This window comes from Demequina litoralis (genome assembly GCF_030418455.1).
In the GTDB taxonomy this organism is placed as follows: Bacteria; Actinomycetota; Actinomycetes; order Actinomycetales; family Demequinaceae; genus Demequina; species Demequina litoralis.
Genome location: NZ_JAUHPW010000003.1, coordinates 55,434 through 111,435, shown reverse-complemented (window position 1 = coordinate 111,435; position 56,002 = coordinate 55,434). Strand labels below are relative to the sequence as shown.

The window sequence follows — 56,002 nt, the reverse complement described above, 5'->3', positions numbered from 1 at the left end:
CGTCGTCCGGCGACAGCACACGTCCCTCGCCGGCGGGATCGATCTGGTCCGGGTCCATGCCTTCCAGTGTCCACGCTCCGGCCGGGAGCGCCACCCGAGCGGTAGCGTGCGAACGTGACGGGGAACGATGCGGTGGCGCGGCTGCGCGCGGCGGGCTGCGTGTTCGCCGAGGACGAGGCGCGGCTGATCGCCGAGGCCGGCGGCGGCGACGAGGGCCGGACGGCGCGGCTGCTGTCGCGTCGGATCGCGGGCGAGCCGCTCGAGCACGTGCTCGGCTGGGCCGGCTTCGCGGGCCTGCGGATCCCCGTGGCGCCGGGCATGTTCGTGCCGCGCCGGCGCACCGAGCTCGTGGCGAGCCTCGCGATCGCCCTCGCGCCGCACGGTGGTCTCGTGGTCGACCTCTGCTGTGGGACCGGGGCCATCGCCGCGGCGGTCGCGCATGCCCGCCCGGACCTGCGCATCGTCGCCGCCGACGTCGACCCGACCGCGGTCGCCGTCTCGGCGTCGACGCTCGCCCGGTTCGACGCATCGTCCCTGCTCTCCGACCTGGACGCGGCGCTCGGCGCGCTGGCGGGAACGGTGGACGTCGTCGCCTCCTGCCCGCCCTACGTGCCGACGGCCGAGATCCCCCTGATGCCGCGCGAGGCCCGCGACCACGAGCCGACGCTCGCGCTCGACGGCGGCGCGGACGGGACCGCGCTGCAGCGCGGCGTGCTCGCCGCATCGTCGCGGCTGCTCCGGCCGGGCGGGGTCGCGATCGTGGAGACGAGCGAGGCCCTCGTCGAGCTCACCGCGCGTGCGGCGGGCGACGAGGGCCTCGAGGCGACGGTCGAGCGCGACGAGGAGCTCGACGCGACCGTGGTGGTGGCGCGGCGTCACACCCCCACGAGCTCGGCCTCGAGCCGCGCGTAGCTGGTCTCCATGCCGTCGGCCATGCCGGTGCCGAGCACGATGTCGCGCAGCTCCTTGGTGGGATACGTGATGACCACCGTGAGCAGCGTGGTGCCGTCCTGGCGCGGTGTCAGGGTGAGCTCGTTGGTGGTGCCCGGCCCCTCCATGCCGATCATCCGCTCCGAGGTGACCTCGCGGTGCGGCGGGTTCGACTCGAGCAGCTCCCCCTCGAAGCCGAACGGCGGGGCGCCGTCCGCGGGCCCGCCGGGATCGGGCGCCCACTCGAAGCGGTAGGAGTCGCCCAGGTTCTCGGCGGCGATGGCGACCGGCATGCTCCAGCCGTCGGGCCCGAGCATCCAGCGCTTGAGCAGCTCGGGCTCGTGGTGGGCGCGCCACACCTGGTCCACCGTGCCGCGGATGACCCGGCTCACGCGCACCTGGGTGTCGGAGAGGATCTGCGGAACCGTGCCGCGGCCGGCCGCGAAGGCCTCGAGGTCGGCGAGCATCGCGTCCATCTGGCCCATGGCCGCGCGCATGCCCTCCTCCATGCCCATGGCGAGCAGCTGCTCGAGCTCGTCGGCGCTGTTGAACCACGTGGTGCTCTCGACGCGCGACCCCTCCGGCGTCGCGGAGAAGGCGAAGGTCATGCGCATGGTCGGCATGTCGGGGTTGGGCGTGCCGTCCTCGAGCGCGAAGCCGTCGAGCACCTCGAAGGAGTGCGGGGCGTCGACCGCGAGGAACTCCCAGTAGCCGGCGGAGACGTCGCCGTCCGGGCCGTGCATCTCGTACTGCGAGCGGCCGCCCGCCGTCATGTCATGGCGGTAGAACGTGGCCGGATACGTGGGAGGACCCCAGAAGCGCTCGAGCTCGCGCGGGTCTGCGAACGCATCCCAGAGGCGCTGGACGGGGACCGCGAAGTCGGCGGTCACCGTCATGGTGAGGGCCTCGGGATCCTTGGTGACGGACGTGATGGGCATGGCTCACTCCTGTTCTGGAGCAGGTGGGGACGGGGGCTCGGGCTGCGCGAGCAGCGCGTCGAGCCGGTCGATGCGAGCGCGCCACAGCTGCTCGTACCGGTCGAGCAGGGCCTGGACCCTGCGGATGGCGTCGGGATTGCCGCGGACCAGCCGCTCGCGGCCGCGGTTCTGCTTGGACACGAGTCCCGCCCTCTCGAGCACCGCGACGTGCTTCTGCACCGCCGCGAAGGACATGTCGTACCGGTCCGCGAGAGCGCTGACGGACTGCTCCCCGGTGAGGACGCGCTCGACGATGTCGCGGCGCGTCGCGTCCGCCAGGGCCCGGAAGATCCGGTCGACCTCGGCGTCCGACAGGTCAATTTCTACAACCATTTGGTTGTACGTTAACCCCGGGGGCGCCGCGGCGCAACCCCTGACGACGACGAGGGGCGCCCGCCATGCCCCTCCACATCGCCGGCATGCCGTAGCCGAGCCAGCGGTATGCTTGTGTCATACCGCAGGGGTCGGGAGGATCCATGGCTGTGCGCAAGGTCGCCGTCACACTGCCGGAGGAGCTCTTCGAGATCGTCGAGCGCGCCAGAGCCGTCGAGCATCGCACGCGCTCCGAGGTGATCCAGGAGGCGTTGCGGACGCACTTCGGTGAAGCCGTATACGTCCCCTCCGCCGAGGAGCGGCATCGCCTGCTCGCCGGGCTCGACGAGGCAGCGCAGGACCCGGAGCGGAGCCGAGACTGGGCCCAGGTCCGCGCCGAGCTGCACCCCGAGCAGTGACGATTCGGCTCACCGAGCTCGCCGTCGGCGATCTGACCGAGACCCGCGACCACTACCGCGCGATCGACGAGGAGCTGGAGCGGCGCTTCCTCGGCCAGCTCGATCGCGCGATGGAAAGGCTCGCGATGTTCCCGCATGGCGCTCCGCCCGTCGACGGCGTGCCGGGCGTGAGGCGAGCACGGATCCGCGACTTCCCCTACGGGCTCTTCTACCGCGTCGACGAGCGGGGCATCCTGGTCATCCGCGTGCTGCACACCCGGCGCGACACGCACGACGTCGGCTGAGGCGCGCGGGCGCGCATCACGCGTCCTGCGCCCCCGCGCGCGAGGGCCACCCGGAGGGCCCGCCGTCAGCGCGCCTCGAGCACGTCCACCGTGAAGACGAGCGTCGAGCCCGCCGGGATCGGGCCCATGGGACGGAAGCCGTAGCCGGACTCCGGCGGCACCACGAGCAGCAGCTTCGAGCCGACCGGCTGCCCGACGATCCCGTCGACCCAGCCGTCGATGAGCGAGCCGTACGCGATGGGGAACGAGATGGACTCGCCGCGGTCCCACGACGAGTCGAACTTCGCGCCGTCCCACAGCCAGCCGCTGTAGTGGACGGTGATGTGCTGGCCCTCGGACACGGCAGGGCCGTCACCGGCCTCGTGGACCTCCACCACGAGCCCCTCGGGCTTCTCGGCACCGGTGAAGTCGATGCTCGGCGCGCCGTTCGCGTCGCGGGTGATCGTGGGCAGCGTCATGGTCGCTCCTTGGGTCGCGGACTGTCCCCGACAGCCTACGGCGGGCCGCGCCACGGGCGCGCGCCGTCACCACACGAACGGGAACAGCCGCTTGGTCGCCCAGGCGTACGCGCGGAAGGCGTCGCCGTAGTGGTCCTCGAGATGCGCATCGAGCCGCGGGATGTGCATGAACGCGAACATCGCCGCCATGAGCACCGGCGCGAGCAGCGGCCACCAGCCCCCGGCGACCATCGCGAAGCCGGCGAACAGCACCACGTCCCCGAGGTAGTTCGGGTGGATCACCAGCGAGAACAGCCCGCCCGTGTAGAGCACGCCGCGGTGCGCGGGGTCCCGCTTGAACCGCCGCCGCTGCTCCTCCGACCAGGTGTTGAGCCACGACCCGAGCACGTAGAGGAGCACGCCGCACCACACGATCCAGTCGACCGGCGCCTGCTCGATGCCGCCGAACCACGCCATCGTCAGCTGCAGCACCACCACCCACGGCCCGACCGCGAGCGCCTCCGACCACGGGAACGGCCGCTTCACCATCACGTACTGCGTGACGAGCAGGCGCACGAGGTAGACCACCGCGAGGACGCCGACGAGCGTCCTCCTCAGCGGGCTCGCGACGGGCAGGTCGCCGCCGAACCAGTCGTGCACCCCGAAGGAGAGGAAGGACAGGCTCGCCGCGACGGCGCCCACGTGGAGCATCGCGACGAGGGCCTTGGGTCCGGACGATGCGGGCGGCGCCATGCGTCCACCCTGGCCGCTTCCTGGGGTGCGGGCAAGCGCGGGCCCCGACCCCTCGCCCGCGCATACCCCCCTGGGGTAGCGTCGGAGCGTCCCCGGTACGACGACGTGCGAGGAGGCCGCCATGCCCACCTGGCGAATCCGTGACGCCCACGCCGAGGACCTCGAGTCCGTGGTGAGGCTGTGGGAGCAGTCCCGCGCCGCCGGCGTCGAGCCGGTCTACGCGCTGGCGGAGGTGCTCACCTCCGCGGCGGAGGACATCGCGGTGGTCGCGACCGTGCAGGACGAGATCGTCGGGGCGGCCGTCGCGCGCCGCGCCCACAACCAGGCGTGGATCGTGTTCCACGGGGTGGACGATGCGTGGCACGGGAAGGGCATCGGGCCGGGCCTGCTCGCGGCGGTCGAGACCCGCGTCGCGGAGGCCGGGCCCAGCACGCTGTCCGCCCTCGTCCCGGCGGAGCAGACGCACCTCGACGCCTTTCGCGACGCCGGCTTCGCCGAGAAGAAGGCGGTCCGCTACCTCGAGCGTCGGATCCGCGTGCAGCGCGAGGAGATGGCGCTGCTCGAGGAGCTCGGCGGCCGGGTGCTGCCGCGCGGGCTGTGGGACGGCGTCGCGGGCATGCGCCGCGAGAAGGACCTCATCGAGAAGCGCCTCGTGCTGCCCCTCGCCGAGCCGGCGCTGGCGGACCGCTTCGGCGTGGCGCCGCCGCGCGCGGTGGTGATGTTCGGCCCGCCCGGCACCGGCAAGACCACGTTCGCCAAGGCGATCGCGTCGCGCCTCGACTGGTCGTTCGTCGAGGTGTTCCCGTCGCGCCTCGCCGCGGACCCCGCCGGGCTCGCCGGGGCGCTGCGCGACACGTTCCACCGGATCGCGGAGCTCGAGCACGCGGTGGTGCTCATCGACGAGGTCGAGGAGATCGCCTCGCACCGCCGGGGCGACCCGCCGTCGCCCCTCCAGGGCGTGACGAACGAGCTGCTCAAGCTCATCCCCGCGTTCCGCGAGCGCCCCGACCGGCTGCTCGTGTGCGCCACCAACTTCATCCGCTCGCTCGACTCGGCGTTCCTGCGCCACGGCCGCTTCGACTACGTCATCCCGATCGGCCTCCCGGACGCCGAGGCGCGGACCGCGATCTGGGGCAGGTTCATCCCGTCGGCGGCGACGGACGTCGACGTCTCGGCCGTGGTGGACGCCTCCGAGGGCTTCACGCCGGCGGACATCGAGTTCGCGGCGCGCCGGGCCAACCAGGCGGCGCTCGAGTCGGCCGTCGACGGCGGCGACGGCGCCGGGCCGACCACCGCGCACTACCTCGACGCGGTGTCCGCCACGCGGGCGACCGTGTCCGAGCAGGTGGTCGGGGAGTTCGAGGAGGACATCGAGGCCTTCGCGCGGGTCTGACCCGACCCCTCCCCGGCCCGCGCCTCTCCGCCGCTTCCGATCCCTCCGCGCTCCCCCTGCGAGGTGCCGAGTGCCCGGAATCGCCCCGTGCGGCGCGCTCGCGTGCACGTCGTGCTCGCGAATTTCAGGAATCGCTTCAACGGCCCCGCCGGAGGGGCGGTCCCGCCGCCCGCTGCTAGGCCTGTTCAAGCCCGCGTTGAAATACGCGGACACGAGGTGCGCGCCTGCGCGCGGACACGCGTGCGCCGCGGGCCCGGCGGCCGGTTCGTAGGCTGACCCCATGAGCGATCACCTCGACCACCTCCGCCGCGCCATCGCCGTCTCGCAGGCCGCGCGCGACCACGGCAACCACCCGTTCGGCGCCGTCCTCGTCGACCGCGAGGGACGCATCGTCCTCGAAGCCGAGAACACCGTCGTCACCCATCGCGACGCGACCGGCCACGCCGAGACCAACCTGGTCCGCCTGGCCAGCAACCAGCTCGACGCCGACGAGCTCGCCGCCTGCACGCTCGTGACGAGCTGCGAGCCGTGCGCGATGTGCTCCGGCGCGATCTACTGGTCGGGCATCGGCGCGGTCGTCTACGGCCTCGCCGAGACGGGCCTGCTCGCCATGACCGGCGCGCACGACGAGAACCCGACGCTCACCCTGCCGTGCCGCGACGTGCTCGGCGCCGGCTCGCGCACCATCGAGGTCACCGGCCCGCTGCTCGAGGAGGAGGCCGCCGCGCCCCATCGCGGCTTCTGGGACTGACGCATCGTCCCTGCTCAAGTCTTGTCCGCTGCGTGTCGATAACGGCGTTACACGAGGGTCTGACGGGCTGAGGGGCTGAGGGGGACGACCTGATGAGCACGAGGGCAATGCTGCCGCGCATGCGCACGGCGGCCATCACGACGGGGGTGCTCGCGGTCGCCGCGATCGTGCCGCTCGCGGTGGGCAGCGCGACCATCTCCAAGCTGACCGTCGCCGCGACGTACACCGGCTACAGCGACGACAACGGCAACGGCGTCCGCGACTGGGACGACCTGCTCACCTACACGTTCACGCTCACCACCACCGGCGGCACGAGCACCACCGAGATCACGGCACTCACGTCGGCGGACCTCACGATCGCGACGATCGACGCCCCGGACGGCATGCGGGTCTCCGGCAGCAACACCACGACGTTCACGGTGACCGGCCGCGCGGTGATCCCCACGGGCGGCGACGCCGCGGCCTTCGCGCCCGTCTTCGACCTCGTCACCGACGAGCCTCCCGCGCACGCCGAGCAGCGCGGCTCCGTCACCGCGACCGTCGTCGACCTCGCCGACCCCGCGCCCGTGACGGCCATCTCCGCGACCGCGTCGGCGACGCTCGTCGAGCTCGTCGGCGATACCGGGGACGGGCTGGCAGCGGCGGGCGACCGCGTCGACTACACCGTCGCCGTGACGAACGACGGCACCGAGCCCGTCGGCGACGTCGCCGCCACGTCGGACGGGATGACGGGGGCGGGCCCGGCGCTCGTCGACGCCGGCGACACCTCCGCCCCGTTCGCGGTCGGCAGCCACACCGTCACCGCGGCCGAGGTGGTGGGCGGCGAGGTGCCCGCGCGCGGCATCGACGTGAGCGCCATGGGCGAATCGGGTGCCGCCGCCGCGGCCTCCGCGACCGCCCCCGCGATCGCGACCGTGACCCCCGCGTTCGCGCTGACGGTCGACGCGACCGCATCGTTCTCCGACGGTGCCACCGGCGATCCCGTCGCGTGGCCCGCGACCGGTGACCTGGTCGCGCTGTCCGGCATCACCGCGACCAACGCGAGCGACGTCCCCATCGACGGCTTCCGCCTGGCGGGCGCCCCGCTCGCCTGCGACGGTGCCGCGACCGCGCTCGCCGAGGGCGACGAGGGCGTCTGCGCCGGCTCCTCCTCGTCCCCGCTCACCCGCGCGGACCTCGTCTCCGGCGTGCTGTCCCTCGCGGGCGTCACGGGCGAGGTGCGGTACGGCGGCGCGTGGCACCCGGCGGTGCTCTCGCTGCCGACCGTCCCGCTGGACGATGCGACCCCCGCCTTCGGCCTCACGGTCACCGGCGCGCTCGACGACGCGGACGGGGACGGCCTCGCGAACGCGGGCGAGACCATCGCCTACACGCTCGTGGTGCGGCACGACAGCCCGCTGTCGCTGCCCGACCTGCTCGCGACGGTGACCGACGACGGCTCGGACCTCTCGCTGGGCGCCGTGCTGCCGGCGGCCGCTGCCGTCGCCCCCGGGGAGGCCCTCACGGTGACCGCGCTGTACGAGGTCACCGCGGCCGACGAGGCTCGCGGCAGCGTCACCTATGCGGCGACGCTCGTGCCCGCGATGACCGGCCTGACCCTCGACCCGCTGGCCGCGGCCCCCGTGGCGATCGCGGCGGGGCCGGTCGCGACGGGGCCCGAGCCCGAGCCCGCGGAGACCGACACCACCGAGGCCGCCGTCGAGTCCGCGGCGGTCCCCGCGGGCACGCCGGAGACCGCCGAGCCGACCTCGACCCCGTCCGCGAGCGCCACCGCAGCGGCCACGGCGGCGGGATCCGACGACGCGACGCTGTCGCTCACCGGCGCCCGCGTCGGCGGCCTGGGCGCGCTCGCCGCGGCGCTGGTCGGGCTCGGCACGCTGGCCCTCGTCGCGGGTCGTCCGCGCACTGCGCATGTCGCGGCACGTCACGTGCGGTGAAGCGCTCACCCGGCCGCCACGCCCCGACGGTTCTAGTCTCGTGACGTGACGCTCGCCGCATCGGTGGTCCTAGTCCTCGTGGCCGGGATGACCTCACAGCTGCTCGCCGCGCGCCTGCGCGTGCCCGCGATCGTCATCCTCATCGCCGTCGGCCTCCTCCTGGGTCCGTTCACGGGCCTGGTCACCGTCGACATCCCCGAGGACGACCTGTCCGAGCTCATCGGGATCGGCGTCGCGGTCATCCTGTTCGAGGGCGGCATGAGCCTGCGGTTCTCCGAGTTCCGCCGCGTCCGCCGGGGCATCGGGCGGCTGACGGTGCTCGGCCCGCCGGTGGCGATGGCGTTCACCGCGGCCGCGGCGCACTGGGTGGGCGGCTTCGACTGGCCGGTGTCGCTCGTGCTCGGCGCGATCCTCGTCGTCACGGGCCCCACGGTCATCGCGCCGCTCCTGCGGCAGGCCGGGCTGCGCCGCGACTCGGCGTCGCTGCTCAAGTGGGAGGGGATCGTCAACGACCCCATCGGCGTCACCCTCGCGTTCCTCACGTTCCAGCTGTTCGCGCTCTCGGACGACGGCGTCGGGTCCGTCGCGCGGGGGCTCGTCTTCGCGGTCGTCGTGGGCGGCGGCATGGGCGTGGCGGTCGGCGCGCTCGTGGGGATCGCGTTCCGCCGCGGCTGGGTCCAGTCGCATCTCAAGTCGCCGCTGCTGCTCGTCGCGGTGCTGCTCGTCGCGGGCGTGGGCAACCGCCTGCAGGACGAGACGGGCCTGCTCGCCGTCACGGCGATGGGGCTGGTGCTCGGCAACATGCGCCTGCCCGAACGCGAGCAGCTCCTGCACTTCAAGGAGGGGCTCACGATCGTCCTCGTGAGCTCGCTGTTCATCGTCATCCCCGCGACGCTCGACGCGGGCGACCTCGCCGAGCTGGACTGGCGCATCGGCGCCTTCGTGCTCGTGCTCATGGTGGTGGTGCGGCCGCTCACGATCGCTCTGGTGACGCTGCGCTCGGACGTGCCCAAGCCGGACCGGCTCCTGCTGGGCTGGATCGCGCCGCGCGGCATCGTGGCCGCGGCGACGGCGGGCTCGTTCGGCCCGGCGATGGTGGACGCCGGCTACCCGGACGGCGCCCAGCTGGTCCCCACGGTGTTCCTCGTCATCCTCGTCACGGTGGTCGCGCACGGCTTCACGCTGGCGCCGCTCGCGCGACGGCTCGGGCTCACCACGGGCGCGCGCAACGGCCTCCTGCTCGTGGGCGCCTCCCGCTTCGGGCTCGAGCTCGCGGAGGCGCTGCGCCGGCAGGGGGTCGGCGTGCTGGTCGCCGACGGCCGCTACCAGAGCCTCCAGCCGATGCGCATGGCGGGCGTGCCCACGTACTTCGGCGAGGTGCTCTCCGAGCATGCGGACGAGGTGCTCGAGGAGGCCGGGGTCAGCCACGTCCTCGCCGCGACCGACAACGACTACTACAACGCCCTCGTCGCCCGCAGCCTCGGCACGGAGTACGGCTTCCATCGCTCCTTCCAGATCCCGCCGGCCGAGGGCACGGGCGAGCGTCGCGCGCTCACGTTCGAGCGCCGCGCCTCGTACGCCTTCGACGGCTTCACCGATCTGGCCACGCTCGACGAGCGTGTCGCCGACGGCTGGCACGTGCATGCGACGCACCTCACGCGCCAGTACGGGCTGCGCGAGCTCGTCGACCGGGTGGGGGGCGGCTCGGGCGCGATCCCGCTCGGCGCGATCGACTCCGCGGGCGGCCTGCGGCTGCTGTCGCCGGACCAGCGCTTCATCCCGGCCAAGGGCTCGACGATCCTCTACCTCGGCCCCGGCAAGCGGTCGGCGACCGGTGCCATCCCCGCGGTGGACGATGCGACGCGTCAGGATTCCTCATAGGTGAGCCCGCAGGAGTCCCGGAAGCGTCAAAATTCCTCACGGTTGTGCGCGGCGCGGCGGGGCGGCGCGGCGGCGCTGAGGGCTAGGCCCGCTCGTACTCCGCGATGAGCGCGAGCTCGCGCTGGCGCGACAGCCCGGCCAGCCCGGGTCGGCCCACTCCGAGCGCGCGCTCCTCCGCGAGCACGTCGCGGACCGTCTCGATGAACGGCCGCCGGATGCCGCCGGTCTCCCGGAAGCGCGCGGCGCTGTGGAAGCCGGTCCGCGCGGGCCCGCCGTCGTCGGGCACCCACAGCGGCAGCGAGTCGGGACCCTTCCAGGGCCGCACGCCTCGCGCGAGCAGCCAGTCGGCGCTCGGCCGGACCAGCGGCCCGTGGGCCCCCGCGACCTCGCGCACCAGCTCGATGAGCTCGAGGCCCTCGCGCTGCTCGCCTACCGCGTTGACGGCGCCCGTCACGCCCGCCTCGATCGCGTCGAGGTTCCACGCGACCAGGTCGCGCACGTCGATGAGCTGCAGCGGGTGGGCGGGCGGCGCGGGCACGAGCATGGGGTCGTCGCCCGCGAGCGCGGCGCGGCGCGGCCAGTAGGCGAAGCGCTCGGTCGGGTCGCCGGGTCCCACGATCACGCCCGCACGCACGAGCAGAGCGTCGGGCTGCGTGCGCAGCGTCTCCAGCTCGCAGCGGACCTTCGCCGCGTCGTACTGCGAGCCGTCCACCACCGCGTCGGGCAGCACCGGCTCGCGCAGCGGGGCGTGCTCGTCCACGACCGTCCGTGTCGGCGCGTAGGCCGCCACCGAGGAGATGTACGTCCAGTGGAGCGCACGCCCCTCGAGCGCCTCGGCGGCCTCGCGCACGTGGCGCGGCTGCCAGCTCACCTCGACGACCGCGTCCCAGTCGCGGCCCGCGACGTCACGGTACGCGGATGAGGCATCGCGGTCGGCCACGACGAGGTCGGCGCCCGGCGCGACGACGCCGGAGACCCCGCGTGCGAGGCAGGTGACCTCCCAGCCGCGCGCGACGGCCTGCGCCGAGGTCTCGCGGCCGAGCCACGCGGTACCGCCGAGGACGAGCAGAGAGGGCATACGGCCAGGCTAGCGGGACGATGCGCGGCGCGCGGCGGCCTCAAGCCTCCTCCGTCGCGGCCCGGAAGGACGTCGCGTCGCGCCCGCCACCGCGCGACGGGACGCGCACGGACGTAGCGTCGGATCATGACCGATGGACCCGCGCCCGCGGCCGCACGCCGGATCGGGCTCACCGACACCTACGTCGCGCCGCTCGCCGTCGGCGCGATGCTCATGGGCACCCGCACCCCCGAGCCGGAGGCCCGCCGTATCCTCGACCACTACGTCACCGAGGTGGTGCCGCGCTTCGCAGCACCCCACGGCGCGGCCGTGCCGGGCATGATCGACACCGCCGACTGCTACTGCTGGTGGGAGGATCCCGGCTCGCTCGGGGGCCACTCGGAGGCCCTGCTCGGCCGCTGGCTCCAGGTCTCGGGCGCCCGCGCGAACGTGCTGCTCGCGACCAAGGGGTCCGGGATGCTCGGCTCGGTCGACGACGTGTTCGACGACGGCGTCGCGAACTGGGACCTCGCGCGCAAGCTGTACGTGGGTGCCGCCGCGGACACGCTCCGGCTCGCGCTGGCCGCGTCGCTCGACCGACTCGGGCTCGACAGCGTCGACCTGTACTACGTGCACGTCGACGACCGGTCGACGCCCCTCGAGGAGACGCTCGGCTTCCTCGCGAGCGCGGTCGACGCGGGGCTGATCGGCGCATACGGCTGGTCGAATGCGGCCTCGTGGCGCCTCGCCCAGATCCGGGCGATCTGCGAGACGCACGGGTGGCCGCAGCCCGTCGCGTTCCAGCAGCAGCACAGCTACCTGCGGCCGCGGGCGGACCTGCACCACCCCGGCATCGTCACCACCGAGCACCTCGACTACCTGCGCACCTACGCCGACCTGCAGCTCGTCGCCTACTCCCCGGTGCTCAAGGGCCTCTACAGCGACAAGGCGAGGCGCGATCGGCGCTTCTGGGCGATGCACCAGTACGCGGGCGCGGACTCCGATGCGCGGCTCAAGGCGGTCGACGACGTGGCGGCGCAGACCGGCGCGACGGGCAACCAGGTGGTGCTCGCGTGGATGATGTCGCGGCGATGGCCGTCGATGATCCCGATCATCGGGGCGCGCACGTTCGACCAGTACCTCGAGTGCGTCGAGGCGGTCGACGTCGAGCTCGACCTCGAACAGCTCGACGTGCTGCAGAACGCCGGCGCCTGACCCCCGCGCGCCCGCCCCGTGCCCGCGCCCCTCAGAGCGGCCGGTCCCTCACGGGGGCGTCGGGCTCGACGGTCCACTCGCGCGTCGGCGCGACCGCCTCGACGAATCCGTCGTCATGGCTCACGACCAGGAGCGCGCCGCGGTACCCGGCGAGCGCGTCGACCAGCTGGGCCTGCGAGTCGAGGTCGAGGCTGTTGGTGGGCTCGTCGAGCACGAGCAGCTGCGGCTCGGGTCGCGCGAGCAGCACGCAGGCGAGGAAGGCGCGGAAGCGCTCGCCGCCCGACAGCGTGGCGACGCGCGCGTCCGCCTGGGGGCCCCGGATCTGGAACCGCCCGAGCAGGTCCCGGACCTCCTGAGGATCGACGCCGGGCGCGCTGACCCTCACGTTGTCGAGGACCGAGGCGCCCTCGTCCAGCCCCGTGAGACGCTGAGGCAGCACGCCGACCGGCACCGCGACGCCGGCGACCCCGGCGATCGGCGGGACCTCGCCGAGCAGCGACGCCATGAGCGTGGTCTTGCCGGCACCGTTGCGGCCGCGCACGTGGATGCGCTCGGGACCCCGCACGATAGCGTCGAGCGTCGCCCCGGTGCGCGTCACCAGCCGGTCCACCTCCAGCACGAGCCGGCGGGGCGGCACCTCCGTGCCAGGGAGGTCGACCCGGATGGCGCGGTCGCGGGGGATCGCGGCCCGCGCGGACGCGAGCCGGTCACGCGCCTCCGCCAGGCGCTGCTGGTGGATGCGGCCCACCCGCGCGTCCGTGCGTTCCGCCTGCGCCTGCTTGAGATCTGCGGCGGCACCGACGTACCGCCGGGTGGAGCGCGCCTTCTCTCCCGCGCGACGCTTGCGGCCCGCTCCGTCGGCATGCGCGGCGAGCGCGCGCGACTGGCGCGCGGCGTCCGCGGTCGCGGCGGTCACGGCCTGCGCCGCGGCCGCCCGCTCCGCCTCACGAGCGCGGTCCAGCTCGTCGATCGCTCCCCCGAACCAGCGGATCTCCACGCGTCGGTCGTCGCGCTCGCGCAGCTCGGCGATGCGGTCGACCCGGCCGAGCAGCGCGCGGTCGTGGCTCACCACCAGGGTGGCGCCGCCGCGCGCGTCGAGGCGGTCCGCGAGCGCCGCACGCGCCTCGCCGTCGAGGTCGTTGGTGGGCTCGTCGAGGATCAGCAGGTCGGGACGTTCGAGCAGCGCCGCCGCGACCGCCAGCAGCACCGCCTCGCCGCCGCTGAGGCCGCCGACCGTGCGATCGAGATCGACGGGAAGGCGCAGCGCCGCGAGGGTGGCGACGGAGCGCTCCTCGACCGCCCAGTCGTCCGCGAGCACGTCGTGGTCGGCGGGATCCGTCGACCCGGCCTCGATGGCGCGAAGGGCCTCGACCCGCGCGGCGACGCCGAGCACCTCGGCGACGGTCGCCCCGGTCGCGAGCGTCACGCCCTGAGGCACGTACGCGACGGAGGCGGTCCGCGCCACGCGTCCGGCGCCGGGGTCGAGCTCGCCGAGGGCGAGCCGGAGGAGCGTGGACTTGCCGATGCCGTTGCGGCCGACGAGCGCGGTCAGCCCGTCTGGCACGGCGAACGTGAGGTCGTCGAAGAGCGTGCGACCGTCGGCCCACGCGAAGGTGAGATGGGAGAAGGAGAGGTGCTGCATCGGGAGCTCCATGCGTCTGGAAGGTGCACGACCGTGGCCAGACTCGCGGTCCGGCGTCCCTAGAGCTCCAACGTTCCTCCTCGGCGCCTACCCTCACGGCGCGCCCGCACCAGGGTGCGCCACGCATCGTCGCCCGTCAACCCGGGTCACCGGTCCGCGCCGGGGCGATGCGCCGACGGGCGTAGGGTGGCGGAGGCGCACGTGCCGAGGCGACGCCGCGGAAGAACCGCCCGCCTCAGCCGGTTCTCAAGGTGACATGTCACAGACCTTCGCGTCCCTGCGCATCTTCAACTACCGGTTGTGGTTCGCCGGCGCCCTCGTCTCGAACGTGGGCACGTGGATGCAGCGCGTCGCGCAGGACTGGCTGGTGCTCACCGCGCTCACGGACGAGTCGGGTGTCGCGGTCGGCGTCACCACCGCGCTGCAGTTCGCGCCGTTCCTCTTCCTGTCGGCGTGGGCGGGCGTGCTCGCCGATCGCGTGGACCACCGCACGCTGCTCATCTGGACGCAGGTCGGCCAGGGAGTGCTGGGGCTCGGGCTGGGCCTCCTCACCGTGCTCGGCCACGTCGAGCTGTGGCACGTGTACGCCTTCGCTCTCGGCCTCGGCGTCGTGTCCGCGATCGACGCGCCCGCGCGCCAGACGTTCGTCTCGGACCTCGTGCCCGCGACCTCCCTGCCGAACGCGGTGGCGCTCAACAGCGCCTCGTTCAACGCCGCGCGCCTCATCGGCCCCGGCGTCGCGGGCCTGCTCATCGCGGTGGTCGGCACCGGGTGGGTGTTCCTCATCAACGCCGCGACGTTCGGCGCCACCATCGCGGCGCTGGCGATGATGCGCGCGTCCGAGCTCCACCATCAGGAACGGGCCGCGCGCGGCCGCGGTCAGGTGCGCGAGGGCATCCGCTACATCCGGCGCAGACCCGACATCGTCGTCATCCTCGCGGTGGTGGGCACCGTCGCGGCGCTTGGCCTCAACTTCCAGCTCACGAGCGCGATGATGGCCGCCACGGAGTTCGACAAGGGTCCCGGCGAGTACGGGATCCTCGGGTCGGTCACGGCCATCGGGTCGCTCTCGGGCGCGCTGCTCGCGGCGCGCCGCAAGCGTCCTCGGCTGCGCCTGGTCGTGGGGGCGGCCTTCGCGTTCGGGATCGCGCTCACGCTGATGGCGCTCGCGCCCACGTACCCGCTGTACGTGCTCACGTGCATCCCCGTGGGCTTCACCGCGCTCACCATGATCACGTCGGCGAACGCCGCCGTCCAGACCACCACGACCCCGCACATGCGCGGACGCGTGATGGCGCTCTACATGATGATCTTCCTCGGGGGCACGCCGATCGGCTCGCCCATCGTCGGGTGGATCGGGGAGACCTTCGGGCCGCGCTGGTCGATCGGCGTGGGTGCGATCGGGGCGCTCGTGGTCGCGGTCGGCGCCGCCGCCTGGGTGGTCCGCGACGCCCGCCTCACGGTGAGCTACCAGCTCTCCCGGCCCTTCGTGCGCGTGCGCTACCCCACCCCCGCGGAGGAGGAGCGCGAGCAGCGTGCCCAGGCGGCCGAGGAGATCCTCGCCCAGCAGCTCGCGGACCGGTCGGAGCAGCCGTGACGTGCATCGTCGCTGGGTCCGCGGCGCCGGGGCGCCGCGCCGCGCCGTGCGCGCACCCCTGTGCGGCGGCGGCCCCGGCACACCATACTGAGCGTCATACGATGCGCAGGAGGTGGATCCATGGATGACGTGACCGAGTACAGCGGCGACTACATCGACGCGTGCCGGTGGCGCATCGAGGCCGAGGTCGCCGCGTTCGACCTGCTGCGCCAGCAGGCGCCCGGCGACGGGACGATGGACGCCCCGATCCAGAACATCGCGGACGAGTACTTCGTCGCCGTCGCGAGCCAGCTCGAGGGCATGTTCGCCAACCGCAGCCGGGCGGCGGAGGGCAGCCGGCCGGGTCCGCTGCACGAGATGCGCGCGGTCGTCGAGTCGCTCAACGGCAACGGCGGGCGCTTCGCGCCGCCGGAGGGCTCGGGTCTCGACGCCGGCACCACGGTGCTGCGCCTCGACCCGGGCGAGCCGATCATGCTCGATCGCGAGGCCTTCCAGCTGCTGTCGGACGCGTTCTTCGACTCCCTCGAGGAGACCTACGGCGAGACCTCCTGAGGATCGCGCTCAGGCCAGCCCGGTGCCCTCGGTCATCGTCGCGACGAACATCCACTGGATCCCGAAGCGGTCCGTGAACGCGCAGTAGAGGTCGCCCCAGAACATCGGGGTCGGTTCCATCTCGACGGCGCCGCCGACGGAGAGCCTGTCGAAGAGGTCCCTCACCTGGTCCTCGTCGTCGAGCTGCAGGTTGAGGTAGACGTTGTTGCCCTCGCGGAGCACGTGGCCCATCGAGGGCAGGATGTCCGAACCCATGATGCGATGCCCGCCCACGATGTCGAGCGCGCAGTGCATGATCCGGTTCTTCTCGTCGTCGGAGAGCGGCGGCATGCCGGGCTGCTGCGGCACGTCGCCCATCCGCATCGGCGGGTCGACGAGCGCCCCGCCGAACACCTCGACGTAGAACGCGAAGGCCTCCTCGCAGGTGCCGTCGAAGTTGAGGTAGGTCGAGACGCTGGCCATGGCTTCTCCCCGGGGTGGGCCGTTCCCGTCAGGCTACGGCCGGCGGGGACGATGCGCGCGGCGGGGCGGGGCGCCGGGGCCGCCCGCGCGGGGCGGCCCCGGGCGCGGCTCAGCCCTCGACGCGGTGGTGGTCGACGTGCTCGTCGCGCACCTCGGTGTGGGTGGTCTTCGAGCGCTGGGCGTTGGCGACGAGCGAGACCACGATCGCGATCACGCCGGCGGCCATGCAGATGTAGCCGATCATCGCGAGGTCGACGCCGTCGATCGCGTCGTCCACGGCGAAGGCCGCGATCGCGCCGACGACGATCAGGAAGATGCCGGAACCGAGTGCCATGCTGATGTCCTCCCCTGCTCTCCGGCGAGCCTGTCCGCTCCGCCGGGCTGTCCGGCCGAGGGGCGCTTCCACGCGGGCCCACCGACCGGTACAACACGCTCCTGCCAGGGACGATGCACGGAAGCCTCCCGTAACCACCCCAGAGAAACGCCATCTACCAGGGGTGATGGAATGTCCGCGAGCCGGGAATAGGAGTCGGGGTCAGAGGTCCTCGTCGTCGAGCCGGAGTGCGCAGGTCGCCTCGTTGAGACGCGCGAGCTGCCGGTCCCTCAGCAGGACCGTCTGGAGCAGCTCCTCCCCGCCCGCCTCGAGCACCAGCTGGGCGCTGGACTCGCCCTCGCCGGCGGGGCACGTCGCGAGCCCGAGCGGGAGGCGGATGGTGACCTCGCCGCCGGCGGGCACCGTCACGTGCAGCCCCACGGCGTCGAGACGGTCGAAGTAGGGCGTGAAGACCGTGCCGCCCGTCAGCACCACATCCTCGTCGCCGGTGGACCCGATCGTCACCTCGACGGAGCGCATCGCGAGCGAGGCGTCGGGCACCTCCGCGGCGGCCGCGGTCGCGACCACGGGGTAGTCGGGAGTGCCCGCGCACGCCGCGAGAAGCGGCGCGACCAGGGCGGTCGCGGCGGCGGCGCGGAGCGCGGACGTGGCATGCATGCCGCCATTGTGGCCCCTCCGGAGGGCTCCTAGGGTGAGGGCATGACGGTCAGGTACCTCGTGCGCCAACGCATCACCCTCATGGTGAACCGGTACGAGATCTGGCGCGCCGACGAGGCCTGGAACCCGGTCGAGCAGCTCGCGTTCGCGCAGCAGAAGCGGGGCAGGCTCCGCGAGGAGGTCCCCTTCTACGCGGACGAGTCGAAGACGCACGTGCGGTTCACGCTCCAGGCCCGCAACGTCCTCGACCTCGCCTCGGTGGTCGACGTGCGAGACGAGACGGGCGCGGTGGTCGGAGGCTTCCGCAAGGACTTCCGCCGCTCGCTGCTCGTCACCACCTGGTACCTCGAGCAGGAGGGCCTGCCGCGGGTGCTGGGACAGGAGACGAGCACGCTGTACGCGGTGCTGCGCCGCATCGGCCTCGACCTGCTGCCGTACGACTTCCTCTTCGCCACCGAGGACGCCGGGGCTCCCGTCCTGACGATCGTGCGGCGGTGGGGCGTGCGGGACACGTACCGCGTCACGGTCGAGGACGACCGCTACGACCCGCGGCTCGTCCACGCGCTCGCCGTCGGGCTGGACGCGCTCCAGAACCGCTGAGGGGGCGCGCGGGCCAGCCTCGCGGCGCGCGCCGCCGTGATGGGGATGATGGACGCATGCCTGCGCCCGTGACGCGCGCACGCCGCCCGCCCGGCGTCGTCGCCCTCGCCGCCCTCACCGCGCTCGGAGGCGTGCTCGACCTCACCGTGAGCATCCTCGCCCTCGCCGGGGACACCGCCCGCGCAGAGGCCTCCACCGCGACCATCGTGGCGCTCGGACTGCTCGGCGCGGGCCTGATCGCCGCGGCGATCGCGCTGTGGCGCGGCTCCAACGGCGCGCGCATCGTGGTGTCCGCGCTCGCCGGGCTGCGCGTCCTCGAGGCCATCCACCAGGCGACCACGCCCGAGGGCTCGCCGGCCACCGCCGTCGTGGTCGCGGCCGGCGCCGGCATCACCCTCGCGCTCGCGTGGACCCCGCGGGCGGACCGCTGGTTCCAGGGCGACCGGGAACGCGACCTTGCGGACGCGCTCGGCGGGGAGCGGCGGACCGTGCGCGCGCGGGCGGCGCGGGCCGCGCAGCTCGCCGTGCAGACCGTCGTGGTCGCGGCCACGATCGGGCTCACCCCGGGCGTGACGGCGGACGGCTGGATCGCCGCGCTGCTCGCCGCGGCGGCGATCGCGCTGGTCACCTGGGTGCTGCAGCCGGTGTGGCTGCGCATCGCCGGCCGGTTCGGCTGGGCGGGCGCCCTCACGGCGGCGCTGTTCGCCAACGCGACCACGGTGGGGCTTGCGCTGTGGCTCGCCCCCGGCGTCGATGTCGCCAGCCCCGCGTGGGCGCTCGTGGCCTCGTGGATCCTCACGGTGCTCATGACCCTCGTGTCGTGGCTGTTCTCGGTCGGCACCCACGACTACCTGCTGGTGCATGCCACGCGCATGGCGATGCGGGGCGACCGCCCCGAGCCTGACGGCGTGCCGGGCGTCCTGTTCGTGCAGCTCGACGGGGTGTCGGCGCCGCTGCTCGAGCAGGAGCTGCGCGCCGGCAACCTGCCCACGATCGCGCGCTGGATCCGGGGCGGCACCCACACCTGGACGGAGTGGACCGCGCGGGTGCCGTCCACGACTCCCGTGAGCCAGGCCGGCATCCTCCACGGCTCGTCGCGGGGCATCCCGGCCTTCCGCTGGTGGGATCGCGAGCTGGGACGCATGGTCGTCGCCAACCGTCCGGACGACGCGGCGCTCATCGAGGAGCGGGTGAGCGACGGGCGCGGCCTGCTCGCCGACGACGGCGTGTCGATCTCGAACCTGTTCTCGGGCGACGCGGGCCGCTCGTTCCTCACGATGAGCGGCATGCGCGGCGGCGAGCGCTCGCTGGGCCCCTCCCGCTCCTACGCGGCCTTCTTCACCCATCCGGCCGGCTTCGCGCGCGCCTTCACACGCACGCTCGGCGAGATGGCGAAGGAGGTGTGGCAGGCGCGCCGCCAGGAGTGGCGCGGCGTCGAGCCGCGTGTGCACCGGGGCGGCTCGTACGTCGCGCTGCGCGGCATCACCAACGTGCTGCTGCGCGACCTCAACGTGGCGCTCGTGATCGAGGCGATGATGGAGGGCGCACGGTCGATCTACGTGGACTTCGTCGACTACGACGAGATCGCGCACCACGCCGGGGTCACGCGGCCCGAGTCGCTCGCCTCGCTCTACGGGCTCGACGCGGTGCTGCGCACCCTCGAACAGGTCGCGGGCGCCGGCATCACGCCCCGCGAGTACCGCATCGTCCTCGTGTCGGACCACGGCCAGAGCCAGGGCGCGACGTTCCTCCAGCGGTACGGCATGACGCTCGAGGAGCTGGTCGCCGCCCACACGGGTGGGCGGGCGCTCGACACCTCCCACGACGAGGAGACCTGGGGCCGGGTGCGCCTGCTCGTGAGCGAGGCCGCGGCCCAGGACTCGGTATCGGGCCGCGCGGCCCGGCGCGCGCTGCGACGCCGCGAGGCCGACGCGGCGACGGACGCCGGCGCATCGTCGCCCGACGCCGGCGACGGTCCCGCGCTCGCCGTCGTCGGCAGCGGCAACCTGGGCGGGATCTGGTTCACGGAGTCGCCGCGACCGCTCACGCTGTCGGAGCTCGAGGCGGAGCACCCGGGGCTGGTGGAGGCGCTCGCGACGCACCCCGGCATCGGCTTCCTCGTGGTGCGCGCCGCATCCGGACCGGTGGCGATCGGGCCCCGCGGCCTGCACCGCCTGGCGACCGGCGAGATCGAGGGCGAGGACCCCCTGGCGCCGTTCGGGCCGGGCGCAGCGAGCGACCTCGCACGCGTCGCGGCCTTCCCCGAGGCGCCCGACATCTACGTCAACTCGCTCCACGAGCCGGCCCTCGACGAGGTCGCCGCCTTCGAGGAGCTCGTGGGCTGCCACGGCGGGCTGGGCGGCTGGCAGACGCGTCCGCTGCTCGTCCACCCGTCCGAGTGGAGCCTCGACGAGACGCTGCTCGAGCACGGACGTCTCCGCGGCGCCGAGCAGGTGCACCTCCAGCTGGTGCGCTGGCTCGAGACGCTCGGCCATCGGGAGGGCCTGCGCGGCCAGGGGGACGATGCGCCGCGCGGCGTGGGCGAGGAGGCCGCGGCTACCCCCTAGAATGGGGTGACGCACCGCCGCCGAGCGGTGCTCGCGGGTGTAGTTCAATGGTAGAACTTCAGCTTCCCAAGCTGATAGCGCGGGTTCGATTCCCGTCACCCGCTCTCTTGTGATGTTTCGGGACATCGTTCACAAATGTCTCGGGTCATCGTTCACAAAGGCCCCTCCTTCGGGAGGGGCCTTTGGTGTCTCCTGGGCTGGTAGTCGCGGAAGTGTTCAGCAAGAGGCAATAGCCGCCGCCTCCTGTAGGACACGGCGACAGCGGCCCATCCGGCTCTTGCGATAGACGAGGCAATGCAACTCGAGGGGTGCGCGAGTCCATCCACTACCGCGGAAGCCAATCCAATGGGGCGACATTGCTAGTGTTATCAGGCTTAATACTGTAGGGAATCACCTAGACCGCCGGCACCTCACTGCGTAGGCTCGGGCCATGTCCAGGAGCTTCGCAGCGTACGACCGGAGCGTCCGGATGCGCCTGATCGCGGAGATTCTGGATGCCTGCGAACGAATGAGCCGCGAACAGACGACCGAGTTCCTTGCCTACCACGGCATCTATCCCCCTATCGAGCCAATGTGGTCGAGGATCTTCAAGCGGTACACGGGACCCGATCACGAAATCGACGCCTGGACCAAGTACGCAAAAGGCTGGCCGAACTACCTTGAGGGCGTCCTTCTCGAGATGTCTGCGGGACGACTTGCCACGCTTGCACCGGACGCCCAAGCGGCGGCCCGAGACTACGAAGCACAGAACGGCTCACGGCTCCCCGAAGACACTCGCGCGCACTACGAGCGGCAGGTCCAAGAACTGCTAACGGAGATATCGGAAGACGACGATCTCTCTGCGGAAGACAAGTCACACTTCGTCAAGCTCTTGGAGGCGCTGCTCGCAGCCCTCAACAAGGACCCAGGCCGGTCTACCCCGAGCATCAGGCAAGCCGCTGAGGCAGTTGTCTCCGACGCGGTCCTGCGACGCGACTTGTGGACGCGCAGCGCGCCGAAGCCTTGGGCGAAGAAGACCGCTGCGGTAGTCACAAGCCTGCTGGTTGTGCTTGGGGCAGTCGGAGGCTACAACGACGCCAAGGAACTGGTCGCTGACGTCTGGCGATGGCTCCCCGCTCTCACGGCTACACCACAAGAGACCCCGGAGCCCAACGGAGACGCCACATCTCCCAGCCCATACGCAGACGACGATCACCCTAGAGCAGCCGACTGACGCAACCTGGCCTGGGGACACCTTGCCCGACAGGCGTTTGGTTGTCGGACCTGCACGGTGCCCGACCTCTGTGCGAGTGCCTCCCCCGAGTCGACGAGGCAACGCTCCCAGTCCGCTCGACACACCCTCCGACCATCCCGCCATACTCGACCTTGCGCCGAACATCACGCCTGGTCACAGCATGGTCACGGGTTCGCAACCAACGCTTCCGCGGCGCCGTGCGTCTCCCTAGCATGAGCGCCATGAGCACACGCGTCGACGCGACACCCTCCCTCTTCCGCAGGGGCGCTGTCGTCGCCGCGCTCCTCGCCGCCGTCTGGCTGCTGGCGGGATGCAGCTCCGGCGCCTCCGACTCGTCCTTCGCGGGGGTCGAGGAGGCGTACGAGCAGGGCGAGGAGGCCGACGGCGCCATGGCAGACGCGGCGGACTCTGCGGAGCCTGCCGCCGATGACCGTGCCCTCATCGTCACGGGCGCGATGTACATGACGGTCGAGGACCCCATCGGGGCTGCCGACCGCGCCGCGGACATCGTCGCGCGCGCGGGCGGGCGCGTCGACGCGCGCTCCGAGACCGCGCCGAGCACCTACGACGGCGGCTCCGCGCGCCTGACGCTGCGGATCCCGGCGAGCACGCTCGACGCCACGGTCGACGAGCTCCGCGCGCTCGGCACCGTGGACGAGTTCTCGACCGACTCGGCCGACGTCACCGTCGAGGTACGTGACCTCGACGCGCAGATCTCGACGCTGCGCGCCTCCACCGCGCGTATCGAGTCCCTGCTCGCCGACGCGGAGGACATCAAGGACATCATCACGCTCGAGGACGAGCTGGACGGCCGGCAGGCCCGGCTCGAGAGCCTCGAGGCACGCCAGCGCGGCCTTGACGACCAGGTCTCGATGTCCACGATCGAGCTCTCCCTCACCACCGAGCCGGTCGTCATCGTGGACGATGCGCCGCGCAGCTTCTGGGGCGGCCTCGAGTCCGGCTGGGACGGCCTGGTCGCCTTCGTGTCGGGCGCCCTGGTGGTCGCCGGCGTGCTGCTGCCGTGGGTGATCGCGCTCGCGCTGCTCGCCACCGTGGCACTGGCGGCCGTGCGTGTCGTGCGCTCCCGCAGGACCAGGGCGGCCGCCGCATCGTCCGATGCGCCGGAGTCCCCGGCGCCCGCGCGCGGCGCACCCGGCCAGGACGGCTGACAGGCGCGGCTCACTCGTCGAACGGCTCGCCCGTGACGGTCGTGGGCGTGCCGCCCCCGATGATCGCCACGCGCACGAACTCGTCCGGGTACGGGTACGCGACCCACTCGTTCTCGATGGTCCCGTCGTCGGCGTGGGTGTCGACGTTGATGCCGACGAGCTCGAACGGCTCGCCCGCGAAGTTGGTGCCTCGCCAGATCCACAGGCTGCCGGACACGGAGCCGTCGTCGTCGACCCACTGCTGGACGGTCTCGATCTCCGCATCGACCTGGTTGGACAGGGTGTTGTACCAGGCCTGCCGCAGGCCGACGGCACCGAACACGTCATCGTCCATGACCGCGTCGTCCGTCCCGTAGGACGCGAGCAGGTCGGCGACCTCGTCCGGCGTGCCGTACGACTCCGGGTCGGCGAGGATGTCCTCGACGGCCGCCTTCACCGCGACCGTCTTGTCGTATCGCGCGTCGATCGCGTCGAGCTCGGCCTGCAGCGCGTCGCGCTGCTCCGTGACCTCGGCGAGCTGCGCCTCGAGATCCTGCGTCTCGCCGCCCGCGCTGCAACCTGAAGCGAGGGCGACGACGGTCGCGGCGATGGCGACCGACGCGATGCGCGTGTTCATGATGTCCCCTTCCCCGGTGCCGGTCCGGAGCGTCCGGGTCCACGGGAGGAGGGGCATCGTCCTTGGTATTCGCCGCCTTCAATTCTACGCCGCGCGGGTGCGGCGCGCCGGGCGCGGGGCCGCGTCAGAGGCGCGCGCGACGGTCCACCCCGACCGCGAGGCCCACCACGAGCTGCCCCGCGGCGAACGCGAGGAGAAGGATCAGCGTGGGCGTCCACGAGCCGGTGGCCTCCGCGAGGACGCCGGCGGCCACCGGACCGACGGCGGCGAGCAGGTAGCCGATCGACTGCGCCATGCCCGACAGCTGGGTCGTCTCGGACGGCGTGCGCCCGCGCAGGCTCATGAGCGACAGAGCCATGACGAGGGAGGCGCCGGAACCGAGCCCGGCGATGACGATCCACGCCACCACCGCGTCGGGCGCCACCAGGAGACCGGCGGTGCCCACCGTGATGAACAGCGTCGAGGTGACCGCCGCGCCGACCTGGCTCGCGGGCCGCATGACGAACGGGATGAGCAGTCCGCCGACGATGCCCACCATCTGGTAGACGAAGAGGTGGATGCCGGCGGTGTGGGCGGAGACGCCGAACGACGCCTCGATGGTGGGCAGCCACGTCACCAGCACGTAGAAGCTGGTCGCCTGCAGACCCATGAAGCCGGTGACGAGCCAGGCGGTGGCGGACCGCCAGACGCTGGAGTGCGCGAGATCGACCTCCGCGACCGTCGCCTCCGCATCGTGCCGTACCCGCGTGCGCAGCCACCACACGAGCGCCACCACGGCGAACGGCACGGCCCAGACCCCGAGCGCCAGCCTCCACGTCCCGGCCGCCGCGAGCGGCACCGCGACGGCCGCGCCGACGGCCGCGGACCCGGCGATGACGGCGGAGTAGGCGCCGGTCGCGAGCGCGATGCGGTCGGGGAAGTCGCGCTTGACGATGACGGGGACGAGCACGTTGCCGATGGCGACCGTCGCGCCGATGACCGCGGTGCCGAGCCACAGGCCCGGCGCCCCCGTCCAGGAGCGCACGACGACGCCGAGCACGAGCCCGGCGAGGGCTGCGAGCAGCGTGCCCTCGGCACCCCAGCGCGAGGACAGCCGATGCACGAGCGGGGACACCGCCGCGAAGCCGAGCAGGGGCAGCGCGCCCAGCAGGCCGAGCGCCCCCTCGCCCAGGCCGAGGTCCGCGCCGATGTCGCCGAGGACGGGCCCGACGGACGTCTGGGCCGGCCGCAGGGTCAGCGCGACGAGGTACACCGCCAGCGCGGCGGCGAGGCCTCCACGGGACCTGCCGGTCACCTCTCCGCGGCCGTCACGGGCGCATCGTCCGCCGTCGCGGTGCCCGCGCCCAGCCGACGCGAGCCGGACCAGGCGACGACTCCGACGCCGACCACGATGAGGATGTCGCCGATGCTGAAGGTGTTCGCCAACGGCAGCGGGTCGGGCCACGCGAAGACGTCGCCGAGCCACGGCAGCACCGGGTCGGCGAGCACCGCGGTGTTGGCGAAGGCGTGGTCGGGGTCGATACCGGCCGCGGCGGTGGCGGCCGCGCTCGCCGGCAGGACACCGCCGTTGAGGGCGATGGTGACGCCGTTCGACAGCGCTCCCGCGCCGACGACGAGGAGGCCGCGGACCTCACGGTTGAGCCACACGAACGCGAGCGCCGCGGCATAGGTGGCCAGGTGCCCGGCCTCTGCGAGGATGCCGGGCAGATGCACGTCGATGATGACGATCTGCAGCAGCAGCGCCGCCCAGATGAGCCACGCCCAGCGCCAACGGCGCAGGAGCAGGCCCGCGGGCCATCGCAGCGCGATGAGCGGGGACAGGAGGGCGAGGACGCCCGCGGCGAGGACCAGCATCGTCAGACGATTCTCGCAGGCGCGGCGTCCGTGTCGGAGACCGGGGCGATCCCGAGCCTGCGCTCCAGCTCGGGCGCCTCCACCGGACGGCCGAGGTGGTACCCCTGGCCGATGACGTGGCCGAGGCCGCGCAGCGCCGTCACCGTCTCCGCATCCTCGATGCCCTCCGCGACCACGCGCAGGTCGAGCGCGAGGGCGAGCGAGATGGTCGACCGGACGATGATGAGGTCGTGGTGGTCGGCGCCGATGTTGCTGACGAACGAGCGGTCGATCTTGAGCTCGTCGATCTCGAGGCGCTTGAGGTAGCTGAGCGAGGCGTTGCCGGTGCCGTAGTCGTCGATCGCGATCGAGACGCCCAGGCGTCGCAGCGCGTGCAGGACCAGGTCCGCGCGGGCCGGGTCGGACAGGATCGCGGTCTCCGTCACCTCGAGCACGAGGGACGAGGCGGGCACCTGGTGGCGTGTGAGCGCCGCCCCGACCTGCTGCGGCAGGCCCTGGTCGGACAGGTGGCGCGCGGACAGGTTGACGGCCATGCGCACGTCGAGCCCGGCCGCGTGCCAGCGCGCGACCTGCGCGAGGGCGGTGTCGAGCACGAACGCGGTGACCGGGAAGATGAGCCCCGAGTTCTCGGCGAGGGGGATGAACTCGTCGGCGCGCACGAGCCCCCGCTCGGGGTGCCGCCAGCGCACGAGCGCCTCGACGGCGACGACGCGGCCGTCCGTGAGGTCCGTCTGCGGCTGGTAGACCACGTGCAGCTGGCCCGTGTCGAGCGCGGTGCGCAGGTCGGCGAGGAGCTGGAGGCGCTCGACCGTGTTGATGTCGAACTCGGGCGAGAAGGTGCTGATCCGGTCGCGCTCGAGCTTCGCGTGGTAGAGCGCGATGTCCGCGTTCTTCATGAGGGTCTCGCCGTCCTCGCCGTGGAGCGGCGCGACCGCGAGCCCGGCGCTCGCGCGCACGAGCAGCTCGAGGCTCTCGACCCGCACCGGCTCGTCGAGCGAGGCGAGGATGTCCCGCGCGACCTGCCGCGAGGCGGCGAGGTCGCCGCGGACCACCACGGCGAACTCGTCGCCGCCCAGCCGGTGCACCGAGGCGCCCTCGGGCGCGACCTCGCGCAGGCGCACGGCGACCTGGCGGAGGATCTCGTCGCCCACCGGGTGGCCGAGCGTGTCGTTGAAGTCCTTGAAGTGGTCGAGGTCGATGAGCACCAGCCCGGGCCCGCCGAGACGCAGCGGCGCCGGTGCCGCGAACGCGTTGTCGAGCTCGTGGTGGAGCTGGCCGCGGTTGCCGAGACCGGTGAGGGAGTCGTGCGTCGCGTCGTGCGCGTGGCGCGCTGCGGCCATCGTGAAGAGGTGCGCGGCCACGACGGGGGCGACCAGCAGGAGGAGCGCACCGATGCCGTCCGCGGCGACCTCGGCCGCGACGCCGCCGATGCTCAGCAGGACGATGTTGGTGATCAGCAGATCGCGGATGTCCTCGCGCACCGCGTCCCGGAGCGGCTGCCCCGTCGCGAGTGAGACCACCACGGCGACGAGCACCCAGTTGGTGGCGATCATGGCCACACCGGCGACGAGCAGCGCGGCCAGGTAGGTGACCGGATCGCTCGGGGTGCTGGCGAAGACGTCTCCGCCGGTCAGCCACGCGTACACGAGGCCGGCCACGATGACGCTGAGCGCGTACTGCGCGGTGTTGAACAGGGACTTCTTGGGCTCCCGACGGCGGAGGGCGTCGTCGGCAAGGCTCGCGATCAGCTGGACCACGACCGCCACGCCAACGCCTGCGACGCCGATCAACGCCAGCACGAAGGGCGCCGATGTGGAGAGCCTGCGGGTCTCGTCGCCGCCGATCACGAGCCTGATCGGCCGGACCTCGCCTGCGATGGCGGCGATCGCCAGGAACGCGACCTGCAGCGTCATCACATGGTCGGAGAGCTCGACCCACGGCGTCAGCGCGACGACGGCGAGGATCCCGCCGAGGCCCAGGGTGCAGACCGCCGCGAGGTAGGCGGAAAGAAGCGAGGGCGGCGCGAACCTCGCGGACGCGCCGCCCCCTGACTTCGGGTGGTTCAGACCCACTTGAACCCGGCGCCGACGACCACGGCGACGGCGACGAGCGTGCCCGTGCTCGCCGCGACGCGGACGACGGTGTTGTCCTTGAATGCGTTCCACTTCTTCATGGTGTTCTCCCTCTGCTCGGAGGACTCCGCCGGCGACAGGGCTAGCCCCGCCTATGCCCGGGTCTCGCTGAAGGGTGATGAGGCCCCGGCATGACATCGTCCTGCCTGGTTTCCGGCTGGACCGCCCAGCCGTGGCTCATTCTTGCGCAACAATCGTCGCCGCACCAGCATCTATTCAGGGTGTGACGACCATCACACCGCGGCACAAAACGGGCATCACGGAACGGGGCAGGACCGGACGAGACCCTCCGTCGCGGCGAACGCGACCGCATCGTCCTGGCCCCCTCCGTAGGTGAGCGTGAGGCACCAGTCGAAGGCATCCGTCCCCTCGAGGCTGACGGCCCGGTCCTCGTCCAGCGACAGCTGCGCGGGCAGCTCGATCCCGTCGACGACGTAGCCGGAGGGTTCGACGCTGACGGTCACCGCACCGTCGGGGTCGGCGACGTAGCCCTCGACCACGGCGTTGCCGAGCATGACGACGTCGGCCTGGGCGCGGAGGTCCTGCTCCGCCGCATCGGTGCCCGACGTGAGCACGGCCGCCGCGAGCGCCGCCGCCCCGAGCGTCCCGACGATGCCGAGGACGAGACCGGCGAGCGGCCAGCTGCGCCGGCCCGCGGCGCCCGAGCGCCAGCGGGACAGCCCCACGAGCCCGAGCACGATCGCGATGGGTCCCAGCCCGAGGCAGCCGGTGACGAAGGAGGCGATGCCGACGCCGTTGCCGCCCTCGACGGCGACCTCCTGCGGCGCCTCGACCTCGATCGTGTCGACCATCGGACCCTCCCTCGCTGCTGACGTCCGGGAAAGTGTCGCACGGCGAGAAGGCGAGGCCGGGCGACGCGGCCGGGGCGCATCGTCCACAGGTCCGGGCATGGCGAAGGCCCCCCGGAATTCGGGTCCGGGGGGCCTTCCCTGCAGCTCGAGAGACCACGGTGGGCGACGCCCGATTCGCGGCGACGACCTCTCGGCCGACTCCCCGGGCCCGTCGTGCCCTGTGCCGTCACCCACAGGTCCGCCCGCCTCGCGTACGAGACGGCGAACGCGGACCGCCGTTGTCCGAGGAGTCCGATCCGGCGCGCGCACACGCCTGCCGTCGCCCCCGTCCCGTGCCGTTTCCGGCGCAGCGGCGGGTCCGACGTCCTCGGGAGAGCGTTCTCACCCTCACCCTTCGGCACGCGTCGCACCTTTTCGCTAGAGGCGTTTCTACTCGCGTCCCCCGGGGTGATGCAAGGCATCTGCGGCATCGATCTTCCGTCCACCGCGCACCCACATGCTCATCCACATGTCTTGTGCGGAGCCGCGGGGTTTTACCCACACCTGTGGAGGAAATCTGTGGAAACAACGTCATGCCCTACGAGGCGGTGAACACCGGCCCTTCGCCCTGGCCCGGTCGCGTTCACAGCCCCTAGGCTCGGGGTCATGACCGCTCCTGGACTCATCGCCGCCCAGGCCAAGATGGCCGCCGCCGGGGTCGAGCAGACCGCCATCGACGTCTTCTCCCACTACTTCGCGGAGCTGGAGGCCGGCGCGACCGGGCTCATCCGCGAGGACACCATCGAGCCGCTGCTCGATCCGCCGTTCCTCGAGGGCGTCGACATCGACGACGACGCCGCACGCGAGGCCTTCGCGAAGACCGCGATCATCCGCCTCAACGGCGGTCTCGGCACCTCGATGGGCATGGACCGCGCCAAGTCGCTGCTGCCGGTGCGCGACGGCAAGAGCTTCCTCGACCTCATCGTCGACCAGGTGAAGCAGGCCCGCGCCGCGACGGGCGCGCGCCTCCCGCTCGTGCTGATGAACAGCTTCCGCACGCAGGACGACACCCTCGAGGCGCTCGCGCCGTACATCGACCTCAAGGTCGACGGGCTGCCGCTGGACTTCCTCCAGAACGCCGAGCCCAAGCTCCTCGTCGACGGCCTCATGCCGGCCGAGTGGCCCCAGGACCCCACGCTCGAGTGGTGCCCGCCGGGCCACGGCGACATCTACACCGCGCTGCTCGGCTCGGGGATCCTCGAGAAGCTGCTCGAGCAGGGCTTCCGCTACGCCTCGACCGGCAACTCGGACAACCTCGGCGCGGTGCCGAGCCCCACGATCGCGGGCTGGTTCGCCGCCTCGGGCGCCCCGTACGCCGCGGAGCTGTGCCGGCGCACCGCCGCGGACCGCAAGGGCGGCCACCTCGCCGTCCGCAAGGCCGACGGCCGCCTCATCCTGCGCGACACCGCGCAGACGGCGCCCGAGGAGATGCACTACTTCACGGACGAGCACCACCACCCGTTCTTCCACACGAACAACCTGTGGTTCGACCTCGAGAAGCTCTACGCGGCGCTCAAGGAGCGCGGCGCGGTGCTGGGCCTGCCGCTGATCCGCAACGTCAAGAACGTCGATCCGACCGACTCGACCTCCCCCGAGGTGTTCCAGATCGAGACCGCCATGGGCGCCGCGATCGAGGTGTTCGAGGGAGCGACGTCGATCGTCGTGGGCCGCGACCGCTTCCTCCCGGTCAAGACCACGAACGACCTGCTGCTGCTGCGCTCCGACGCGTACACGCTCGACGAGGACGGCGCGCTGCGCCTCGCGGTGGCCGCGGCCCCGCTCGTGGACCTCGACTCGAAGCACTACAAGACGATGTCGAAGTTCGAGGCCCGCTTCCCGCATGGTGCGCCGTCGCTCAAGGACGCGGTGTCGCTCACGGTCAAGGGCGACTGGACGTTCGGCGCCGGGGTCGTGTGCCGCGGCGACGTGGTGCTCGCGGACACAGGCAAGGCCGAGACCATCCCGGACGGGACGGTGCTGGAAGGCTGACCCCGCACATCGTCGATTGCCAATGACAAGGGTGACGGGTGTGACTGGCGCGACCGCGCCGCAAGTCACACGCGTCACCCTTGTCATGGGGAATCCTGGCGGGCGTCCTCCTCGGCCGTGCGTGCGAGCATCGCGTTGTAGGCGCGCAGCTCCGCGTCGTCGTCCCGCTCCGCCTTGCGGTCGAGCCGGCGGCTCTCCTTCGCATCGGCACGGCGCCACGCGACGACGATGCCGATCGCGAGCAGCACCACCGGGAACTCGCCGATGCCCCACGCGATCTGTCCGCCGTACTGCTGGTCCGTGATCGCATCGGGGCCCCACGTGCGCCCCATGAGGCCGAACCAGGTGGGCGCGATGAGGACCGTCGACATCATGATCGCCACGCCGAAGAACGCGTGGAACGCCATGGTGGCGAACAGCAGCACGATGCGCATCGGGTAGCCCGGGCGCGTGGGGCCGGGGTCGATGCCGACGAGCGCGTTGACGAAGAGGTACCCCACGATCGTGAAGTGCAGGATCATCCACAGGTGGCCCACGTGGTTGCGCAGCGCGAACTCGAACAGCGGCGAGTAGTAGAAGACGATGAGGAAGCCCGCGAAGCTCACCGCGGCCACCACGGGATGCGCCCAGAAGCGCATCCAGCGGGACTCGACCACGATGCGGATCCACTCGCGCGGGCCCACGGAGCCGTCGCGCCGCGGCGGCAGCGCGCGCAGCGCGAGGGTGACGGGGGCGCCGAACGTGAGAGGCACCGGAGCCGCCATGACGAGCAGCATGTGCTCGAGCATGTGGCCGCTGAACGTCACCATGCCGTAGACGGTGGGCGCGCCCTGCGTGAGCCACACGAGCAGCCCGATCCCGGTGAGGAACGATGCGGTCCGGTACCAGGGCCACGCGTCGCCGCGGCGGCGCAGGCGCAGCACCCAGCGCACGTACGTGAGCGCGGCGGCCGCGAGCACGAAGGCGGTGATGATCTCGAGGCGCCACTGCGCGATCCACTGCCACGCGGTGGGCGCCGGAGGCAGCTCGTAGCCGGTGAGGAAGTAGGCGGGGCTCGGCTCCTCGACGGGCACGATCGGGATCGGCGGCGCGGTCGAGGCGAGCACGGCCGCGACGCCCATGACCGCGACGAGTGCGGCGACGTCGACCGCCATGAGGCGCCAGAACCGCGCGCGCGCCTGAGCCTCGTCGAGGCGCGGCAGCGACACGCGCCGGTGGAGGGCCGCGAGCGCGACGGCGACGGACATCAGCCCGATCTTCAGCACCAGCAGGCGTCCGTACGGGCTGGTCCACAGCTCGGACGGGGTCGACAGCCGGATCCCGCCGCTCACGGCGCCGGAGACGACGACCGCGACGGCCGCCCAGATCGCGATCCTCGAGGCGCGCCCGATCGTCGCCTTCGTGGCGTCTCCGAGGACCCCGCGCAGCGTCAGCATCACGCCGATGACGCCCGTCCACACCACCGCACCCGCGAGGTGGAGGAACATCGCGGAGGTGGCGAGGTGGTGGTCGGCGGCGCCGGCGGCGTGCCCCGTCTCGGCGAGCCAGCCGAGCGCCCACGCGACCGGCACGAGCGACCACGCGGCCACGGCCGGGGTGCGCACGAGCGTGCACAGCACCGATGCGACGAGCCCGGCGGCGAGCACCTGGAGGTACGCGATGAGCAGGTCGACCGAGGTGGAGTAGCTCCACCACTCCTCGACGAAGCGCGAGGCGTCGGGCAGCGAGCCGCGGATGCTCGCGTACGTCGCGAGCGAGTGGCCGAACGCGCCGACCACCCAGCCGATCGAGCCGATGCGGGCGACCAGCGCGGCGCGGCCCACGGCGGCGTGGCCGCGCGGCAGCACGGCCGCGATGACGAGCAGCGCGCCGGTGGTCGCGGCGATCGCGAGGTCCCGCACCGCGGCGAACAGCGTCACCAGGACCTCGACAGACATGCCTCAAGGGTAGGGCCGTGCGCGACGTCCGCCTCGCGCGCCGGCGGTCGCGGGATCAGGGCCGGTCGAGCCAGGCGCCGTGCGTGTGCGCGGTCGCGACCGGCGCCGCCTCGCGTGGCCGCAGCGCGACGCGGATGTCGGCGCCGCCGCCGGGCTGAGGCTCGAACGCGACCCGCACGAGCGGCCGGACCGCCGCCACGGCGGCGACGGCGTCGTCGATCGCGTCGAGCGCCGGATCGGGCAGCTGGTAGAGGGCGATCGAGTGCCACAGCACGATGGGCCCGTCCGGGAGCGCCGCCGCGACCCGGGGCAGCGTCAACGCGGCATCGCCGGCCACCATGGCGATGTCGACGTCGCGGCGCAGCGCGATCGCGGCACGCAGGCGCGCGAGGCGGTCCTGCTGCTCGGGCCACACGAGGGCCTCGAGCCAGGCCGCCTGATCGGGGTCCGTCGCGTCGACGGGCGCGAGGTCGAGCCCCGTGCGGGTCGCGAACGCGGGCGGGGCGTCGGGCAGCGGGAAGCCGCCACGGTTCTCGCTGTCGAGGGTCAGCGGCGCCGAGCCGAGGCGGGTGCCGCCGTAGCGGTACGCGACGCGGTCCATGAGCAGGCCCAGCCCGGCCGAGGCGCCCATGTCGATCGCGTGCACCGGGCCGTCCCAGCCGCGCTCCACGAGCGCGGCCGCGATCACCGGCATGAGGACCGCGCACCGGCGGACCTCGTTGGTCTGTGTCCGGCGGGTCGCGCCGAGCTCGAGGATCTCGTCCCGGCGGGCGAGCACGAAGGCCCGGAAGGCCGCGTAGGCCTCGTCGTCCGGGGTGCGTGCCGCCTCCGCGAGGCGGGGGTACCAGGCCGCGAGCGCATCGTCCGCGGCGAGGAGGTGCTGCACGGCCGCGAACAGGACGTTGATCGGGGGCGACGTGCGGATGCGCGCGAGCACGCCGAGGACGTCGGGGTCGTCGGCCAGGCGGCGCGCGAAGGCCTCGTAGAGCGGCGAGTCGACCGCGAACGGCGTCCAGGCGCGCACGGATGCGGCAACCTCGGGAAGGGGCACATCGTCCCCGGCGAGCCACCGCTCCATCGCAGCCTCCTTGGTGCTTGCTTGACGAGTCCTTGACCTCGTCGAGGCTAGCAGCCGGGCCGGATCGTCAGACCTGGTAGCCGAACTCCTCGAGGAGCAGCCACTCGCGCTCCGCGATGCGCGCGCGGTGCTCGGCGTCCATCCCGACCCGGCCCGACTTCGAGGCGTTCGCGCCGGCGTGCGCCTTCGCGACCGCCTCGATCTCGTCGCGGCTCATGGTGATCCCGAGGCGGTCGCGGTGAGCGTCGAGCATGCCGACCACGTCCTCCGCGAGCGACTCGGTGCGGAGCGCCACGTCCCACATCTTGTGCTCGGCGTGCTGCGCGCGCACATCCTCGACGGTCTTCATCGTGGCCATGCGTGCGAAGGGGCGCGACACGGCGAGACGCAGGTAGCGGAAGGTCTGGAGCCCGACCAGCGGCGCGATGCCGCTCGAGCCCCACCGCCCGGCGACCAGGGCGGTGTTGGCCGGGTCGAGCACCACGTCGAGCCACGTGCCGAAGTCGTCGTAGACGGCGCCGTTGCCGGACTGGCGCAGGTTCTTGGACACCCCGCCGTGGCGGTCGACGCCGTAGCGGTACAGCGACAGGTACTGCGCCCACGGATCACGCACGGAGATGCAGTGCAGCAGGTCGGGGTCGTGCTGGTTGATCACGCCGTGGCGGTTGCGCATGACCGGCTCCTGGCCGAGGACCTCGATGAGGACCTCCTCGACGTACGTCGAACCGGTCTTCTGCGGATCGAGATAGACGAGCCCCTCGAACACGACGGCCATGCGAGCACCCTTCTCTCTCACGCCCGAGCGGGCGTGCAACCAGGCGACTCTACCGCGCCCGTGCGGGCTAGCCCCAGACGAGCCCCTGGGACGGGTCGCTCATCACGCGGCCCACGTCCGCGAGCACGCGCGCGCCCAGCTCCCCGTCGACGAGGCGGTGGTCGAAGCTCAGCGCGAGCTGCGTCACCCAGCGCACCTTGATCTCGCCCTCGTGCACCCACGGCTGCTCGCGGATCGCGCCGAAGGCGAGGATCGCGGACTCGCCGGGGTTGAGGATCGGGGTGCCGGTGTCGATGCCCAGCGGACCCACGTTGGTGATCGAGATGGTGCCGCCGGACAGCGCGGCCGGGGGCGTGCGGTTCTCGCGCGCGAGCGCGGTGAGCTCGCCGATCTCGAGCGCGAGCTCCTTGAGCGGCAGGCGGTGGGCGTCCTTGATGTTCGGCACGAGCAGGCCGCGCGGCGTCGAGGCCGCGATGCCGAGGTTGACGAAGTGCTTGTACACGATCTCCTGCGCGGCGTCGTCCCACGCGGCGTTGATCTCCGGGTGGCGGCGCACCGCGAGCAGCAGCGCCTTGGCGACGATGAGCAGCGGCGTCACGCGGACGTCGGCGAACTCGCGGTCGGCCTTGAGCCGCTTGACGAGGTTCATGGTCTCGGTGACGTCGGCGGTGTGGAACACCGTGACGTGCGGTGCGGTGAAGGCGGACTTCACCATCGCCTCGGCGGTGCGCTTGCGCACCGACCGCACGGGCACGCGGGTCGAGCGGCCGCCGTCCTTCGAGTAGCCGGACTCGAGCCAGGGCTGATCGTCGGCCGCGTAGGTCGCGAGCGTGCGGGCCGAGCGCGCCTGCGCCGCCTGCTCGACGTCCTCGCGGGTCACGAGGCCGCCGGGGCCCGACGGCGTCACGGTGGTGAGGTCCACGCCGAGCTCGCGCGCGAGCTTGCGGACCGGCGGCTTCGCGAGCACGGGATACTCGCTCGCCTCGTCGGCGCCGCCGATCGGGTCGAGCGCACCCTCGCGGCGCGGGCGCCGCTGCGCGGAACCGGCCTTGACGCCGTAGCCCACGAGCACCGCGCCGGATCCCTCCTGGGCGGGGGACGATGCGGCGGCTGCCGGAGCGGCCGGCGCCGCGGGCGCGGGTGCGGGAGCAGGCGCGGCCGCGGGCGCCTCCACGGCCTCCTCGACCACCGCCTCGGCGGCGACCGCGTCCTGCGCGACCGGCGCATCGTCCGCCGGGGCCTCGCCGCCGGGGTCGACGTCGAACTCCGCGATCGCGACGCCGACCTCGACGGTGTCGCCCTCCTGCGCGAGCAGGCGGACCACGACGCCGTCGAACGGGCACGGCAGCTCGACCAGGGACTTCGCGGTCTCGATCTCGACGAGGGGCTGGTTGACCTCGACCGTGTCGCCGGGCGCGACGCGCCACGCGACGATGTCCGCCTCGGTCAGGCCCTCGCCGGCGTCCGGCATGTGGAAGGTCTCGCTGGTGGGCATGCGTGGCCTCTCAGTGCGTCATGACGCGGTCGACGGCGTCGAGCACGCGGTCAAGGTTGGGAAGGTAGTCGTGCTCCAGCTTGCTGCCAGGGTAGGGCGCGTGGAAGCCGCCGACCCGGAGCACCGGCGCGTGGAGGTGGAAGAAGGCCTCCTCCGCGATGCGCGCCGAGAGCTCGGCGCCCGGGCCGTACGCGGTGGGCGCCTCGTGGACGATGACGACGCGCCCCGTGCGCTTGGCCGAGCGGACCACCGTGGCGGAGTCCAGCGGGGAGATCGAGCGCAGGTCGACCACCTCGACGCTCGTGCCGTCGGCGCCCGCGACCTCGGCGGCCTGCAGCGCGAGCCGCACGGTGGGCCCGTAGGCGACGAGCGTGACGTCGGTGCCGGAGCGGGCCACGCGGCCGCGCGACATCTCGGCGGTGCCGGCGGAGGCGCCGTCCTCGGCGGAGAGCTGCGCGTCGACGCGGGACTCGTCGACCTCGCCCTTGTCCCAGTAGCGGGCCTTGGGCTCGAAGAAGAGGACCGGGTCGGGCGATGCGATCGCCTGCTGGATCATGTCGTACGCGTCCTGCGGCGTCGCGGGCGAGATCGCCCGCAGTCCGGCCGTGTGGGCGAACAGCGCCTCGGGGCTCTCCGAGTGGTGCTCGACCGCGCCGATCCCGCCGGCGAACGGCACGCGGATCACGACGGGCAGCTGGATGCGCCCCTGCGAGCGGTAGTGCATCTTCGCGAGCTGGGTCGTGATCTGGTCGTAGGCCGGGAAGATGAAGCCGTCGAACTGGATCTCGATGACCGGCCGGTAGCCGCGCATCGCCATGCCGATCGCGGTGCCGACGATGCCGGACTCCGCGAGCGGGGTGTCCATGACCCGGTCGGGGCCGAAGTCCTTCCACAGCCCGTCGGTGACGCGGAAGACCCCGCCGAGCTGGCCGATGTCCTCGCCCATGAGGAGGACCTTCTCGTCGCGGTCCATCGCGGCACGCAGGCCGCGGTTGATCGCGCCCGCCATCGTCATCTGGGTCACGCGTGCACCCCCTGCTCCGCGAACGAGCGCTCGTAGCGCTCGAACCACGCCCGCTCCGCATCGACCGTGGCGTGGGGCTCGGCGTAGACGTGCTCGAACATGCTCGCGACGGCCGGGACCTCCCAGGAGCGGACGGTCTCGCGGGTGCGGCGTCCGAGCTCCTTGACCTCGGCGGCGACGGCCTCCCGCGCATCGTCCCCCAGCTCGCCGAGGGAGGAGAGGTACGCGTCGAGGCGCGCGATCGGGTCGCGCTCGGCCCAGTACGACTCGTCGGCGCGCGTCCGGTAGCGCGTCGGGTCGTCCGAGGTGGTGTGCGCGCCCATGCGGTAGGTGAAGGCCTCGATGAGCACGGGCCCGCCGCCCGAGCGGGCGCGCTCGAGCGCCCAGCGGGTGACGGCGTAGCAGGCGACGACGTCGTTGCCGTCGACCCGCACCGCCGGGATGCCGAAGCCGGCGCCGCGCTGCGCGAGCGGGACGCGGCTCTGGCGCGTCACCGGCTCCGAGATCGCGAACTGGTTGTTCTGCACGAAGAACACCACCGGCGCATCGTGCACGGCCGCGAAGACCATCGCCTCGTTGACGTCGCCCTGGCTGGTCGCGCCGTCGCCGAAGTAGCAGACCACCGCGCCGTCGCGCGCCGGGTCGCCGGTCCCGACGAGCCCGTCGCGGTCCATCGCCATCGCGTAGCCGGTCGCGTGCAGCGAGTGCGCGCCGATGACGAGGGTGTAGAGGTGGAAGCGGTGCGCCTCGGGGTCCCAGGCCCCGTGCTGCAGCCCGCGGAAGATGCGCAGGATCTCGGGCAGGTCGACGCCCCGCGTGAGCGCGACGCCGTGCTCACGGTACGAGGGGAAGACGAAGTCGTTGCCGTTGAGCGCGTGGCCGGAGCCGATCTGCGCGGCCTCCTGGCCGAGCGACTGCACCCACAGCCCCAGCTCGCCCTGGCGCTGCAGGCTCGTGGCCTCGTTGTCGAAGCCGCGCACCACGGTCATGTCGTGCCACATGCGGCGCAGGGTCGCCGCGTCGAGGTCCTCGGCGTACCGGTCGAAGTCGGGGTGCGGGACGCGCTCCCCGGTGCGGGTGAGCATCGTGACGAGGTCGTCGTCAGCGTGCGGGCCGTGTGCTTCCACGGGTGCTCCTTCCGTTCAGCGGGCGGGGCGCTGTGGCGCCCGCGCCGTAACCTACGCCAGCGTAGGCTACGGAACCGTAGGTTATCAACCGGGCCGCCGGACGATGCGCGCCGCGCCGCCCCTCGAGGCCGCCCGGGAACCCCCGCCGGGTCCGCGACGTTGGCTCGCACGCACCCCCGAGGCGCCAGCCTGTAGCGTGGGGCCGACGCGCGTCCCGCCAGGGGCGCGCACGATCAGGAGGCAATGCATGGCACACCAGGACGTCGCCGACGCGGAGCTCGCCGCGCTGCTCGCGCGGGCCGCGGGGGCGGAGCTGCTGCGGGTGCGCCGCGAGTCGGGCCTGGAGGGCAAGGAGCTGGGCAACGCCGGCGATGCCGCGGCCCAGGAGGTGCTGGCGGCGCTGCTGGCCGAGCACCGTCCTCACGACGCGGTGCTGAGCGAGGAGGCCAAGGACTCCGCCGTGCGGCTGAGCGCGGACCGCGTGTGGATCATCGACCCCCTCGACGGCACCCGGGAGTTCTCCGAGGGCCGCGCGGACTGGGCGGTGCACGTGGCGCTGTGGGAGAAGGGCGAGCTGACGCTGGGCGTCGTCGCGATCCCGGGCGAGGACCTCGTGCTGTCGTCGGCGGACACCCCCGAGGTGCCCGCCCGCGACGAGTCGGCGCCGCTGCGCCTGGCGGTGTCGCGGTCGCGCCCGCCGGCCGTGACCGAGCCGGTGCGCGCCGCCCTGGACGCCGAGCTCATGCCGATGGGATCGGCGGGCGTGAAGATCGCCGCCGTGGCCCGCGGCCAGGTGGACGCGTACGTCCACGCGGGCGGCCAGTACGAGTGGGACTCCGCAGCGCCGGTCGCGTTCGCGCGTGCCGCGGGCCTGCACACCTCTCGTATCGACGGCAGTGCGCTCGTCTACAATGGCTCGGACCCTTACCTTCCGGACCTGGTCGTGTGCCGTCCGGACCTCGCGCCGCGGATCCTCGCGGCGATCTCGGACTACACCGACGGAGACCTTTAGATGACGGCAACCACGTTCAGCCAGCTGGATGCGCTGGAGGCGGAGGCTATTCACATCGTGCGCGAGGTCGTCGCGCAGATGGAGCGTCCGGCTCTGCTGTTCTCGGGTGGCAAGGACTCGATCGTCCTGCTGCATATCGCTTTGAAGGCGTTCGCGCCGGCGCGGCTGCCGATGCCGGTGGTGCACATCGACACGGGCCACAACTTCCCTGAGGTCATCGACTATCGCGACCGGATCGTGGCCGAGCATGGCCTGAACCTGGTGGTGGGGTCGGTGCAGGAGGCCATCGACAAGGGCACGGTGCGGGAGGAGCCCAACGGCTCGCGCAACCGTATCCAGACGCCGGTGCTGCTGGACACGATCGAGAAGAACCGTTTCGACGCGGCCATGGGTGGTGCGCGTCGCGACGAGGAGAAGGCCCGTGCGAAGGAGCGGGTGTTCTCGTTCCGTGACGAGTTCGGCCAGTGGGATCCGCGCAACCAGCGTCCCGAGCTGTGGAGCCTGTACAACGGCCGGGTGCACATGGGCGAGTCGATCCGTGTGTTCCCGCTGAGCAACTGGACCGAGCTGGACATCTGGGACTACATCAACTCCCGCGGCATCGAGGTGCCGTCGATCTACATGGCGCACGAGCGTGACGTGTTCCACCGTGACGGCATGTGGATGGCGGCCAACGAGTTCTGCACGCCTCGTGAGGGCGAGATGATCGAGCGGCGCACGGTGCGGTACCGCACCGTCGGCGACGCGACGTTGACGGCGGCGGTGCTGTCGGACGCGGACACGATCGACAAGATCATCGCGGAGACCGCGGCGACAAGGCTTACTGAGCGCGGTGCCACGCGCGGCGACGACCGGGTGTCGGAGGCCGCGATGGAGGACCGCAAGAAGGAAGGGTACTTCTGATGGATCTTCTCCGTTTCGCGACCGCGGGTTCGGTCGACGACGGCAAGTCCACCCTCATCGGCCGTCTGCTGTACGACAGCAAGTCGATCTTCGAGGACCAGCTCGACGCGGTCGAGATGGCCTCCAAGGCCCGGGGCACGGAGTACACCGACCTGGCGCTGCTGACCGATGGTCTGCGTGCCGAGCGTGAGCAGGGCATCACCATCGATGTCGCCTACCGCTACTTCGCGACCCCGAAGCGCAAGTTCATCATCGCGGACACGCCCGGCCACCAGCAGTACACGCGCAACATGGTCACCGGTGCCTCCACCGCGGACCTCGCGATCATCCTGGTCGACGCCCGCAAGGGCATGACGGAGCAGTCGCGTCGTCACGCGACCCTGTCGTCGCTGCTGCGCGTGCCCCACGTGGTCCTCGCGGTCAACAAGATGGACCTGGTGGGCTGGTCCGAGGAGCGCTTCAACGAGATCTACGACGAGTTCACGGAGTTCTCCGCGAAGCTCGACGTGCCCGACCTGACCGCGATCCCGCTGTCGGCGCTGCTGGGCGACAACGTCGTGGACCGCTCGGTGAACATGCCCTGGTACGGCGGTGCGTCGCTGATGCACCACCTCGAGCACGTCCACATCGCCTCGGACCGCAACCTGCAGGACGTGCGCTTCCCCGTGCAGTACGTCATCCGGCCCATGCGCAACGAGGTCCACGACTACCGCGGCTTCGCCGGGCAGGTCGCCTCGGGCACCATCCGCGTCGGCGACGAGGTCCTGGCCCTGCCCTCGGGCATGACCAGCAAGGTCGCCGCGATCGACGGCCCGGGCGGACCCCTCGAGGTCGCCCAGCCGCCCATGTCCGTCACGCTGCGCCTCGAGGACGAGATCGACGTCTCCCGCGGCGACGTGATCTGCCGCGTGGGCAACCACCCCGAGCCCACCCAGGACCTCGACGCGACCATCTGCTGGATGGACGCCGACGCCCTGACCCCTGGCCGCAAGCTCGGGATCCTGCACACCACCCGCATGGCCCGCGCCATGGTCAAGGACATCGCCTACGAGCTCGACGTCAACACGCTGCACCGCAACACCGACGCCACCGAGCTGAACCTGAACTCCATCGGACGGGTCAAGCTGCGCGTCACCAGCCCCCTGCTGGTCGACGACTACGCCGACAACCGCACCACCGGATCGTTCATCCTCATCGACGAGGCGACCAACCGCACCGTCGGCGCAGGCGTGGTCCGCGAGCACTAGATGGACGTAGGACTCATCGCGGCCGCCGCCGCCATCGGCGTGGTGGTCGGCCTGACCGGCATGGGCGGCGGCGCCCTCATGACGCCCACCCTCGTGCTGTTCTTCGGCATCCCCGCCCCCGTCGCGGTGTCATCCGACATCGTCGCGGCGGCCGCGATGAAGCCCTTCGGCTCCTGGGTCCACATCCGCAACAAGACCGTCAACTGGCAGCTCGTCCGCCTGCTGGTCTACGGCTCCGTGCCCGCCGCGTTCCTCGGCGTCCTCGTCCAGCACGCCATCGGCGACGTCGAGACCATCGAGAAGTTCACCAAGGGCGCCCTCGGCATCGCCCTCATCATCGCCTCCGCGGGCCTTCTCCTGCGCGCCTACCTGCGCCTACGCGAACGCGCCCGCTCCCGCGACGGCTCCGCACCCCCGCTGCCCAAGGACCGCCCCGACGTCGTCCCCCGCCCCGTCCCCACCATCATCGTCGGGATCATCGGCGGCGTCATGGTCGGCCTCACCTCGGTGGGCTCGGGCTCCCTCATCATCATCGCGCTGATGGCCCTCTACCCCGCGCTCAAGGCCTCCCAGCTCGTCGGCACCGACCTCGTCCAGGCCGTGCCCCTCGTCGTGTCCGCCGCCATCGCCCACCTCATGTTCGGCGACGTCGACTGGACCGTCACCATCCCCGTCATCATCGGCTCCATCCCCGGCACCTACATCGGCGCCCACCTCTCCAGCCGCGTGTCCGGCGGGCTCGTGCGCCGCGCCCTGGCCATGGTGCTGCTGATCTCCGGCCTGAAGATGCTCGGCGTGTCCAACGAGCTCACCCTCGCCGCCCTCGGCGCCGCACTCATCGGCGGCACCCTCGCCTGGGGCCTCATCCGCCACCAGCTCGGCTTCCACTTCTTCATCTGGCAGGACAAGCGCGCCAAGGCCGCCGCGCAGGCCGCCAAGGACACCCCCGCGGTCGTACCCCCCAAGGACCCCGCCCACGACAAGGAGAGCTGACGTGCTCGAGCTCCGCCTCACCCCCCGCCAGCTCAACGAGCTCGAGCTCATGCGCGCCGGCGCGTACGGAGCGGAGCTGCGCTACGAGCTGCCCGGCGGCGACACCCACGTCGCCACGCTCCTCGTCGGCGACATCGCCGTGCCGGCCGCGATCGAGCTCCTCGACACCGAGGCCACCCCCGTCGCCCGCGTCGACGTCACCGGCTCCCACACCACCGGCGCCGGCACCTGGGTCGCGGGCGACGTCACGATGCTGCGCGAGCCCGCGGCCGCATCGTTCGCGGAGATCCGACCGCGCGCGTCGCTGCCGATGCTCGACCACGCCACCCTCGCCCTGGGCAACGACGTCTCCGACCGCGACGACGACATCGTGCTGGTCGACCACGGCGACGTCGAGGCGCTCAGCCGCGCCGTCACGGCCGCCCGCCGCGCCGACCGTGAGGTCCGCGTCCTGCCCCGCCCCGCGGCCGCCCACCTCGACGCCGCCGCGACGGACGAGCTCCTCACCCACCTCACCGAGGTCGTCTTCGCCTCCACCGTCGCCACCCGCCGCCACACCGGCCGCGCCCGCGGCGCCGGCATGGTCATCCTGCTGTCGGGCCTGTCCGGCTCCGGCAAGTCCACCATCGCCCGCCAGCTCACCCGCCGCCTGCGCGCCGAGAGCCACCAGCGCGTCACCCTGCTCGACGGCGACGAGGTCCGCGCGATGCTGTCCTCGGGCCTGGGCTTCTCCCGCGCCGACCGCGAGCTCAACGTCCGCCGCATCGGCTGGGTCGCCTCTCAGCTCGCCGCGCACGGCGGCATCGCCGTCTGCGCCCCCATCGCGCCCTACGCCACGATGCGCGCCGAGATGCGCGCCATGGCCGAGGAGCACGGCCGCTTCATGCTCGTCCACGTCGCCACCCCCCTCGAGGTCTGCGAGGCACGCGACCGCAAGGGCCTCTACGCCAAGGCCCGCGCCGGCGAGATCAAGGAGTTCACCGGCATCTCCGACCCCTACGAGACACCGCTCGACGCGGACATCGTGGTCGCCGAGGACGGCACCGAGACCGTCGAGGACGCCGCCGAGGCGATCCTCCGCGCCGCCATCCAGCCCGAGTCCAGCTACGTCATCTGACGGGCCGCGGGCCCGTCGCCGTCACGTCCGCGCCGAGAAGGCGGGCATGAGCCGCTCGAGCTGAGGCACGGTGCTGTTCACCCACGTGCGCGTGAGGTGGCCCTGGTCGGCGTAGACGAGCACGTTGCCCACCACCGGCACGCAGGTGTCGGCGTCGCAGTACAGGTCCGTGAGGTCGACGACGGCGGCCCGGTCGCCCGCCTGCGCCGCGGCTGCCAGCGCATCGTCCTCGACGGAGACGTCGCGAGGCGTCCCGCACGCCCGGCCCGCCCCGTCCGCCGAGCGGGATCCCAGCTCGCGTTCGACGCACTCCACGTTGTCCTCGCGAGGCCGGGGCGAGTCCCGCATCACGTAGACGTCCGTGACGTGGTCCGGCAGGCCCTCGATCGCCGTCGCGTGAGCGTCGACCGCGAAGCCCCAGGCGTCCGCCCCCTCCGGCGCCGCGAAGCGGGTCTTCGCGAGCGCCGCCATCACCACCACCGTCACGTCCTCGCGCTCCGCGAGCTCGGCGCTCACGCGCTCGTTGAACGTGGCGCAGGTGGAGATGATGCGCTCCTCGAGGTTGCGGTCCTCCGCCACGAACGGGCAGGAGGCTCGCGCCATGACGATGCCGTGCCACCCGTTCCGCTCGGCAAGCGCCTCGAGCGCGGGAAGCCAGTGGTAGGCGTGGGAGTCGCCGATGAGGGCGACCGTCTCGGTCGCCTCCTCGCGCGGGACCCCGAACTCGCACAGGTCGAAGTCGCGGCTGCCCTTCTTCCCCAGGCAGTCCTCGGGAGAGTCCGCCTTCGCGGCCGCGGGCAGGGGCACCACCTGGTCCTCGGGAAGCGTCGGCGCGCACGCGCCCTCGGGATCCACCGTCGCGGCGCCCAGGCAGACCGGCTCCTCCACGGGCTCGTCGGCCGGCAGCTCGTCGACCGCCGCATCGTCCCCCGCGACGTCCTCGTCGTCACGCACGGCCGCCGGATCGCCCGCGATCGCCGCGGCCGCCGCGAGTCGCTCGGACTCGGCGAGGCTCGCCGCGACGTCCCTCTCGACCGTGACCGCCATCCATGCGGCGGGGCCGATCACGAGCACCATACCCACGACCACCGCCGCGAACGTGCGGCGCGCGGGTGCCTCGGCGAGCGCCGGCATGCGCCGCACGGGCGACTCGACCCACCTCCACGTCAGGTACGAGGCGGCTGCCACACCGCCGAGCAGCGCGAGCTTGTCGATCGCGACCATCTCGCGACCGATCGCGTACGGCACGATGACGATCGCGACCCAGTGCCACAGGTAGATGGAGTAGGAGAGCTCGCCCGTGGCACGCACCGCGCGGTTGCGCCACAGACGCCCCGGCGTGCCCCGCACCGCATCGCCGTCCGCCCACAGCACCAGCGCCGTGCCGAGGACCGGCACCAGCGCCCAGCTCCCAGGGAACGGCGTCGGCGCGTCGAACGCGACCGCCGCCGCGACGATCGCCGCGAGCCCCGTCCATGCCGCCGCAGCCCTCACCCAGCCCGGTGCCCGTGCGGCAGAGGCGAACGCGAGGAGCGCGCCGACGCCGAACTCCCACGCGCGCGTCGGGGTGATGAAGTACGCCTGGGCGGGGCTGGCCGCCGTCCACGCCACCGACGCCACGAACGATGCGACGGTCACGGCGAGCACGGCCGCCGCGATCGCGCGTCGGGGTGCGAACCTGCCGCGACCGGCCCGTGCCGCCACGAGGGCCGCCACGACGATCAGGGGCCACACCAGGTAGAACTGCTCCTCCGCGGCCAGGGACCAGTAGTGCTGCACGGGCGATGGCGCATCGTCCGCGGCCAGATAGTCGACGGCCTTGGACGCGAGCACCCAGTTCTCGACATAGGCCGCGGAGGCGATCACCTCCCGCGTGAACGGCTCCCACAGGGCGCGTGGGACCCAGGCCCACACCGCGGCGAGGGTCGCACCCAGCACCACCAGGGAGGCCGGGAGCAGGCGGCGGGCCCGCCGCGCCCAGAAGGCGCCCAGGCGGACGCCGCCCGTCGCCTGGGCCTCGCGCACCAGGTGCGACGTGATGAGGAAGCCCGAGATGACGAAGAACACATCGACGCCGACGTACCCGCCCGACAGCCGCCACGGCCACAGGTGGTAGACCACGACGAGAACCACCGCGAGCGCGCGCAGCCCCTGGATGTCGAGCCGCATCGGGACCCGGGCGCGGGTGCGCGCGGCGCTGTGGCGGGGACGAGCCGGGGAGAGCGTCATCCCCACAGGGTAGGCGGTGCCCACCGGTGCGCCCGCCCGATGCGCTGCTCGTTCGTGCCGTGAGTTATGGTTGGGACAACCCGCCCGCATGACCTGCGGGACGTTCCCTGCGCCCAGATGAACCGGGTGCCTATGGGCGCCCCAGGCGCTCGCGGCCGCGGGCGAAGGGGATCACGCCTCGACGTCCACCCCACAGGAGGGCCCATGCCGTTCGACCGGTCCGTATCGGTCATCATCCCCGTCCACAACGGCGCCGACTTCATCGGCACGGCGCTGCAGTCCCTCGAACGTCAGGTCTCCGACCCGGCGCGCATGCAGGTCGTCATCATCGACGACGGCTCGACGGACCGCACCGGGGACATCGCACGGGAGTTCGGCGACCGCCTGGGTGAGATGGTGATCCTGCGCAACGAGAGCCCGCAGAGCGTGGGAACGGCACGCGTGCAGGGCCTCAAGGCCGCGGACCGCGAGTACATCGCCTTCCTCGACGCCGACGACTGGATGGCGCCCGGCCGGCTCGACCACCTCATGGCGCGGTGCGACGAGCTCGGCGTCGACTTCGTGCGCACGGACCACGTGCGCGCCTTCGAGACGGGCCAGCCTCGCGAGATCCACCGTGCGCCCGAGGGCCGCCGCGACGTGCCGATCGCCGCACGCGACGCGATCCTGCCGACCAACCATGCCTCCCTGGTCGACTACCCGTTCCCGTGGGCGGGCATCTTCCACCGGCGCCTGGTCGACGACGGCCGGCTCGCGTACGACGAGGGCCTGCACAGCTTCGAGGATCGCGTCGCGATCTGGCGCCTCGCGCTGTCGGACGCCACCGTCGCCGTGGTGGACGCGCCATGGATCGTCTACCGCCGCGACGTGGGCACGTCGCTCACCCAGGTCTTCGACAGGCGCCAGCTCGCCTTCATCGACGGCTTCGCGCTCGTGCGCGACCTGGTGATGGCACGCGACGAGGACCGGGTCTTCGAGGCCAAGGTCATCCGTCAGTTCCTCGCGATCGCGGCTCACCACGTCGCCCGCGACAGGGGCATGAGCCACGCGGACCGTCGACTGCTGCGCGCATCGATCCGCGAGTTCGCCACGACGCTCGACCGCGAGCCGCTCGCGAAGGAATGGGAGGCCATCGGGATGGCCCGCCGCTCGCAGCTCGGCCCGGCCATCCTGCCCGTGCTCAAGGAGAAGGCCTCCGCATGATCCAGCTCACCGCCGTCACGACCCTGTTCGGCGCGGCATCGGCCGCCGCCGCGATCGATGCCGGACTCCTCGGCGAGGCCGACGAGCGCGTGCTCGTCATCTCCAACAACGCCCCCATCCCCGAGGTGGTCACCTCGCTCGCGGACACCCCCGGCGCAGACGCGATCCTGTCGCGCTTCGACAGGGTGGTCGACCTGGGCGCCCTGCTGGCGCCGCAGCGGCCGTCCCATTGGAAGGTCTTCGCGATCGACGTGCCGATGCAGGAGCGCCTGATGCGCGGGTACTGGGACCTCGGCGACGCCGAGGTCGAGCTCGTGCTCGAGTCCGTGCACGTCCCGCCGGCGGCCACGCTGGCGCGCGTCTTCCACAGCTCCCGCATCACCATCCTGTCCGAGGGCCTCATGAGCTACGGACCCACGCGGGACCCGCAGTCGCACGCGTTCGGGCAGCGGATCACCGGCATGGTCTACCTCGACCTGGTGGAGGGCCTCGATCCCCTCCTGCTGTCCGAGCACGGGATCGACTATCACCCGGTCGCCCCCCAGCACTTCCGCGCGCTCATGGGCGAGGTGTGCGACGCCGCGCAGCTGCCGCGGGTCGCGGACCCGGCGCCCACCGCGCTCGTGCTCGGCCAGTACCTCGCAGCGCTCCGCCTCATCACGCCCGCGCAGGAGTCGGCGATGCAGGTGAAGATGTTCGAGGCCGCGCATGAGCTCGGCGCGACACGGGTCCTCTTCAAGCCCCACCCGTCCGCGCCCTCGACCAACACCGCCGCCCTCGTCGAGGCGGCGCAGAGGTCGGGTCTCGAGATCGAGCTGGTCGACCCGCGGCTCTCCGCCGAGGCGGTCATGGTCACCCACGACCTCGTGGGCGTGGTCGCGGGGTTCTCCACGGCGCTCGCCACCGCCGAGCGGATCTTCGACCTCCCGACACGCTGCGTCGGGACCGAGGTGATGTTCCGTTCGCTCACGACCTACGAGAACAGCAACCGCATCCCGCTGACGATCATCGACTTCCGCTCCCGCCACCGCGGCGAGGAGGACCTGCTCGAGAGGCTCCGCAGGCTCACCGTCGCCGTCGCGTTCGTGATGCAGCCCGAGACGCTGAGCGGTCGCAGGGACGAGGCGGTCGCGTACCTCGAGCAGGTCTCTCCCGAGGACCGCGCACGCTACTTCACGCAGGGCCGCATCAACCGGCTCGGGCTGCCCGGCGCGCAGCTGAAGTCGGCGGTCTCGCGCATGGCGCGCGGCGCGCTCGAGCGCGTGCCCGCGAGCGCGGCACAGCCGACCTACCAGTACCTTCGCAAGGTGCGCGCCTCCCGTGCCAAGGGCACCACGTGAGGGCCCTGCTGCCCGCGTGGGGTCGGTCGCGTCGCGAGGACTTCCCCGCACCCGTCCTGCTGCACATCGGCATCCCCAAGTCGGCGACCACCGCCGTGCAGAACGGCCTGGCCAAGTCGCGCAGGAAGCTGCGCAAGGCGGGCATCCTCTACCCGGAGCTCGACGGCCGCATCAACCACCACCACCTCGCCGTGCAGCTCATGGGGCGCCGGCACGGCGCGTGGAACCCCACGGGCGACTCCCTCGACCTGCTCGAGCGGCTCAAGCGTGATGCCTCCGCGCCGGGCGTGACACAGGTGGTGCTGAGCTCGGAGCTGCTCGCGGAGATCGACATCACCGAGGCCCGGAAGGTGCTCTCGCACCTGGGCGACGATGTCCGCATCCTCATCACCCTGCGCTCGATCCCGCAGCTGCTGCCGTCGTCGTGGCAGCAGGGTGCCTCCGCGGGGCATCAGGAGCCGTTCGAGGACTGGCTGCGGGAGGTGCTGCGGGATCCCGCGAAGCTCGACCTGCGTCCCCTCATGTCGATGCGAGGCGACGACGGCTACACGCTCATGACCCGGTGGAAGAAGCTGGTCGGGGCGAAGAACATCACGGTCCTCATCCCCGACCCGGAGGACCGCACCAGCGTGTTCGCCGAGATGGAGGAGCTCCTCGGGCTCGACCAGGGCACCCTCCGGCAGTTCTCGAGCAACACGTCGCTGTCCTTCACGCAGAGCGAGTTCACCCGGCTCACGGGAGCGGCCACGCGTCAGCACCTCACCAGCTTCGAGCGCGTCCAGCTGGTCCAGCAGGGCATGGGCAACGGGATGAAGCGCGGCACGGGCACCAAGGGCCGCCCCGCGACCCTCCCCGCGTGGGCCCTCGACGCCGCGCAGGAGGCCGGCCGCGCGCTGGCGCGCTCGGTCAAGGCGTCGCGGGCGACGGTGCTCGGCGACCTCGACGTGCTCTCGGCCGAGGCCCGCACCGGCGCGGACGAGCCGTACGCCCAGCCCACGGAGTTCCCCCTCTCGATGGTGATCGACGGCCTCGCCGGCGGCTTCCGGCGAGCCACCGAGGCACCGTTCGCCAGCGACGATGCGATGCGTCCCGTGGTGCGCGCACCCCGGGTCGAGGGGATCGGCGAGCCGCTCGCCTCCGACGCCCAGGCGGTGCCGCTCGCGTTCAGCGGCAGCGCCGGTCTCGGCCGGGTCGCGAAGGCGGCGCGCACGCGCCTCCACAGCGCCGCCGAGGGTCACGCGCTGACGCGCCTCAAGCCGGGCCGCGACCTGCGCGACGGGCCGGCCGTGGTCGCGGTCGAGCCCGCCGCGACGACCGCGTGGCGCCTCTACCAGTCCCACCTGATCGACGGGGGCGCGCAGACCTGGGCGGAGTTCGCGGCCGGCCTGAGCCTCGCTCGGGACGATGCCTGGTGGCAGGAGCGCGCCACGATGCTGCAGGCCCTCGCGGCCCGCTCCGACGCTCCCGCCGTCGTGACGGCGGACGACAACGCCGCACTGGCCGCGGCGTGCCACGCGCTCGAGGCGGCCCTGGGCGCCCCGGCGGGCGCCGTCGCGGGCCTCGCGCACGGCACGCCAGGTGTCGCGTTGCTGTCCGTGGAGCAGGCGGCCATCCTGCGCGGGTTCAACGCCGCCATCGAGGGGCACGGGCAGGAGGCCGACCGCAAGCGGCTCGTGGCGAACGGCCTGGTGTCGTCGCTCACCGCACGCGCGCCCGAGCACGGCTCCCTCCCGGCGCTTCCGCCGGAGGTCGCGGAGCAGGCACGCCTCCACGACGCGCGCATGGCCGCGCTGCTCGCCGAGGCGGGGCTCGCGGTGCCCGCGTCCCCGCCTGCCGGCGACCGCGGGCACGGCGACCCGGACGCGGTCGAGGTCGTGAGCGCCGACGACGCGGTGGCGGCAGCGGCGGGGATCATCCGTGCGGCGCGCGCCGTCTCGCAGGCCGCACGGAAGCGGGCAGCGGCACGCGCGTGACGCGACGAAGGGGAGGCGCCTGACCGGCAGCCTCCCCTTCGTCCTCGCCCCGCGATCAGCTCCGGGGGAACTCGTCCAGGGTGGTCCAGAACACCGGGATCGGCACCCCCATGCCCGAGGCCTTCTGCGAGGCCTTCAGGCGGTGGACGGTGCCGTCCGTCACGAGGAAGCGCGCGCCGCTCGGCGACAGCAGCACGCGGCCGCCCTGGGTGCCGGCCGACGGGATCGCGCGGCAGGTGGACCACTCGACGCTGCTCAGCGGCACCACCGGCTCGTACTCGGCCGCGTGCGTCGCGGAGACCGGGTAGCGCTTGCCTCCGGCGATGATGAACTGCTCGCGCAGGCAGCTGACGCCGATGGTCGCCTTGCTCGAGGCCGGCGTGTACAGCGCGAGCCGCGCGGCGTCGACGGTCTCGATCGATCCGACCTTGAGCTCCTTGGCCTGGCGCGCGTAGACCCGCCACCGCGTGGCCGCGCCGTCGATGAGCCAGCGCTGGCCGGTGTCGGCGTCCTTGACCACGCGGCCGGGCCGGAGCAGCGCGGGTCCGAGCCCGAGGTCCTCGATCACCTCGGACGGCACCGCCACGACGGTGCGGTCCAACCCGAGCGAGTTCGCGGTCTCGCGCACCTTCACACCCGCGGGGAGCGCGCGTGCGCCCGTCTCGTCGACGAGGTAGGTCGTCTTCGTGCCGACGTCGGTGAGGAAGGACGGCATCCCGGTGGACACGATCGGCAGCGACGCGATCAGCGCGTCGTCGAGCACCGTGACGGATCCCTCGGGGGCGGAGCCGCCCACGTCGATGAGCCCCGACGTGGTGAGCATGAAGGTGTCGTCGGAGGCGGCTGCACGGACGAAGCCGGAGAGCGAGGTGGCCGCGGCCGGGATCTTGAGGTCCGCGGCGGCGACCGTCACGGGGCTCGGCAGGAAGGCCGCGAGGCCTGCCTGGCTCCAGAGGAGGCCGCTCACGCGCCCGAGGCTCGCGCCGGCGCGGTAGACCACCTCGGAGCCGTCGGTGAGGGCCTCGCCATCGGCCACCATGACGTTCCGGCGCGTCGCGTCCTTAAGGATGGAGGCCGGGACGGTGACGGCCTCGGCGGAGACCGTCTCACCGCTGTCCGCGGGGGCCGCGGCGCTCGAGATCGCGTGCCGTCCGGCGCGGTTGACGTAGTACTGGGCTCCCGCTCCCGTGGTGAGCAGCGGCGTGAGGCGGGTGCCCGTTGTGAGGCGCAGCATCTCGCCGTGATCCATCTGCGGGAGGTCGGCGCAGTCGACGCCGAGCCCGTTGACCAGCTTGGAGCCGCAGCCGCCGACCTTGTGGCGTTCGCGCCCGTAGAGCACCCAGACCTCGTCGAGGCCCGTGTCGTAGACGTAGCGCGGCATCTTGCCGCGGTTCGTGTACGAGGTGAGGTACCCCTTGCTCACCGTGGCCACGGTGCCGAGGGCGGCGAGGTCCTTCGCCTTGACGGGACCCGTGAGCGCCCAGCGGCCGTCCGTGGTGAGCAGGTAGACCGTGTTCGAGGTGGCGGTCTTGACCAGCGACTGGCCGGCGGTGGTCGATCCGAACCAGTCGTTGTACATCCGCCAGAAGTTGCGGTTGCCGTACGCGGAGCAGCTGTTGCCGGTGCCGTAGAGGTTGTTCAGCGCCGCCTGGTTGGGCGTGTACGGGGTGTAGACGTACAGCGCGTGCGTGGCCTGGTTCTCGACGTAGACGTCCTTGGTGCCGCAGCTGGTCGGCACGTTGTACTGGATGGCGCTCGTCTGGCCTGCCGCGTATCGGCCGTAGTGCGAGGAGGTGGGCAGCGTGTAGCCCTTGAGCAGCGAGGCGCCGTAGTACACCTGCTGGTAGAGGCCCTGGTAGGGGGTGTTGCAGCCGCCGTCGTCGGGGCAGCCCGCGCCCATCGCGTAGGCGAAGGCGCGTGAGGACGGCGCCGTCGAGGTGACGAGCGACTGCTCCTTCTGCAGGATGGTGAGGATCGCCTTGGGCGAGATGTCGCAGGCCTTGCCGACCGCCGCGATGATCTCGCCCGCGGTGGCGTTGCTCTGCGCAGTGATCGCGTCGCAACGGTCGGTCTTCGCCTTGGCGGTGATGCGCTCCCGGTAGTTCTCGAGGCAGGTGGCGCCGGCCGCGCAGCCGGGGTTCTTGGCCGCGATGAAGCTGTCGATGGCGGCGGAGCCGAGCGCCGTGCCGTCGAAGAACAGCGCGTCGGTGATGATCATGCCGGCCTTGAAGTCGTCGCCGTCGAGCGCCTGGGCCGAGGGCGACGCGACGAGCACGCCGATCGCCGCGAGGAGCGCGGCGCCGAGCGCGAGCGCTCCGCGCTGGAGGGTGCGCGCGGTCACGGGTGCACCGCCGCGGCGGCCGCCGACTCGAGGTCGTCGCGCTGCGCATCCGTGATGCCGCCCTCGCCCGTCACGGTGCCCTGGACCACCGCATCGTCCCACAGCGCGAAGAAGGTGAGGATGGTGTCCCCGCCCATGCCCTCGAGGGGCGCCATCTCCACGACGAGGAGGGGCGCACCGCCGTCGGTGGTGCCGACCGTGTGCTCGACGGAGACGCCGTCGGCCTCCCCGAGCCCGCCATAGGTCTGCGCGAACACCTCCTCGGGGTCGACGGTGCCGAAGTCGTTCGGGGTGGAACCGGTCAGCACGTCGCCGGCGACTTCCTGCGGGCTCGCGGTCGCCGTGACCGAGGGCTCGGGCACGGCCGACGCCGAGGCCGACGGCGCGGTGGTCGCCGAGGTCTCGGCCGACGGCGTCACGGACGGCGCGGGGACGGTGGCCGACGCGGTCGGTGCGGGCTCGTCGGAGCCGGTGCAGGCCGCGAGCGCCAGGACGAGCGCCGCGGGCGCGACCGCCAGGACGAGGGGTCGGGAGTGGTGAGAACGCACCGCCCAAGGCTAAGCGGTGGGCGCACCGCCGGGTTCCGTCCGTCCTCGGTGTGTCGAGGGTCCGCGACGGCCCTCAGGCCCCGGCGCGCCCGAGCGCGGCGAATCGCGTCGCCACCGCCTCGGCGTTGGCCCGGGCCCGGCGGCGGAGGGCACGGCGGGCGCGGGCCGAGGACCGCCCCGCCGCGACCGCGTCGGCGACGAGCGCGGAGACGTCCCCCTTGCCGAAGGCCGGATGCTCGCGCGCGTCGACCGCCATGACGCGCTGCAGGCTGCGGGTCTTGTGCGAGTTCGAGCTCATGAGGACGCACGGCACCCCCGCGCCGTACGCCAGGATCGACGGGTGGTAGCGCCCGGACACGAAGGCGCTGGCGCCTGCGAGCGCGGCGCGGCCCGTGGCCAGCGGGACGCCGGGGTCGATGTAGGCGGTCCCCTCGAGGTGGAGCGCGGTGGCCAGCCAGTCGTCGATCCGGTCGGTCGCGACGAGCAGCACGCGGAACCCCTCCGACCTCAACCCGCGCACCAGCAGCTCGAGCGCGGCGATGCGGTCCTCGTCCGCGGCGCGCGGCCCCGACGCGCCCGACACGGCGATGTACGGCGCGGGATCCGCGAGGAACCGCGCGGTCGCGGGGCTCAGGCCCTCGGAGTCCGGGCCGAACGGCACGCGGGGCTGCACCGGGACCTCCGCCCACGCGAACAGCGCGTCGGGCACCCAGTCGGCCGCGATGCCCGGGAACAGGGAGCCGTGGAGCTCGAGGCTCTCGGGGTCCCTGTAGACCACGGAGTCGCAGCGGCTCAGCACGTCGCGGAGCGCGGCGACGACCACCGGGTGCGCCTGCTCCATGCCGGGCGGGATGCTCAGGATCGAGTTGAGCATGCGCACCCGGATGCCCAGCTGCAGCGCGATCTCCATGATGAGGAGGGTGCGTGCGAGGGTGGTGCGCTTGCGCGCGAGGATCGGGTCGCCCTCGCCGTTCATCCACAGCTCGTCCGCGCCCGCGAGCGTGTCGAGGAGCTCACGCTGAGGGCCGTCGAGCGGCGAGGCGATGATCGCGGCGGCCGTGTCGCGTACGGCGCGGAAGCGGATCGACGGGTCGTCGGAGCGCGGGAGCGGGGGCACGGAGCCGTGCTCGAAGGGCACCGTGTTGAAGGTGCCGTTGAGCGGCACCACGTCGGGCACCCCTGCGCTGCGCGCGACGAGCCCGGCGAGCGCCATGCTGGTGGCGCGACCTCCCCAGTTCGGCGTCGCGGAGCCGTCGTGGAAGCGCCCGATGACCACCCGTGCGGGAGCCTGCGTCCCGGCCTTGCTCCTGCTCATGCGATCGCCGCGCCGATCCGCGCGTTCGCGCCGTCGACCACCTCGCGCAGGCGTGCCTGCGCCTCGACCACCTCGGCGCGGAAGCGTGCGGGATCGTCGAGCATGGCGCCGACGACCTCGATGAGGCGCGCCGCCAGGTCCGGGTCGTCGACGTCGACACCCCACTCGAGGTGGCCGATGTCCTCGAGGAAGTAGCGCAGCTTCGCGTGCGAGATGAGGCTGACGATGGGCACGCCGATGCCGAACGGGATCATCGACGCGTGGCCTCGCATGCCGACCACCACGGCGGCACGGCCGATCGTGGCGAGCGCGTCGTCGCTGCCCGCTCCGTAGACCGCGTCCGTGCCGATGTCGACGCCTTCCTGGCGCCGCAGGTCGGCGACGATGCGCTCGTCCTCGCGGGTGTGCGCCAGGCACCGCACCTCGGCGCGGCCGTCCAGCGCGCGGACGAACGCCGCCAGGCTCGCGACGAAGTCCGCGTAGCGGTCGCCGAAGCGGCGCGCCTGCCGGTCGTACGCGACGTTGAGCAGCACGACGGGCAGGCCGGACGCCTGGCCCTGCGGCTCGATGCCGGCGAGCTGGCCGTACACGGTCGTCACGCAGGGCAGGTACTCGACCTTGGCGGCGAGCGTCTCGCCCACCACCTCGCGCACCGCCGCGACCGAGCCGTGGTTGCGCAGACCCACGAACGCGGCGTTCGACACGAGGGCACGCACGGACTCCGCGAAGCGGGTGCCGTGGAACTGCTGCCCGGGGAAGATGTTGTAGCCGACCGTGTAGACCACGAGCGGGATCGTGAGGGCCTCGAGCGCCTCGTCGGTGACGTTCCACTGCCAGCCGGAGTTGCCGTTCGGCGCGGTATCCGGCAGGAACAGCCCGCCGCCGCCCACGACGATCGCGTCGAGGTGCTCGTTGGCCCAGCGCGCGCGCTCGACGTCGAAGACCTGATGCGCGTGCATGGTCGCCCAGCGGACGGCGCCGATGCCGTCCTCGATGCTCGCTCGCACCGCGACGGGCAGCAGCACGTCTCCGTAGTTGCCGTCGCTGTCGACGTAGAACGCGACGTGGCCGATCGCCGGGCCCTGGCCTGCAGGGATCGCGCCGTCCTCGAGCCGGGTGCGCTCGACCCGCTCGAGGCGGCGGCGCGCCTGGATGTCGGCGGGGCGTGCGCGCATCGCCGCGAGCGCCGCCGCGGCGGCGGCATCGTACTCGCGGTAGGTCCATTCGAGCTGGGACAGGACCGTCGAGGCACGTGCGCTGACGGTGGGGTCGCCCTGGGCGATGGTGAGCGCGATCCGCGCGATCTCGGGACGCGAGGTCGCGACGGCGGCGACGCCGAGGTCGAGCGCGGTCTGCGCATCGGTCTCCGCGGTCGCGAGCGCCGCGGCGCGCGCCATCTGGAAGGCGCGCTCGAAGTCGCCGTCGGTGCGCGCCGCCTTGAGGCCGGCGGCGAGGTCCGCGAGGTCGGCGTCCTCGATGAGCGCGTAGTCCCGTGCCCGGCTCTCGGCGAAGGCGCGCAGCTCGACGCTGCTGCGCGGGTCGTCGCGCAGGATCCGCCAGTGGGCGAGCGGGTGCAGGGCGGCCGCGGACCACAGCGCCTCGGTGTCGTCGAAGCCGTGCTCGCCGCCGTGCCAGGGCTTGAACCGCCCCGAGTAGTGGACGATGCGTGCCTCGCCGCGCGTCAGGCCCTCGGGGGTGACGCGGCGCTTGTCGAGGTTGTACATCTCCGGCAGCTGCTCGCCG

The 56,002-nt window shown here is 72.7% G+C and carries 49 protein-coding genes and 1 tRNA gene (2 of these 50 only partly in view); 24 read left to right on the top strand and 26 right to left on the bottom strand.

The window, feature by feature from the left end; genetic code table 11:
* Positions 1 to 58: the 5' portion of an SRPBCC family protein gene (locus QQX09_RS04965; RefSeq protein WP_301131659.1), read on the bottom strand. 434 nt of this gene lie to the left of the window's left edge; 58 of the gene's 492 nt are visible here — the first part of the coding sequence; it begins with the start codon at positions 56 to 58; its stop codon lies beyond the left edge, outside the window.
* A 56-nt stretch (positions 59 to 114) separates the two neighbouring features.
* Between QQX09_RS04965 and QQX09_RS04960 the strand changes: the two genes are divergently transcribed.
* Positions 115 to 912: a putative protein N(5)-glutamine methyltransferase gene (locus tag QQX09_RS04960; protein WP_301131658.1), complete on the top strand. Its 798-nt coding sequence runs from the start codon at positions 115 to 117 to the stop codon at positions 910 to 912.
* Here QQX09_RS04960 and QQX09_RS04955 read toward each other — a convergent pair.
* On the bottom strand, positions 876 to 1,868 hold the full coding sequence (locus QQX09_RS04955; protein ID WP_301131657.1) for an SRPBCC family protein: 993 nt from the start codon (positions 1,866 to 1,868) through the stop codon (positions 876 to 878). The genes QQX09_RS04960 and QQX09_RS04955 overlap by 37 nt on opposite strands.
* A 3-nt stretch (positions 1,869 to 1,871) precedes the next feature.
* The gene (locus QQX09_RS04950; protein ID WP_301131656.1) at positions 1,872 to 2,240 is read right to left on the bottom strand and encodes an ArsR/SmtB family transcription factor; all 369 of its coding nucleotides are present in this window, start codon (positions 2,238 to 2,240) and stop codon (positions 1,872 to 1,874) included.
* A gap of 143 nt (positions 2,241 to 2,383) precedes the next feature.
* On the opposite strand from QQX09_RS04950, the gene QQX09_RS04945 reads away from it, so the two are divergent.
* Positions 2,384 to 2,638 (top strand): ribbon-helix-helix protein, CopG family, encoded by a 255-nt coding sequence (locus QQX09_RS04945; protein ID WP_301131655.1) that lies wholly within the window; start codon positions 2,384 to 2,386, stop codon positions 2,636 to 2,638.
* Positions 2,635 to 2,922: a type II toxin-antitoxin system RelE/ParE family toxin gene (locus QQX09_RS04940; protein WP_301131654.1), complete on the top strand. Its 288-nt coding sequence runs from the start codon at positions 2,635 to 2,637 to the stop codon at positions 2,920 to 2,922. The genes QQX09_RS04945 and QQX09_RS04940 overlap by 4 nt, the downstream gene beginning before the upstream one ends.
* Positions 2,923 to 2,987: 65 nt before the next feature.
* Here QQX09_RS04940 and QQX09_RS04935 read toward each other — a convergent pair whose 3' ends face one another.
* Both QQX09_RS04935 and QQX09_RS04930 read right to left on the bottom strand, forming a co-directional pair.
* Positions 2,988 to 3,380: an FKBP-type peptidyl-prolyl cis-trans isomerase gene (locus QQX09_RS04935; protein ID WP_301131653.1), complete on the bottom strand. Its 393-nt coding sequence runs from the start codon at positions 3,378 to 3,380 to the stop codon at positions 2,988 to 2,990.
* 66 nt (positions 3,381 to 3,446) lie between these two features.
* Positions 3,447 to 4,112: a methyltransferase family protein gene (locus tag QQX09_RS04930; RefSeq protein ID WP_301131652.1), complete on the bottom strand. Its 666-nt coding sequence runs from the start codon at positions 4,110 to 4,112 to the stop codon at positions 3,447 to 3,449.
* 121 nt (positions 4,113 to 4,233) lie between these two features.
* On the opposite strand from QQX09_RS04930, the gene QQX09_RS04925 reads away from it, so the two are divergent.
* The 4 genes from QQX09_RS04925 (at position 4,234) to QQX09_RS04910 (ending at position 10,074) form a co-directional block, all read left to right on the top strand.
* Entirely contained in the window at positions 4,234 to 5,505 is a 1,272-nt protein-coding gene (locus QQX09_RS04925) for an ATP-binding protein (RefSeq protein ID WP_301131651.1), read from the top strand.
* A gap of 280 nt (positions 5,506 to 5,785) precedes the next feature.
* Entirely contained in the window at positions 5,786 to 6,256 is a 471-nt protein-coding gene (locus tag QQX09_RS04920; protein ID WP_301131650.1) for a nucleoside deaminase, read from the top strand.
* A 92-nt stretch (positions 6,257 to 6,348) separates the two neighbouring features.
* Positions 6,349 to 8,193: a CLIPPER-2 domain-containing protein gene (locus tag QQX09_RS04915; RefSeq protein ID WP_301131649.1), complete on the top strand. Its 1,845-nt coding sequence runs from the start codon at positions 6,349 to 6,351 to the stop codon at positions 8,191 to 8,193.
* Between the two features lie 45 nt (positions 8,194 to 8,238).
* The gene (locus tag QQX09_RS04910; RefSeq protein ID WP_301131648.1) at positions 8,239 to 10,074 is read left to right on the top strand and encodes a cation:proton antiporter; all 1,836 of its coding nucleotides are present in this window, start codon (positions 8,239 to 8,241) and stop codon (positions 10,072 to 10,074) included.
* 82 nt (positions 10,075 to 10,156) lie between these two features.
* On the opposite strand, the gene QQX09_RS04905 is transcribed toward QQX09_RS04910, so the two are convergent.
* Positions 10,157 to 11,152 (bottom strand): NAD-dependent epimerase/dehydratase family protein, encoded by a 996-nt coding sequence (locus QQX09_RS04905; RefSeq protein ID WP_301131647.1) that lies wholly within the window; start codon positions 11,150 to 11,152, stop codon positions 10,157 to 10,159.
* Positions 11,153 to 11,278: 126 nt separating this feature from the next.
* Between QQX09_RS04905 and QQX09_RS04900 the strand changes: the two genes are divergently transcribed.
* A complete protein-coding gene (locus QQX09_RS04900) occupies positions 11,279 to 12,346 on the top strand; it encodes an aldo/keto reductase (RefSeq protein WP_301131646.1) in 1,068 nt (355 codons plus the stop codon).
* A 31-nt stretch (positions 12,347 to 12,377) separates the two neighbouring features.
* On the opposite strand, the gene QQX09_RS04895 is transcribed toward QQX09_RS04900, so the two are convergent.
* Positions 12,378 to 13,988 (bottom strand): ATP-binding cassette domain-containing protein, encoded by a 1,611-nt coding sequence (locus QQX09_RS04895; protein ID WP_301131645.1) that lies wholly within the window; start codon positions 13,986 to 13,988, stop codon positions 12,378 to 12,380.
* A gap of 256 nt (positions 13,989 to 14,244) precedes the next feature.
* Between QQX09_RS04895 and QQX09_RS04890 the strand changes: the two genes are divergently transcribed.
* Positions 14,245 to 15,585, top strand: coding sequence for an MFS transporter (locus QQX09_RS04890; protein WP_301131644.1), 1,341 nt, complete (start codon positions 14,245 to 14,247; stop codon positions 15,583 to 15,585).
* A 120-nt stretch (positions 15,586 to 15,705) separates the two neighbouring features.
* A complete protein-coding gene (locus QQX09_RS04885) occupies positions 15,706 to 16,137 on the top strand; it encodes a hypothetical protein (protein ID WP_301131643.1) in 432 nt (143 codons plus the stop codon).
* A 9-nt stretch (positions 16,138 to 16,146) separates the two neighbouring features.
* On the opposite strand, the gene QQX09_RS04880 is transcribed toward QQX09_RS04885, so the two are convergent.
* The 3 genes from QQX09_RS04880 to QQX09_RS04870 form a co-directional block, all read right to left on the bottom strand.
* Positions 16,147 to 16,599: a VOC family protein gene (locus QQX09_RS04880; protein ID WP_301131642.1), complete on the bottom strand. Its 453-nt coding sequence runs from the start codon at positions 16,597 to 16,599 to the stop codon at positions 16,147 to 16,149.
* A gap of 109 nt (positions 16,600 to 16,708) precedes the next feature.
* Positions 16,709 to 16,933 (bottom strand): DUF6458 family protein, encoded by a 225-nt coding sequence (locus QQX09_RS04875; protein ID WP_301131641.1) that lies wholly within the window; start codon positions 16,931 to 16,933, stop codon positions 16,709 to 16,711.
* Positions 16,934 to 17,134: 201 nt separating this feature from the next.
* Positions 17,135 to 17,590 (bottom strand): hypothetical protein, encoded by a 456-nt coding sequence (locus QQX09_RS04870; protein ID WP_301131640.1) that lies wholly within the window; start codon positions 17,588 to 17,590, stop codon positions 17,135 to 17,137.
* 42 nt (positions 17,591 to 17,632) lie between these two features.
* Between QQX09_RS04870 and QQX09_RS04865 the strand changes: the two genes are divergently transcribed.
* The 5 genes from QQX09_RS04865 (at position 17,633) to QQX09_RS04845 (ending at position 23,160) form a co-directional block, all read left to right on the top strand.
* A complete protein-coding gene (locus tag QQX09_RS04865; RefSeq protein ID WP_301131639.1) occupies positions 17,633 to 18,190 on the top strand; it encodes an LURP-one-related family protein in 558 nt (185 codons plus the stop codon).
* Between the two features lie 56 nt (positions 18,191 to 18,246).
* The gene (locus QQX09_RS04860) at positions 18,247 to 20,757 is read left to right on the top strand and encodes a phage holin family protein (RefSeq protein WP_301131638.1); all 2,511 of its coding nucleotides are present in this window, start codon (positions 18,247 to 18,249) and stop codon (positions 20,755 to 20,757) included.
* 33 nt (positions 20,758 to 20,790) lie between these two features.
* Positions 20,791 to 20,861 (top strand) — tRNA-Gly (locus QQX09_RS04855).
* Positions 20,862 to 21,187: 326 nt separating this feature from the next.
* On the top strand, positions 21,188 to 21,970 hold the full coding sequence (locus QQX09_RS04850; RefSeq protein ID WP_301131637.1) for a hypothetical protein: 783 nt from the start codon (positions 21,188 to 21,190) through the stop codon (positions 21,968 to 21,970).
* A 242-nt stretch (positions 21,971 to 22,212) separates the two neighbouring features.
* Positions 22,213 to 23,160, top strand: a complete 948-nt coding sequence (locus tag QQX09_RS04845) for a DUF4349 domain-containing protein (RefSeq protein ID WP_301131636.1) — start codon at positions 22,213 to 22,215, stop codon at positions 23,158 to 23,160.
* 10 nt (positions 23,161 to 23,170) lie between these two features.
* Here QQX09_RS04845 and QQX09_RS04840 read toward each other — a convergent pair whose 3' ends face one another.
* The 5 genes from QQX09_RS04840 to QQX09_RS04820 all read right to left on the bottom strand — a co-directional run bounded on the left by QQX09_RS04840 (position 23,171) and on the right by QQX09_RS04820 (position 28,574).
* Entirely contained in the window at positions 23,171 to 23,776 is a 606-nt protein-coding gene (locus QQX09_RS04840) for a hypothetical protein (RefSeq protein ID WP_301131635.1), read from the bottom strand.
* Positions 23,777 to 23,900: 124 nt separating this feature from the next.
* The gene (locus tag QQX09_RS04835; protein ID WP_301131634.1) at positions 23,901 to 25,070 is read right to left on the bottom strand and encodes an MFS transporter; all 1,170 of its coding nucleotides are present in this window, start codon (positions 25,068 to 25,070) and stop codon (positions 23,901 to 23,903) included.
* Entirely contained in the window at positions 25,067 to 25,630 is a 564-nt protein-coding gene (locus tag QQX09_RS04830; protein WP_301131633.1) for a DUF5317 family protein, read from the bottom strand. Before QQX09_RS04830 ends, QQX09_RS04835 begins: the two co-directional genes overlap by 4 nt.
* A 2-nt stretch (positions 25,631 to 25,632) precedes the next feature.
* A complete protein-coding gene (locus QQX09_RS04825) occupies positions 25,633 to 27,702 on the bottom strand; it encodes a putative bifunctional diguanylate cyclase/phosphodiesterase (RefSeq protein ID WP_301131632.1) in 2,070 nt (689 codons plus the stop codon).
* Positions 27,703 to 28,019: 317 nt separating this feature from the next.
* Entirely contained in the window at positions 28,020 to 28,574 is a 555-nt protein-coding gene (locus QQX09_RS04820) for a DUF4190 domain-containing protein (RefSeq protein WP_301131631.1), read from the bottom strand.
* Positions 28,575 to 29,219: 645 nt separating this feature from the next.
* Here QQX09_RS04820 and QQX09_RS04815 point away from each other — a divergent pair.
* Positions 29,220 to 30,602: a UTP--glucose-1-phosphate uridylyltransferase gene (locus QQX09_RS04815; protein ID WP_301131630.1), complete on the top strand. Its 1,383-nt coding sequence runs from the start codon at positions 29,220 to 29,222 to the stop codon at positions 30,600 to 30,602.
* 83 nt (positions 30,603 to 30,685) lie between these two features.
* On the opposite strand, the gene QQX09_RS04810 is transcribed toward QQX09_RS04815, so the two are convergent.
* The 6 genes from QQX09_RS04810 to pdhA form a co-directional block, all read right to left on the bottom strand.
* Positions 30,686 to 32,539 (bottom strand): bifunctional copper resistance protein CopD/cytochrome c oxidase assembly protein, encoded by a 1,854-nt coding sequence (locus QQX09_RS04810; protein ID WP_301131629.1) that lies wholly within the window; start codon positions 32,537 to 32,539, stop codon positions 30,686 to 30,688.
* Between the two features lie 55 nt (positions 32,540 to 32,594).
* Positions 32,595 to 33,617: a DUF2332 domain-containing protein gene (locus QQX09_RS04805; RefSeq protein ID WP_301131628.1), complete on the bottom strand. Its 1,023-nt coding sequence runs from the start codon at positions 33,615 to 33,617 to the stop codon at positions 32,595 to 32,597.
* A gap of 67 nt (positions 33,618 to 33,684) precedes the next feature.
* Complete coding sequence (locus QQX09_RS04800) at positions 33,685 to 34,392, bottom strand: hypothetical protein (RefSeq protein WP_301131627.1); 708 nt, start codon at positions 34,390 to 34,392, stop codon at positions 33,685 to 33,687.
* A gap of 67 nt (positions 34,393 to 34,459) precedes the next feature.
* A complete protein-coding gene (locus QQX09_RS04795) occupies positions 34,460 to 35,887 on the bottom strand; it encodes a dihydrolipoamide acetyltransferase family protein (protein WP_301131626.1) in 1,428 nt (475 codons plus the stop codon).
* 10 nt (positions 35,888 to 35,897) lie between these two features.
* A complete protein-coding gene (locus QQX09_RS04790; protein WP_301131831.1) occupies positions 35,898 to 36,902 on the bottom strand; it encodes an alpha-ketoacid dehydrogenase subunit beta in 1,005 nt (334 codons plus the stop codon).
* A 5-nt stretch (positions 36,903 to 36,907) separates the two neighbouring features.
* Complete coding sequence (pdhA, locus tag QQX09_RS04785; protein ID WP_301131625.1) at positions 36,908 to 38,038, bottom strand: pyruvate dehydrogenase (acetyl-transferring) E1 component subunit alpha; 1,131 nt, start codon at positions 38,036 to 38,038, stop codon at positions 36,908 to 36,910.
* Positions 38,039 to 38,285: 247 nt separating this feature from the next.
* Here pdhA and QQX09_RS04780 point away from each other — a divergent pair, with 247 nt between their 5' ends.
* The 5 genes from QQX09_RS04780 to cysC are packed head-to-tail and all read left to right on the top strand — an operon-like array spanning position 38,286 to position 43,310.
* Positions 38,286 to 39,050 carry a 3'(2'),5'-bisphosphate nucleotidase CysQ gene (locus QQX09_RS04780; protein ID WP_301131624.1) on the top strand — a complete coding sequence of 255 codons (765 nt, stop codon included), beginning with the start codon at positions 38,286 to 38,288 and terminating at the stop codon, positions 39,048 to 39,050.
* Positions 39,051 to 39,953, top strand: coding sequence for a sulfate adenylyltransferase subunit CysD (gene cysD / locus QQX09_RS04775; RefSeq protein ID WP_301131623.1), 903 nt, complete (start codon positions 39,051 to 39,053; stop codon positions 39,951 to 39,953). It begins immediately after the preceding gene.
* Positions 39,953 to 41,200, top strand: coding sequence for a sulfate adenylyltransferase subunit 1 (locus QQX09_RS04770; protein ID WP_301131622.1), 1,248 nt, complete (start codon positions 39,953 to 39,955; stop codon positions 41,198 to 41,200). The genes cysD and QQX09_RS04770 overlap by 1 nt, the downstream gene beginning before the upstream one ends.
* Complete coding sequence (locus tag QQX09_RS04765) at positions 41,201 to 42,193, top strand: sulfite exporter TauE/SafE family protein (RefSeq protein WP_301131621.1); 993 nt, start codon at positions 41,201 to 41,203, stop codon at positions 42,191 to 42,193.
* A gap of 1 nt (position 42,194) precedes the next feature.
* Positions 42,195 to 43,310, top strand: coding sequence for an adenylyl-sulfate kinase (gene cysC / locus QQX09_RS04760; protein ID WP_301131620.1), 1,116 nt, complete (start codon positions 42,195 to 42,197; stop codon positions 43,308 to 43,310).
* A 21-nt stretch (positions 43,311 to 43,331) separates the two neighbouring features.
* Here cysC and QQX09_RS04755 read toward each other — a convergent pair whose 3' ends face one another.
* Entirely contained in the window at positions 43,332 to 45,539 is a 2,208-nt protein-coding gene (locus QQX09_RS04755) for an acyltransferase family protein (protein ID WP_301131619.1), read from the bottom strand.
* A gap of 204 nt (positions 45,540 to 45,743) precedes the next feature.
* Between QQX09_RS04755 and QQX09_RS04750 the strand changes: the two genes are divergently transcribed.
* The 3 genes from QQX09_RS04750 to QQX09_RS04740 are packed head-to-tail and all read left to right on the top strand — an operon-like array spanning position 45,744 to position 50,055.
* Positions 45,744 to 46,742, top strand: coding sequence for a glycosyltransferase family 2 protein (locus QQX09_RS04750; protein ID WP_301131618.1), 999 nt, complete (start codon positions 45,744 to 45,746; stop codon positions 46,740 to 46,742).
* Positions 46,739 to 48,082 (top strand): polysialyltransferase family glycosyltransferase, encoded by a 1,344-nt coding sequence (locus QQX09_RS04745; RefSeq protein WP_301131617.1) that lies wholly within the window; start codon positions 46,739 to 46,741, stop codon positions 48,080 to 48,082. Before QQX09_RS04750 ends, QQX09_RS04745 begins: the two co-directional genes overlap by 4 nt.
* Positions 48,079 to 50,055 carry a hypothetical protein gene (locus tag QQX09_RS04740; protein WP_301131616.1) on the top strand — a complete coding sequence of 659 codons (1,977 nt, stop codon included), beginning with the start codon at positions 48,079 to 48,081 and terminating at the stop codon, positions 50,053 to 50,055. The genes QQX09_RS04745 and QQX09_RS04740 overlap by 4 nt, the downstream gene beginning before the upstream one ends.
* A gap of 55 nt (positions 50,056 to 50,110) precedes the next feature.
* Here QQX09_RS04740 and QQX09_RS04735 read toward each other — a convergent pair whose 3' ends face one another.
* The 4 genes from QQX09_RS04735 to QQX09_RS04720 form a co-directional block, all read right to left on the bottom strand.
* Positions 50,111 to 52,396 (bottom strand): hypothetical protein, encoded by a 2,286-nt coding sequence (locus tag QQX09_RS04735; RefSeq protein WP_301131615.1) that lies wholly within the window; start codon positions 52,394 to 52,396, stop codon positions 50,111 to 50,113.
* Positions 52,393 to 52,944, bottom strand: a complete 552-nt coding sequence (locus QQX09_RS04730) for a hypothetical protein (protein WP_301131614.1) — start codon at positions 52,942 to 52,944, stop codon at positions 52,393 to 52,395. Before QQX09_RS04730 ends, QQX09_RS04735 begins: the two co-directional genes overlap by 4 nt.
* Before the next feature lie 73 nt (positions 52,945 to 53,017).
* Positions 53,018 to 54,259 (bottom strand): polysaccharide pyruvyl transferase family protein, encoded by a 1,242-nt coding sequence (locus QQX09_RS04725; RefSeq protein WP_301131613.1) that lies wholly within the window; start codon positions 54,257 to 54,259, stop codon positions 53,018 to 53,020.
* A protein-coding gene (locus QQX09_RS04720; protein WP_301131612.1) for a glycosyltransferase crosses the window boundary here: on the bottom strand, positions 54,256 to 56,002 show its 3' portion. It continues 536 nt past the right edge of the window; only the last 1,747 of its 2,283 coding nucleotides appear in the window; its start codon lies beyond the right edge, outside the window — the gene reads right to left on this strand; the stop codon is at positions 54,256 to 54,258. The genes QQX09_RS04725 and QQX09_RS04720 overlap by 4 nt, the downstream gene beginning before the upstream one ends.

Excerpts from the sequence above, each read along its gene's own strand:
- QQX09_RS04955 (WP_301131657.1), bottom strand. The coding sequence starts at position 1,868 with ATGCCCATCACGTCCGTCACCAAGGATCCCGAGGCCCTCACCATGACG.
- QQX09_RS04950 (WP_301131656.1), bottom strand. The coding sequence starts at position 2,240 with ATGGTTGTAGAAATTGACCTGTCGGACGCCGAGGTCGACCGGATCTTC.
- QQX09_RS04945 (WP_301131655.1), top strand. The coding sequence starts at position 2,384 with ATGGCTGTGCGCAAGGTCGCCGTCACACTGCCGGAGGAGCTCTTCGAG.
- QQX09_RS04935 (WP_301131653.1), bottom strand. The coding sequence starts at position 3,380 with ATGACGCTGCCCACGATCACCCGCGACGCGAACGGCGCGCCGAGCATC.
- QQX09_RS04930 (WP_301131652.1), bottom strand. The coding sequence starts at position 4,112 with ATGGCGCCGCCCGCATCGTCCGGACCCAAGGCCCTCGTCGCGATGCTC.
- QQX09_RS04925 (WP_301131651.1), top strand. The coding sequence starts at position 4,234 with ATGCCCACCTGGCGAATCCGTGACGCCCACGCCGAGGACCTCGAGTCC.
- QQX09_RS04920 (WP_301131650.1), top strand. The coding sequence starts at position 5,786 with ATGAGCGATCACCTCGACCACCTCCGCCGCGCCATCGCCGTCTCGCAG.
- QQX09_RS04915 (WP_301131649.1), top strand. The coding sequence starts at position 6,349 with ATGAGCACGAGGGCAATGCTGCCGCGCATGCGCACGGCGGCCATCACG.
- QQX09_RS04905 (WP_301131647.1), bottom strand. The coding sequence starts at position 11,152 with ATGCCCTCTCTGCTCGTCCTCGGCGGTACCGCGTGGCTCGGCCGCGAG.
- QQX09_RS04900 (WP_301131646.1), top strand. The coding sequence starts at position 11,279 with ATGACCGATGGACCCGCGCCCGCGGCCGCACGCCGGATCGGGCTCACC.
- QQX09_RS04895 (WP_301131645.1), bottom strand. The coding sequence starts at position 13,988 with ATGCAGCACCTCTCCTTCTCCCATCTCACCTTCGCGTGGGCCGACGGT.
- QQX09_RS04890 (WP_301131644.1), top strand. The coding sequence starts at position 14,245 with ATGTCACAGACCTTCGCGTCCCTGCGCATCTTCAACTACCGGTTGTGG.
- QQX09_RS04885 (WP_301131643.1), top strand. The coding sequence starts at position 15,706 with ATGGATGACGTGACCGAGTACAGCGGCGACTACATCGACGCGTGCCGG.
- QQX09_RS04880 (WP_301131642.1), bottom strand. The coding sequence starts at position 16,599 with ATGGCCAGCGTCTCGACCTACCTCAACTTCGACGGCACCTGCGAGGAG.
- QQX09_RS04875 (WP_301131641.1), bottom strand. The coding sequence starts at position 16,933 with ATGGCACTCGGTTCCGGCATCTTCCTGATCGTCGTCGGCGCGATCGCG.
- QQX09_RS04870 (WP_301131640.1), bottom strand. The coding sequence starts at position 17,590 with ATGCATGCCACGTCCGCGCTCCGCGCCGCCGCCGCGACCGCCCTGGTC.
- QQX09_RS04865 (WP_301131639.1), top strand. The coding sequence starts at position 17,633 with ATGACGGTCAGGTACCTCGTGCGCCAACGCATCACCCTCATGGTGAAC.
- QQX09_RS04860 (WP_301131638.1), top strand. The coding sequence starts at position 18,247 with ATGCCTGCGCCCGTGACGCGCGCACGCCGCCCGCCCGGCGTCGTCGCC.
- QQX09_RS04850 (WP_301131637.1), top strand. The coding sequence starts at position 21,188 with ATGTCCAGGAGCTTCGCAGCGTACGACCGGAGCGTCCGGATGCGCCTG.
- QQX09_RS04845 (WP_301131636.1), top strand. The coding sequence starts at position 22,213 with ATGAGCACACGCGTCGACGCGACACCCTCCCTCTTCCGCAGGGGCGCT.
- QQX09_RS04840 (WP_301131635.1), bottom strand. The coding sequence starts at position 23,776 with ATGAACACGCGCATCGCGTCGGTCGCCATCGCCGCGACCGTCGTCGCC.
- QQX09_RS04830 (WP_301131633.1), bottom strand. The coding sequence starts at position 25,630 with ATGCTGGTCCTCGCCGCGGGCGTCCTCGCCCTCCTGTCCCCGCTCATC.
- QQX09_RS04820 (WP_301131631.1), bottom strand. The coding sequence starts at position 28,574 with ATGGTCGACACGATCGAGGTCGAGGCGCCGCAGGAGGTCGCCGTCGAG.
- QQX09_RS04815 (WP_301131630.1), top strand. The coding sequence starts at position 29,220 with ATGACCGCTCCTGGACTCATCGCCGCCCAGGCCAAGATGGCCGCCGCC.
- QQX09_RS04810 (WP_301131629.1), bottom strand. The coding sequence starts at position 32,539 with ATGTCTGTCGAGGTCCTGGTGACGCTGTTCGCCGCGGTGCGGGACCTC.
- QQX09_RS04805 (WP_301131628.1), bottom strand. The coding sequence starts at position 33,617 with ATGGAGCGGTGGCTCGCCGGGGACGATGTGCCCCTTCCCGAGGTTGCC.
- QQX09_RS04800 (WP_301131627.1), bottom strand. The coding sequence starts at position 34,392 with ATGGCCGTCGTGTTCGAGGGGCTCGTCTATCTCGATCCGCAGAAGACC.
- QQX09_RS04795 (WP_301131626.1), bottom strand. The coding sequence starts at position 35,887 with ATGCCCACCAGCGAGACCTTCCACATGCCGGACGCCGGCGAGGGCCTG.
- QQX09_RS04790 (WP_301131831.1), bottom strand. The coding sequence starts at position 36,902 with ATGACGATGGCGGGCGCGATCAACCGCGGCCTGCGTGCCGCGATGGAC.
- QQX09_RS04780 (WP_301131624.1), top strand. The coding sequence starts at position 38,286 with ATGGCACACCAGGACGTCGCCGACGCGGAGCTCGCCGCGCTGCTCGCG.
- cysD (WP_301131623.1), top strand. The coding sequence starts at position 39,051 with ATGACGGCAACCACGTTCAGCCAGCTGGATGCGCTGGAGGCGGAGGCT.
- QQX09_RS04770 (WP_301131622.1), top strand. The coding sequence starts at position 39,953 with ATGGATCTTCTCCGTTTCGCGACCGCGGGTTCGGTCGACGACGGCAAG.
- QQX09_RS04765 (WP_301131621.1), top strand. The coding sequence starts at position 41,201 with ATGGACGTAGGACTCATCGCGGCCGCCGCCGCCATCGGCGTGGTGGTC.
- QQX09_RS04755 (WP_301131619.1), bottom strand. The coding sequence starts at position 45,539 with ATGACGCTCTCCCCGGCTCGTCCCCGCCACAGCGCCGCGCGCACCCGC.
- QQX09_RS04750 (WP_301131618.1), top strand. The coding sequence starts at position 45,744 with ATGCCGTTCGACCGGTCCGTATCGGTCATCATCCCCGTCCACAACGGC.
- QQX09_RS04745 (WP_301131617.1), top strand. The coding sequence starts at position 46,739 with ATGATCCAGCTCACCGCCGTCACGACCCTGTTCGGCGCGGCATCGGCC.
- QQX09_RS04725 (WP_301131613.1), bottom strand. The coding sequence starts at position 54,259 with ATGAGCAGGAGCAAGGCCGGGACGCAGGCTCCCGCACGGGTGGTCATC.